This window comes from Rhodococcus sp. 05-2255-1e (assembly GCF_002259025.1).
GTDB lineage: Bacteria > Actinomycetota > Actinomycetes > Mycobacteriales > Mycobacteriaceae > Rhodococcoides > Rhodococcoides fascians.
In genome coordinates this window covers 1-56679 of record NZ_NOZE01000035.1, presented here as the reverse complement: position 1 = coordinate 56679, position 56679 = coordinate 1, and the positions used below count along the sequence as shown (strand labels likewise).

The following is a 56679-nucleotide window of genomic DNA, read 5'->3' as shown; positions in this document are numbered from 1 at the left end:
CTCCGAGCATGTAGATGCACAGGTCGAAACCGCGCTGCCGCTTGTTCTGGAAGTACGCGATGTCGCCTGCAATGTAGGCAGCATTACCGTCGCTCTTGATGACGACGCGATCCTTGTCGTCGCCGTACTCGGTGGACCGAAGCCACCACGCACCGTCTTCCTCGTACAGGCTCCCCGAGCCCTTGAGGTAGTCGACCGACTTCTCGACGGCACCGGACTCGAAGAGTGAGTTCTCGTGGAAGTAGACGTCGAAGTCGACACCGAATTCGTGCAGGTTCGCCTTGATGCGGTCGAACATCAGCTGGGTACCGATCGACCGGAAGGTCTCGTCCTGCGCCTCGGGTGCCAGCGCCAGCGCTTCGGGCTCCTTCGCCAGCACCTGCTGTGCGATCTCGGCGATGTACTCGCCCGCATAGCCGTTCTCCGGGGCCGGCTCTCCCTTGGCCGCGGCGATGAGCGACCGGCTGAAGCGATCGATCTGAGCGCCGTGATCGTTGAAGTAGTACTCGCGAGTGACCTCGGCTCCGTGCGCGGTCAGGATGCGTCCGAGGGCATCGCCGACAGCAGCCCATCGGGTTCCACCGAGGTGCACCGGTCCGGTGGGGTTGGCCGAGACGAACTCGAGGTTGACCTTCTTGCCTGCCATCGAGGATCCGTTGCCGAACTCGGCACCGGCGGCCAGCACGCGGGCAACGATCTCGCCCTGCGCTGCGGCAGCCAGCCTGATGTTCAGAAAGCCGGGGCCCGCGACGTCGGCACTGGCGATCGCGGCGTCGGCCGCGAGTGCCTCGGCGAGCCAGCCGGCGAAATCACGGGGATTGGCTCCGGCCTTCTTCGCCACCTGCAGCGCCACGTTGGTGGCGTAGTCACCGTGCTCGGGATTGCGGGGACGCTCGACCGTGAGCTTCGCAGGGAGAACGGATGCGTCCAGGCCGCGGTCGGCAAGCACCTTGGCGGCGGTCGCGTGAAGCAATTCGGCAAGATCGGCGGGAGTCACAGGTAGCCATCCTATTGGCTGGTGTGCGGCATACTCGCATCCACTGCCCGTCCGAGCGCGGGGCCACCTGGCCGATGCGGTCCACACGGGCTCTGAGCACGCTCTCAGACAGAGAACGTACAGTAGGGGCGCTCTGCGCGGACGACCGTCGAGCACGGCCGTCACCAGCAGATACGTACCACCAGCGCTACCGACCACCCACTTTTCCTCGACTGAGAGAGCAACCACAGCGATGCCAACGGGTCCCGACAAAGGCAGTCAGAACAAGTCGGCTGCGAAGGCAGACAAAGCCATCAGTGCAGCCAACAAGAAGTCAGCTCGCAAGAAGCAGGGCGGCGTCCCCGCCGCCAAGGGCAGACAGATTCCCTGGCTGACGGTTGCCGGTGTCGTTGTGGTCGTCGGACTGGTCGTGGGCCTCGGGGTCAACCTCTACCCCAAGTACCAGGACCGCGCCGAGGCGCAGAAATTCGCGCCCAGCGAGAGCAATCAGGATCCGTCGACGGGAATCGACGGCGTCACCATCAAGGAATACCCGGCAGCCCTGCACGTCGGGCGCGCGCAACGCGTCGCCTACGACCAGACGCCGCCGTTCGGTGGACCGCACGATGCGGTGTGGGCCACTTGCACCGGCATCGTCTACCCCGAGGCCATCCGCACCGAGAACGCTGTGCACTCCCTCGAACACGGAGCGGTCTGGGTGACGTACAACCCCGACGACCTCAACGAAGACCAGATTCAGTCCCTCGCCGACCGCGTCGACGGGGAAACGCAGATGATGATGTCGCCGTACCCGGGCCTCGACACTCCCGTCTCGCTGCAGTCCTGGGGTCACCAGCTCAAGCTCGACAGCGTCGACGACGAGCGCATCGGTCAGTTCATCTCGGCTCTGCGCCTCAATCGATTCGCCTACCCGGAGGTCGGTGCCAGCTGCGCATCCGTGCCCGGAGTCGGTGACAACGCGTTCGATCCCGACAACCCGCCGCTGTTCGACGCTTCGGCCCCGGGTGCGGACGCCGTTCCGATGGACGGCGCAGGCATCACTCCCGACGCCAGCGAGACCAGCGGCGCAGGCGGAATGCCGAGCGGCCTGCCCGGCGGAGCACAGTTGCCCGGCGGAGCACAGCTGCCCAGCGATCTCCAGGTGCCCGCGAGCTGATGACCGAATCGACAGTCGACTCGGTCAACGGCGTCCCCGAGACCAAGCGGAGCCAGCGCACTGCGCTGGTCGCTTTGGCCGTGATCGCCGTACTGGCGATCGGATTCGCGCTGGGCTTCCTGGCGCAGAATCCGTTCCGCAACGGTGACAACTCCCCCGCAGCAGATTCTGTCGACGTCGGATTTGCCCAGGACATGACGGTGCACCACAACCAGGCCATCGAAATGGCCGCGGTCGCGTTGACCAACGCGCCCGATCAGGCCGTCAAGAGCCTGGCGTTCGACATGCTCACCTCGCAACAGAATCAGGTGGGCCAGATGCAGGGCTGGCTCGCGTTGTGGGACCGCGCGCCGATATCGACCGACGGCTACATGACCTGGATGACGGCCGACGACTCTCACGGCCATTCGATGGGCGGCATGTCGATGGAACCGGGATCCTCCGATCCCACCAGGGCCATGCCCGGCATGGCCAGCTCCACGGAGCTCGCCGCACTACGCCAAGCCACCGGAACCGACGTCGACGTCATGTTCTTGCAGCTGATGCTGCGTCACCACGAGGGCGGCCTGGCGATGATGGAATACGCCCAGACACACGCGCAGTCTCCTGCGGTGATCAACCTGGCGAAGTCCATGGTGGCAACGCAGACGAGTGAGTCGACTCTGATGAAGCAGATGCTCGCGGCGAAGGGTGCGCAGCCGCTGCCCGAGGGGTGATTTCGACTCGCGTCGCACATGCGCTAGTCTTTCGTACAGCCCAACAGGCACGCCGGCTGAAGCCGGTGCGCCCCCGTAGCTCAGGGGATAGAGCGTTCGCCTCCGGAGCGAAAGGCCGCAGGTTCGAATCCTGCCGGGGGCACACATCTTTCACGCATGTCACTTCCCCGAGGTGACTGCTCGAACGAGACGGACTGTTCACATGTCCGAGGATCTCCCCGATATCGACACCGTCATCGACGAGCTGTATTCACTGCCACCCGCCGACTTCGTGTCGCACCGATCGGCGTATGTGACCCGGTTCAAGAAGGCCGGAGACAAGTCCGGTGCCACGCGTATCGGCGGACTCCGTAAACCCACTGTCGTGGCCTGGTTGGTGAACACACTCGCTCGTCAGGACGAATCCGCGGTCGCCGAGTTGTTCGACCTCGGTGCCGAACTCGAACGGGCTCAGCAACGCGGCGACGGTCATCGACTGCGTGAGTTGTCCACCGCTCGAAGCGCTTCGATACGCGCGCTCACCGATCGAGCCGTGGCATTGGGTCGCGAACGTGGCGTGACCGTCGGCGACAACGCGGCGCGCGAGGTATCCAACACCCTCAATGCCGCAATGGCCGATCCGGAGATCCGCGACCGGGTTCGTGCGGGCCGAACGGTGGTGGCCGAGACATACAGCGGCTTCGGCCCCGCGCTGCTCTCGCTCGTTCCGGATCCTCCTGAGACCGAGACCGAGACCGAGGACGACGGCGAACCGGACATTGCCGATGACGCGCCCGAGTCCGCAGCGGAATCCGATGCCGAGAACGAAGCCGAGCGGCTGCGCCAGGCCGAACACGATCGCCTGGTTGCCGAACTCGACTCTGCCGTCACCGCATTCGATGCCGCACGTGATGCGGCCGACGCTGCCGACCAGGGCACGGAGCGAGCCGCGTCCGAACGACGCAGCGCCACAGCAGAAGTCGAGAGACTCGAAGCCGAGCTGGAGGCCGCGAGAGCCACAGCGAAGGCAGCGCGGGCCGCGGAGAGAAAAAGCGTCGAACAGGCAGAGTCGACGGCGGAGGCGCTCGAGGCGGCCCGGGCACGCGTGACCGAAGCCCGGTCGGCCCTCGACGAACCGAGCTGACCTACCCTGGCGGCATGACCACACGCTGGCAAGCCGAGAACTCCGCCGACGACTCCGCCCGGTACATCGAGCGATTCGATCGTCTGGCCGAACGCGGCGTGGATCTGCACGGTGAGGCCCGCATGGTCGACGCGGTGGTCTCCCCCGCGTCGGACATTCTCGACGCCGGCTGCGGTACGGGCAGACTCGGTGCCGAACTGGCGCGACGTGGCCACCACGTCACCGCCGTGGATCTCGATCCGATTCTGGTCGAGAAGGCGCGTAGTCACCCCGCACTCGACGTGCATCTCGCGGATCTGACCACGCTCGAGTTGAATCGCACGTTCGACGCGGTCGTCGCGGCCGGCAACGTGTTGGTTTTTCTGGAGCCCGGCACCGAACGTGCTGCGCTCGAACGCATCTGGGCACATCTGAACGACGGCGGAGTGTTCGTCACCGGCTTCGCCACCGACCGGGCATACACAGCCGACGAACTCCACGAGGATCTCACTGCCGTCGGATTTTTCGTCGAACATCGGTTCTCCACGTGGGACCTGCGGCCCTGGCGCCCCGACGCGGACTGGGCCGTCACCGTGGCACGAAAGCCTGCTCTGCTCGCTTGAGACGAAACGAGACCGGCCAGTGTCGGCCGGCCTCGATCGAACGGAGCGAGCGGCGGGATTCGACGTGCGGGTGTCGATTCGTTCCTGGGCGGGAAGACTGTCGCTCATGAAGGAACACATAGCGCGGTTGCGGGAGTCGTTCTGGTTCATTCCCGCCGTCCTCGGAGTTCTCGCACTCCTACTGGCGCAGGCGCTCGTCAGCCTCGATCGCTACCTACTCGACACCCGCGTGGACCTGACGGGTTCGTTGCTCTATCACGTCGGCGCGAGTGGCAGCCGGGACATCCTCGGGGCGATCGGTGGCTCGATGCTGGGGGTGGCTGCGACGTCGTTCTCCATCACCATCTCCGTCCTCGCCACGGCCAGTTCCTCGTACGGCCCCCGCCTGGTGCGAAACTTCATGGCGGACCGCGGAAATCAAGTGGTACTGGGGATCTTCGGGGCGACGTTCCTGTACTCGCTGATGGTGCTGCGGTCGATTCGTTCGATCGAATCCGATGGTTCGGTGTTCGTCCCGGACATCGCCGTCAACGTGGCCGTCGCGCTCGCCGTCGTCGACGTGGGCGTGCTCGTCTACTTCATCCACCACATCGCGCAGTCGATTCAGGTGGCCACCCTGTCCGCGAGAGTCCGCGACGAGTTGTCGGAATCCGTCGACTCTCTCTACCCGACCGATCTTCCCGACGACGCCGCATCGATCGACGGCATCTCGAAACCACCTGTCTACGTGACGGTCCTGGCCGAGACATCCGGGGTGATCATCGACATCGACGAGGACGCACTGCTGGGCATCGCGACCGACAACGGCACGCTGATCGAAATTCATCGGGTCCCGGGCGAGCACATCGTCTCCGGCGAACCGCTCGTCGACATTCTCGCCGACCGCTCGGCCGACATATCCGACGCATCGATCGACCGAGTCCGCTCTTCTTTCGACATCGGTACCAGTAGGACGCCACGCCACGACATCGCGTTCGCCGTCGAGCAGATGACGGAGATGGCGGTCCGGGCGCTGTCCACCGGGGTCAACGACCCCTACACGGCGCGTAACGCCATCGACGATCTCTCCGTCGGACTCGTTGCACTGGTCCAACGGCCGGCACCGTCACGCGGACGGCGTGGAACCGACGGAGAGGTGCGACTGATCGTGCGGCGGGTGCCCGTCTCGATCCTGATCGACCATGCGCTCGATGCGGTGCGCATCTACGGGACCGGCAGTCCCATGGTGGTCCAGGCCGGAATTCGTCTCGCCGAGAGGGTCGGCCGCGCTGCGCGCTCCACCGACGATGTCGACGCCGTGCTGGCGCAATTGAGCCTGTTGGACGCCGCCCTGACCGTCGACGAGATAGACAGCGCACGCACAGCCGATGCCCGCGAGCAGATTTCGCGGACTCGCGCAGCGATCACCGATCGGGTACCACTCGCGGTACTTCGCACCGTCATTCGGTAGACGCTCGAACCGGGCACCGTGGGAGGATGGTCTGTATGCCAGCACCGTCGCCGCTTCCCCTCGACCCCATTGCAGAGGCCCACCGTCAGTGGACCAAGCACGGGTGGTCCGATGCCGCCGACGGTATGGCCGCGGTCACCTCGCTGATGCGCGCGCAGCAGATCATGCTGGCCCGGGTCGAGGAAGCGCTCAAGCCGACGGGACTGACGTTTTCGCGCTACGAGTTGCTGACGTTGTTGACGTTCACCAAGAACGGCGCGCTACCGATGGCGAAGGCCAGTGCCCGACTGCAAGTGCACCCCACCAGTGTGACCAACGCGGTGGACCGCCTCGAATCGGTCGGCTACGTGCGCCGCATTCCCCATCCCAGCGATCGACGGACAACCCTGGTCGAAATCACCGAGCAGGGGCGCACGTTGGCGGTCGAAGCCACCGAGCGCCTGAACACGCTGGTGTTCGCCAAGCCCGGGCTCGCGCGCGACAAGCTGATGGCGCTGGTGCGCATCCTCGCGGAACTGCGTTCGGATGCAGGCGATTTCGACAGTGATGACATCACCACATCGTTCTGAGTTCGATGGTGACTCGTCACAAGACAATGGCACAGCCGTACCGTTCGTGGTCCAATTGCTCCGGGAACAGGCCGGAGTCGGTCTGCTGAAGGGCGGGGCGGGGTGCTGGTGTTGGGGGTCGGAGCGGGTGCGCACGGTGCTCGCGCAATTCTGACGTATCTGGACAGCCCCCACCGCACACCCATCGTGTCGCGGACGGTGCGCCGCGCTCCCGGGCAGTCGCTGGCCACCACGATCGCCACCGGCGTCGATGCCATCCATTCCATCGCCGCGACGATGTCGCTCCCGGTCCAGTTCTCTGCCATTGCCTACCGGGTGGCCACCGATCCCGGCACGGTCGCCACCCGAGGTACCGCTCGCACGGCCTCACTCGTTCCGGAAACCGCTGCGCAAGTGAGGTTTCTACGATTCATCGGGCTGGTCCCCAATCACGGCGTCACCGTGCTGTGCGACATCGGTAGTACCGGGACCACGGTCACCGTCATCGATCTCGCGTCCACACGCACCCTCATGACGCGGCGCACCGCGACGTTCTGCGGCGACGATCTCGATCACTCGGTGCGCCGGCTGCTCTCGTCCAACGGCGTTCGCGTCGGAATCGACGCCAGCCGGTCCATCAAAGAGCAACTGAGCATCGATTCCGTCGTCAGCACCACGGACCCAGCCGGCACTGCACGGCATGTGCTGACACGGCGCGACTTCGACGATCTGATCGCGGGACCCGTCCGTTACGCAGGCATGCTGGTGGAGCAGACCATCGAATTGTCCGGTGCCAGGCCGCAGTCCATCGTCGTGGTCGGCGGCGGCGCGAACATCACCTCGATAGCGCGGTCTCTCGAACTGCGGACCGGCCTGACGACCCTGGTGCCGACGATGCCCGAGCTGGTCTCGGCCCGCGGGGCCGCCCTCCTGTCCCCCGACAGGTAGGACGGCCCCGGGAGTGGAGCCTGCGGAACGACCGGTCGGGGTGGGAGTGGAGCCCGCGGAACGACCCGAAAGCACGAGTGGAGCCCGCGGAACGACCCGAAAGCACGCGAGTGGAACCCGCGGAACGACCCGAAAGAGCGGCCAGCACTACCGGTGCTGGAAGTTGGGCGTGCGCTTCTCGATGAAAGCCGACATGCCTTCCTTCTGATCCTCCGTGGCGAACGTCGAATGAAACACGCGGCGCTCGAACAGAACTCCCTCACGAAGGCTCGACTCGAACGATCGGTTCACTGCTTCCTTCGCCATCATGGCAACCGGTAGCGACATCTCGGCGATCGTGGTCGCGGTTGCGATGGCGTCGTCGAGGAGATCCGCGACCGGCACGATGCGCGAGACCAATCCTGCTCGCTCGGCTTCCTCGACCTTCATGTTCCGGCCGGTCAGGCACATCTCCATGGCTTTGGCCTTGCCCACCGCACGCGTCAGGCGCTGCGAGCCACCGATTCCCGGAATGACGCCGAGCTTGATCTCGGGTTGTCCGAATACGGCGGTGTCGGAGGCGATCAGAACGTCACACAGCATCGCGAGTTCGCAGCCGCCACCGAGTGCATAACCGGAGACCGCCGCGATGAGGGGCGTCCGCGCCGCGGCCAGTCGATCCCACGCCGCGAAGAAGTCGTCGAGGTACACGTCCATGTACGACTTGGGCTGCATTTCCTTGATGTCGGCCCCGGCCGCGAAGGCCCGTTCGGATCCGGTGATCAGAATGGCACCGATCTCGGAATCTGCATCGAGCTCCTCGACCACCGAAACGACCTCACGCATCAACTGAGAGTTCAACGCGTTCAATGCTTTCGGACGGTTCAGCGTGATGATGCCGACGCGTCCCCGGCGTTCGAGCAGGATGGTTTCGCGGTCGGTCACTGAGCAGCTCCGTTCGAGCGTTCGCGGATGTCGTTGATGATGCCGGAGAAGTCCACGTCGGTTCCGCCGCCGGACGTTTCCTTGAACCGAGCGTAGAGCTCGGCTGCACGAAGTCCGAGTACTCCCTCGACCCCGTTGTCGCGCAGTGCATTCGCAGCCAGACCCAGATCCTTGTCCATGAGGGCCGCCGCGAATCCGGGCTTGTACTCGTTGTTCGCCGGGCTCGTCGGAACCGGACCGGGCACCGGGCAATTGGTCGTCAATGCCCAGCATTGGCCGGACGCAGTCGATGCCACGTCGAAGAGCGCCTGATTGCTCAAGCCGAGCTTCTCGCCCAACACGAAGGCCTCGCTGATGGCAATCATCGATACGCCGAGAATCATGTTGTTGCAGATCTTGGCGGCCTGACCGTTGCCCGCCGGTCCACAGTGCACGACCTTGCGGCCCATGACGTCGAGAACGGCAGCGGCGGAGGCGAAATCGTCCTCCGAACCACCGACCATGAACGTGAGCGTGCCTGCGGCCGCTCCCCCGACACCGCCCGAGACCGGAGCGTCGAGGCTACGGTGTCCGGCCTCGTGCACCAGCCGGTGCGCGGCATGCGCGTCGGCGACGTCGATGGTCGACGAATCGATGAACAACGTCCCCGGTGCCGCGGCCGGAAGCAGGTCCCCGTACAGCCCGAGTACCAATTTTCCGTTCGGCAACATCGTGATCACGATGTCGGCTCCGGCGACGGCCGCAACCGCGGACTCCACCACAGTGACGCCGTCCTTCGTGGCCTGCTCCAGCGCCGCGGGAACAAGATCGAAGCCCTGCACCGTGTACCCGGCCGCAGCCAGGTTGGCGGCCATCGGTCCACCCATGTGCCCGAGGCCGATGAATCCGATCGTCTTCTCGCTCATGACTGCTCACCTTCTGTAAGTGCTTTCGACAGACCGAGTTCGGCGTCGCCCAGGGGCGCGAAGTATCGGTCGACGTCCTCGGCAGTAACATCCGCCGACGTGGCCGGCTGCCACTGGGGATTGCGATCCTTGTCGACGACCTGCGCCCGAATTCCCTCGACCAGATCGTGACTGCTCAGCGAGGCGACCGACACGCGGTACTCCTCGTCGAGCACGGCCTCGAGGGAGGGCAGCGTCGCCGCCCGTCGCAGCGACCGCAGCGTCACCGCAAGAGACACCGGCGATTTGGACGCGATGTCCTTTGCCGCCTGCTGCGCCTCCGGCACCGGCGATGCAGCCAGAGCGTCGACGATGCCCTGAATGTCGTCACCGGCGTAGCACTCGTCGATCCATTCCTGCTGAGCCGCGACGGTGGATTCCGGAGCCGACTCGCTGAACGTGTCGACGGCCTCCCCGACGCTGACCGTCTCGAGGGCGATGTAGAACTCCTCGAGCTTGTCCGACGGAATGTAGTGATCGGCGAATCCGACCGCGATGGCGTCGGCCGCATTCATCCGCGCCGTGGTGAGCGCGAAGTGGGTACCGGTTTCGCCGGGCGCACGCGAAAGAAGGTAGGTGCCACCGACATCGGGAATGAATCCGATGCCGACCTCGGGCATCGCGATCTTCGAACGTTCGGTCACGATGCGGGTGTTCGCGTGGGCCGAGAGCCCGACGCCACCGCCCATGACGATGCCGTCCATGATCGCGACGAAGGGCTTGGGGAAGCGGGCGATCGCGGCGTTGAGCACGTACTCGTCGCGCCAGAAGTCCTTGCTCCCGCTACCGCCGTCCTTGGCGTCGTGGTAGATCGAGACTATGTCGCCGCCCGCGCACAATCCTCGCTCGCCGGCTCCGGTCAACAGGACGACGTCGACGCTGTCGTCGGTTGCCCACTGCGCCAACGCCGGAGCTATCTGCTGCACCATCGCATGCGAGAGTGCGTTGATCGCTTTGGGGCGGTTCAGAGTGATGCGACCGATCCCGCCCGAAACCTCCAGTAGGACATCGCTCATGCTGCACCCACGATGGAGCGAGCTACGACCACGCGCATGATCTCGTTGGTACCTTCCAGAATCTGGTGGACCCGAAGGTCGCGAACGATTTTCTCGACACCGTACTCGGCGAGATAACCGTATCCGCCGAGCAACTGCAACGCCCCGTTGGCGACCTCGAAGCCGGTATCGGTACCGAAACGTTTGGCCATCGCACACATCTCGACCTTGTCGGCTGCATTGTTCTGCAACCCGTCCGCTGCTCGCCACAGCAGAGTTCGGGCAGCTTCGAGCTCGGTCTTGAAATCTGCCAGTCGAAACTGCAGGGCCTGCGAGTCGAGCAACCTGGCGCCGAATGCGTTGCGGTCGGCGAGGTAGGACACGGCCTTGTCGAGAGCGGACTGTGCGCCGCCGATCGAGCATGCGGCGATGTTGATGCGTCCGCCGTTGAGCCCGTTCATCGCGATCCGAAATCCGTCGCCCTCGCCGCCGAGCAAGTTGGCAGCAGGAACGCGGGCACCTTCGAAGATCACCTGGCGGGTGGGTTGAGCGTTCCATCCCATCTTCTTCTCGTTCGCTCCGAACGACAGTCCCGCCGTGTCCTTCGGCACGATGAACGCCGAGATGCCGCGGGGACCCGGCGCTCCGGTGCGGGCCATGACGACGTACACCTCGGAAGTGCCTGCGCCGGAGATGAACTGCTTGACGCCGTCCAGCACGTACTCGTCACCGTCGCGGACGGCCTTGGTACCGAGCTTTGCCGCATCGGATCCAGCGCCGGGTTCGGTGAGGCAGTAGCTACCGAGCTGGTCCATCGAGCACAGCCCCGGAAGCCAGCGCTGCCGTTGCTCGTCGTCGCCGTACGTGTCGATCATCCAGGCGACCATGTTGTGGATGGAAATGTAGGCCGCGATGGACGGGTCACCGGTGGCGAGTTGCTCGAAAATGCGCACCGCGTCGACGCGGGTCAGACCCGATCCGCCCACGTCTTCACGAATGTAGATGCCGCCCATCCCGAGAGCAGCAGCCTTGCGCAGCACGTCCACCGGAAAGTGCTTCTGCTGATCCCATTCGACGGCGTTCGGTGCGAGGAACTCGTCCGCGAAATCACGAGCAGTGTCGTTGATGGCACGCTCGTCCTCGTTCAACGTGAACATCGTCGATCAGTCCATGTTCGGAATGACGAAGTGATTCTGCGCAGCTGCTTCCTTGGTGCCCGACGGCCAACGCTGAGTGACGGTCTTGGTCTTGGTGTAGAAGCGGATGGAATCCGGTCCGTGCTGGTTGAGATCGCCGAATCCCGAACGCTTCCAACCACCGAACGTGTGGTACGCGATCGGCACCGGAATCGGCACGTTGACTCCCACCATGCCCACCTGGACGCGGGAGCAGAAGTCGCGAGCGGTGTCGCCGTCGCGGGTGAAGATCGAGACGCCGTTTCCGTACTCGTGTTCGGACGGCAGACGCAGCGCGTCCTCGTAGTCCTTCGCGCGCACGACGATCAGGACCGGACCGAAGATCTCTTCCTTGTAGATGCGCATGTCGGTGGTCACCTTGTCGAACAGCGTTGCGCCGGCGAAGAATCCGCCCTCGTGGCCCTCGAGACTGAATCCGCGTCCATCGACGACCAACTCGGCACCCTCGTCCACACCGATCTGGGTGTAGTCGTTGACGCGCTTCAACGCATCGCTACCGACGAGCGGGCCGAAGTCCGCGTTCTCGTCGTCGCTGCGGCCGATCTTCAGTTTCGCCACTCGCTCGGTCAGTTTGGCGACCAACGCGTCGGCCGTCTCCTCACCGACGGGAACCGCGACGGAAATCGCCATGCACCGCTCGCCGGCCGAACCGTATGCGGCTCCGAGCAGAGCGTCGGCGACCTCGTCGAGATCGGCATCGGGCATCACCAAAGCGTGGTTCTTCGCTCCACCGAAGCACTGTGCGCGCTTGCCGTGCTGCGCCGCCGTCTCGTAGATGTACTGCGCGATGGGCGTCGATCCGACGAAGCCGATCGCCTTGACGCGATCGTCGGTGAGAAGCACGTCGACGGCATCCTTGCCGCCGTTGACCACGTTGAACACACCCGGCGGTAGACCTGCCTCGAGGAAGAGCTCGGCAAGCTTGAGCGGGACCGACGGGTCACGCTCGGAGGGCTTGAGAATGAAGGCGTTACCGCAGGCGATGGCCGGGCCGGCCTTCCACAGCGGAATCATCGCCGGGAAGTTGAACGGGGTGATGCCGGCGACGACACCGAGCGGCTGCCGCATCGAATAGACGTCGATACCGCCACCCGCACCCTCGGTGTACTCACCCTTGAGCAGGTGCGGAACACCGACGGCGAACTCGACGACCTCGACGCCACGCTGGATGTCGCCCTTGGCGTCGGCGATGGTCTTGCCGTGCTCCGACGAGAGCAGCCGCGCGAGTTCTTCGGTGTCGCGGGTGACGAGCGCGAGGAACTTCATCAGCACCCGAGCGCGCCGCTGCGGGTTCCACTTCGCCCACTCACGCTGCGCCTGCTCGGCGTCGGCGATGGCGGCCTCGACCTCGGATACGTCGGCCAGGGGCACCCGGGCCTGCACCTCACCGGTATTGGGATCGAACACGTCCCCGAACTGTCCGGAGGTGCCGGCGACATGCTTGCCGCCGATGAAGTGCGTGAGTTCGCGAGCCATGGGTGTCCGTCCTCGAGCGTGGAATTAAGTACGCTCATCCTATAGTCGGATGTCCATGTAAGTCCAGGAGCGGTCACATTCGGTCGTAGAACGCGCGCAGATCAGCGCAGGCCCGGCTGACTTCCGCCTCCATCGAACCGTCGGCGCGAAAGATTCTGCGCAGGATCAGCGGATCGAGATCGTCCGTCGCCGGAGCGAACGACACTTTCGGAAGTTCGGGGAACGCCGCACGATCGCCGAACCAGTCGTCCGGGTCGAACTCCTCGTCGCTGTCGCCGACCCCCTCGATCAACTGATCCAGATCGACACCGCGCAGTGTCAGGATCGTCCCCGCGGACGCGTCGATGTGCTCGGCGGCGATGTACATCAGCGCTGCCGCGTGTTTGCACGGCCACCCGTCGTCGGGGCACGAACAGTCGAAATCCAGTTGCCCCTTGTCGTGAGGAAGCAGCACCGACGCCAGCGCCTGAGGGATCGCGTTGGACGCGAGTTCCGCCAGCATGCCGGGGTTGGATCGCACTCGGCCGACGAGCGCGGCCACCTCGCCTTCGGTGAGCGGCTCGACACTGACCGACGCCGAGAACGGCTCGAGCTGACTGCCCTGCACCTCACCGTAGATCTGCCCACGTTCGACGCCGAGAGTGAGCACCTGACCCTGGCGGGCATAGGTCCGGCCCCGTGCGATCCGGCCCGGATCGGCGAGATCTTCCATCGCGGCGACGAAGTGCCTGCCCCACCACGTCTGCCCGAAGGCTCCGCGCTTGTTACGAGACTCGATGCCGCCCTTGGCTTGTCGACGCTTACCGTACTGCGAGAAGTCGGCCATCACTCCCCCACCGCGTCTTCGCTGAGACGAAACAGTTCCTGCAGTTCCGCAGTGTCCATCTCGGTCACCCAGCTCTCACCGGTGCCCACCGCCAGGTCCGCCAAGTCCTGTTTGGACACCAGCATCGAATCGATGCGTTCCTCCACGGTGCCCACACACAGCAGCTTGCGCACCATCACATTCTTGCGCTGGCCGATACGGAAGGCGCGGTCGGTCGCCTGGTTCTCCACCGCCGGATTCCACCAACGATCGAGGTGCACAACATGATTGGCGGCAGTGAGGTTGAGCCCGGTACCACCGGCCTTGAGCGAGAGCATCATGATCGGCGGACCGTCGTCGCTCTGGAACTTCTCGACCATCTCATCGCGCTTGCCCTTGCTCACGCCGCCGTGCAGGAACGGCACCTGAACTCCGAAACGCTCGGCGAAATACGGTGCCACGAGCTCACCGAACTCTCGAAACTGCGTGAACAACAACGCCTTCTCGTTGTCACCGAGAACGGAATCGAGCATGTCCTCCACCAAGCCGATCTTTCCGGAACGGTGCTGACCTCGCTTGAGTACCGACGAGCCGTCGGACAGGAAATGCGCGGGATGGTTGCACACCTGTTTGAGGCGGGTGAGGGCCGAGAGCACCGCACCCTTGCGCTTCATGCCCTTCGCATCCGCGATCTGGGCCATCATCTCGTCGACGACGGCCTTGTACAACGCTGCCTGCTCGGCAGTGAGGTTGGCGCGCACGGTCATTTCGTTCTTCTCCGGCAGATCCGAGATGACCGTGGGATCGGTTTTGACGCGACGCAGAATGAACGGTGACGTGATGGCACGCAGCCGCGAGACCGCGTTCTCGTCGTTCTCCCGCTCGATCGGCACCGAGAACCGCTTCCTGAAGTCCGACGGCCGCCCCAGCATGCCCGGGTTCGCGAAATCCAGAATGGACCTCAGCTCGTCCAGCCGGTTCTCCACCGGTGTCCCGGTGAGCGCCAATTTGTGATCGGCCGGAATGGCCAGCGCCGCCTTCGCCTGCACGGTGCCTGCATTCTTGATGTGCTGCGCCTCGTCGAGAACCACGCGACGCCACGTCTGTGCGGCCAACTGCGCGCGGTCCTTGGCCATCAATGCGTACGTGGTGACGATCAGGTCGTGCTCCGCGATCGCTCGATCGAGCTCCTCGTCGCGTAACCGCGTCGGACCGTGGTGCACCAGAACACGCAGTGCAGGAGTGAATTTCGCGGCCTCACGTTGCCAGTTACCGACCACCGACATCGGGGCCACCAACAGCGTCGGAGTCGCACTGTTCTCGTGAGCGAGCAGCGTGAGCACCTGCAGTGTCTTGCCCAGGCCCATGTCGTCGGCGAGCACGGCACCGAGACCGAGTCGGCTCATGAACGCGAGCCAGTCGAGACCGCGTTGCTGGTAGGGCCGCAGAGTCGCTCGGACACCGTCGGGCACCGGGATGGTTTCCGGAACCGCCCCGGGTTCGAGCAACGTTGCCGCCCAGCCGGTAGCGCGGATGTCCTGGACCGGAGCCGGAGGCGGATCGGCCAACGTCATCTCACGCATCAGCGTGCTGAGCGCAGTCCCGTCGCCGTGATGCTCGGCGACGTACTTCGCGGCCCGCGCCAGCTGTCCCCCGTCGGCGAGCACCCATTGCCCGCGCAGGCGGACGAGGTCGCCCTTCGAGACGGCAAGCCGGTTCATCTCCGCTTCGGTGAGCACCATGTCGCCCAGCTGCAGTTGCCAGTCGTACGACACCAGCTCGTCCATACCGACGGCACGATCGGCCGCAGCTTTGGTCACCGCGGGTGACTCGACCCGCAATCGCATCGACGGATCCAACCTGGTCCAGGCCCTCGGCAGCAGGACCGTCGTGCCGGTGGCCTGCAGCGCAGTGGCACCGTGTTCGACGAGATCGATGACCACCGACGTCGGCAACAACAGGTCGAGAGTGCCCTCCTGGGTGGGCAGATCACGCAGCCTCGGGTAGGCAGCGACGGCCTCGCCGAGTTTGCGCACTGCCGTCGACAGCAAGGTCGCGTCGACCTTGCGGCTCATCGGGACCGGACGCGGTGCCTCCCCGTCCGCGCGCAGGCACACCTGAAGTGTCCAGAACGACTCGACGGCATCGTCCGGGGCACCGTCGGCATCGCCCGTCTCGCCGTCCTGGTCGTCCGGTTCGAGCAGGCGCAGCACCAGCGCCGGTTCGTCGACGGTGAGGCTGGCGCGCCAATTGTCGAACAGCGTCGAGATCTTCTGCGTCCCATCGAGATACGGATCATCACGCACGAGGGCCGACAGCAACGGGTGCTCGGAGTCGGGCTTGCCGAGCACCGATCTGACGATCGGGTCGGTGAGCTCCTCGACCATGTCGTCCAGAAGCTTCTTCGGTCGTTCGTTCGCTCGCTGCACCGACGGCATCGCAACAGCGAGCTCGCTGAGCCAGGCGCGTTGACGCTCGCCGCCGACCAGCCGCCAACGCGGCCACCACTGGCCGTCCATCAATTTCAGTGCCGGCACCACTCGTCCGGCCCGGACCCACCGTTCGATGCCCTGGGCGACGTGACCCAGGAACCGGAGGTCGCCGGAGATCAGCGGGTGGGTCGACGGGGTGCGGAGCAACAGGTCGGCCGCATCGTGCGGAGCCAGCGCGATCGCCGGAAGTTCGACCGGATCCCGAGGGGTGGCGCGTCGAGTGGAGTCGGGAAACGTCACGCGGGCGCGATGCCGGAACGTGCGGGTGAGCACGTGCGAGTGTGTCGCCGGTAGGTCGGGTTCGTCTCCGGTGCTGATCTCGTCGTCCCAGAGCAGCAGTCCGGCACCGGGAGACCAGAGACCGTGCAGCATCGGTCCATCCAACCAGCACGCACCGACATACCCGGCGCCGATGTGTCTTCGATGAGGCACCGATGAGGCACAGTGGTCCCATGATCGCGTACGGCTTCGACGAATACGGCGGCCCCGACACCGAGACATTTCTGGACCTCCCCGTGGCGGAACCGGGATCGGGGCAGCTTCTCGTGGCGGTACATGCCGCGGGGGTGAATCCCGCAGACTGGAAGGTGCGGGCGGGTAATCGCAAGGACACCGTGCAGATCACCTTGCCTGCGGTGCTGGGGCGGGAGGTGTCGGGCACTGTCGTGGGCGTCGGCTCGGGAGTGGAGGGGTTCTCGGTCGGTGACGAGGTCTTCGGGGCGACGGCGTCGGGTCACGGCGGCTATGCGCAGTACACGCTGCTCAATGCGGCCGGCACGGCACACAAGCCCGAGGCCGTGTCCTGGGCGGTCGCAGCGACGCTTCCGGTGGCGGCCGGGACCGCCTTCGACGCACTGCGAGGGTTGGCGCTGACTGCAGGCAACACGGTTCTCGTTCTCGGCGCAGGCGGCGGTGTGGGTTCTTCGGTTCTGCAGCTGGCGCGTGCCGACGGTATCGACGTTCTCGGGGTGGCGAGCTCGGGCAAGCGGGAGTGGATCGAGAGCCTCGGTGCGGAGTTCGTCGAGTCCGGACCCGAGTACGTCGGTTCGATATCGCGGCCGGTGCACGGCATCGTCGATCTGGTCGGCGGGGACACTCTTCGCGCGGCCGCTGTGAAGACCGGCGCCCCGATCGTCAGCGTGGCCGACCCGGTGCTCGCCGCCCAGTGGGGTGGGTCTGGAGCAGTGCGCGAGCGCACCACTGCGGCGTTCACCCGATTGGCCGATCTGGTCGTGACGGGCGTCCTTCGTCCACGCATCGATCACACGTTTCCACTCGACCGCGCAGGCGAGGCTCTTGCGCTCGTGGAGAACGGGCACGCACTCGGCAAGGCCGTCATCGAGGTCCGCTGACACCCGACCGTGTCGGGCGGTGTCGGTACCGTCCGGCACACTGCTGTCGCGAGGTACGAGAGTCGGCAAGATCGAAGTTTCACGATGGGGCGTGTGTGAAGAAGCTGTGGGTAGCGGCGGCGTTGGTGATCGCCGCGATCGTCATGGCGACGTTCGAATCCTGTGACCGGTCCGACATACCGGGATTGGCTCCCCCACCCCCGGCTCCGGGCAGCCCCACCCGCGCCCAGATCGAAACGCTGTTGGATCGGGTGGCCGTCGTCGCCGCACGACCCGATCCTCGTGGGTACGAGCGCGGATGCAAGAGCGGTGAAGGGTGCGTGTTCGGACCGGCGTGGACGGACGACTACGACGGACCGGGCGGGCACGACGGGTGTGGAACCCGTGACAACGTGCTGGCACTGTCGATGACCGAAGTCGAGTTCAAGGCCGGCACCCGAGACTGCGTGGTGCTCTCGGGCTCCCTGGACGACCCCTACTCCGGTGAACGGTTGCAGTTCAGAAAGTCCGACGCCGGCAAGATCCAGATCGATCACGTCTATCCGTTGTCTGCCGCCTGGGACATGGGTGCCGACAGCTGGGCAGCGGACAAGCGCATTCGTTTCGCGAACGACATCGCGTTCAATCTGCTGGCGGTCAACGGGCCGGACAACCAGAGCAAGAGCGACAAGACGCCGTCGCAGTGGATGCCGCCGAACGCGGCGTACCACTGTTTCTACGCGGGCAAATATCTGTCGGTGGCGGCCCAGTACGAGCTGCCGATCACCGAGGCCGACCGCCGCGCCCTCGCTTCGGTGGCCCCCAGCTGCTGATCCAGCGATGCGAACGCGGGCGGTAAAGTCTGGCCAATGGCAACGACGTCGTCGCGCAGCTTTCTCGACCGTGACACCCAGCTCTGCATGTCTCTGTCGGGAAGGCCGAGCAATATCGGAACCCGCTTCCACAACTACCTGTACGACGAACTGGGATTGAACTTCGTCTACAAGGCGTTCACCACCACCGATCTCGCGGCCGCGGTCGGTGGAGTCCGTGCACTCGGTATCAGGGGATGCGCGGTCTCCATGCCGTTCAAGGAGGACGTGATCGAGCTGGTCGACGTCATGCACGAATCTGCGAGCGCGATCGCATCGGTCAACACCATCGTCAACGAGGCGGGCGTGTTGCACGCCTACAACACCGATTACCAGGCTGTGGCCGATCTGATTGCGTCGAGCGAGTTCTCGACCGATTGTTCGGTGGCCGTGACCGGCAGCGGCGGTATGGCCAAGGCAGTGGTTGCCGCACTGCGGGATTCGGGTTTCACCCGCGGCACCGTGGTTGCTCGCAACACGTCGACCGGTCCGGCTCTCGCCGAGGCGTACGGATACGACTGGTCGGCCGAGTCCGTCGGAGCCGACTTGCTGGTGAACGTCACCCCGGTGGGAATGGCGGGCGGCCCCGCTGCCGATTCGACTCCCTTCAGCGAGTCGCAGATCCATGCGGCACAGGCAGTGTTCGACGTGGTCGCGATGCCGTCGGAGACGCCGCTGATCACCGCGGCGCGTGCGGCGAACAAACCGGTGATCACCGGTGCACAGGTCATTGCCCTGCAGGCAGCAGAACAGTTCGTTCTCTACACCGGAGTTCGCCCGTCCGACGATCAGATCCAGCGGGCGTCGGAATTCTCCCGTCGCTGACTCACAGGCGCTGCCACGCGGGCTTGTTCGCGTAGGCGTGGCGGTAGTAGTCCGTGAGAGCGAGGGACGCAGCAGCTGCCTCGTCCACCAGTACCGTCACGTGTGGATGCCACTGAATCGCGGACGCAGGACAGCGTGCCGACAACGGCCCCTCGACGGCCGCGGCCACCGCGTCTGCCTTGGATTCTCCGGTAGCGATGAGCACGAGATGACCCGCCTCGTCGATGGTGCCGAGGCCTTGCGTCAGCACGTGGTGCGGCACCTCCTCCGGCGAGGGGAAGAAGCGCGCATTGTCGACCCGAGTCTGTTCGGTGAGCGTCTTGACCCGGGTTCTCGACCGAAGTGACGATCCGGGCTCGTTGAAGCCGATGTGTCCGTCGGTGCCGATGCCCAGAATCTGCACATCGATACCACCGGCCTCCGCGATCGCGGCGTCGTATCGTCGCGCTTCGGCAGCGATGTCGACGGCTTCCCCGTCCGGCGAGAACACCGCGGAATCGTCCAGGTCGACGAGGTCCACGAAGTTCTCGCGAATGAACGAAAAATACGACTGCTCAGCAGTTCTGGGTAGCCCTATGTATTCGTCGAGCAGAAACGCTCGACACCCAGCGAAGGACAGCCCTTCCTCGCGATGTCGGCGGGCCAGCTCGCGATACGTGCCGACGGGACTCGACCCGGTCGCCAACCCGAGGACGGGGCCCGATCCCGGGACCGAGTCGGTTCGCACGACGTGCTCGACGATGTCGGCCGCGGTTCGGTCCACGTCGGTAGCTGTGGGGAGTACGACGATCTCCATCTAACTTTCCTCCTCGATCGCGCGTCCGCCGCGAATGACCTGCACCGGCTCGAAGGATGCGTCGACCACCAGCACGTCCGCTCTCGATCCGGCGACGAGAGAACCGGTTTCGGCCCCGATCCCGATCAATGCTGCCGGGGTGGTTGCCCCGGCACGCACTGCGTCGAGCAATGGCACGCCGGCGTCGAGCACTGCGCGGCGTACCAGGTCGAGCACACTCGACGTGCCGCCCGCGATCGGGGCCGACTCGGGATCGTTCTCCCGCGACAGGCGGGCGACCGAATCGTGCACGGTGACATCCAGCGGCCCGAGCCGGTAGCGGCCGTCGGCCATTCCCGCCGCGGCCATCGCGTCGGACACCAACGCGATGTTCCCACCGCCGACGAGATCGAACACCGCTCGCACGGTCTCGTCGGCGAGATGTACTCCGTCGCCGATCAATTCGAGCACCATCGACCCTCGCGCCGCGGCAGCCAAGCACTCGCTGACCGGCCCCGGCGACCGATGATGCCAGGTGGGCATCCCGTTGAACAGGTGCGTGGCACCGATGGCACCCTCTCCGAGGGCGTCGATTGCGCTGCGAGTGGTGCGTGCGTCGGCGTCGGTGTGCCCGATGCTGGGGACGATGCCGTTCTCTCGCAACATGTGTCCGACGGCCGTGAAGCCGTCGACTTCGGGAGCAAGTGTCATCGACCGTACCGATCCCCGCCCGGCGTCGATGATGTCTGCCAGCAGACCGGTGTCGCCGCCACGGAGTGACGCGGGGTCCTGCGCCCCGCAGCGGGCAACAGACAGGAACGGCCCTTCGAGGTGGACCCCGGCGATGTCCCCCGACTCGTACAGATCGGCGAGCATCGACGTCTGCTCGACCAGTCGCCCAGGGGATGCCGACACCAGCGATGCGAGCATCGTGGTGGTGCCGCGGCCACGGTGGTGCCGTACCGCGGTCATCAGATCGGCACGGGCAGAATCCGGGAACGACGCCCCGCCGCCGCCGTGGCAGTGCACATCGACCAGGCCCGGCAGGATGGTCGAATTCGATTGCGGTGGAGCCTCGTTGGGCCACGCCACTACCGGACCCACCCAGGAGATTCGATCGCCGGACAACGCCACGACGGCATCCTCGATGACCGCGTCGGGTGTGACGACCCGCCCCCGGAGCGTCGTCGTGATCGATTCGCTCATGCCCGGTCGGGTTCGAGCACCGCGTCGTCCTCGCGGCCGGGGGTGCGCAGGTTCCACTTCTTGATGACGAAGCTGAACAGGAAGTAGTAGATCACCGCATACACCAGGCCGATAGGAATGAGAAGCCATGCCTTCGTGGCGATTCCGTAGTTCAACAGATAGTCGATACCGCCGGCAGAGAAGAAGAAGCCGTCATGGATTCCCAGGGCATTGGTCAGTGCCATGGAGGTTCCGGTCAGCACGGCGTGGATGATGTAGAGCGGCCAGGCGACGAACATGAACGAGTACTCGAGCGGTTCGGTGATGCCGGTGACGAACGCAGTCAGACCGGTGGACAACATGATTCCGCCGACGATCTTCTTCTGCGACGGCTTGGCGTTGCGATAGATCGCGAATGCGGCGGCAGGCAGAGCGAACATCATGATGGGGAAGAAGCCGGTCATGAAGACTCCCGCGGACGGATCTCCCGCGAAGAATCGGTTGAGATCGCCACGCACCAATTGACCACTCGCGTCCTGATAATCACCGACGAGGAACCAGACGACCGAATTGAGAATGTGGTGCAGTCCCGTCGGAATCAGCATGCGATTGGCGAAACCGTAGATTCCGCTACCCACCACACTGTGATCGGCAACGGTGTTTCCGACCCAGTTCAGTGCGCTGTAGAAGAGCGGGTAGACGAACGACATGACGACGGCGACGACGAGGCCGGTGACTGCGGTCAGGATGGGAACCAGACGTCGTCCGCTGAAGAAGCCGAGGTAGTCCGGCAGTTTCTGGCGGTAGAACCGCTGCCACAGAATGGCCGAGAGCAGGCCGATGACGATGCCGGCCAACACGCCGTAGTCGATCACGGCCGGATCGCCGTTCGCGTCGACTTTGCCTTCCAGTACCACCGGTGACATTGCGGTGAAGACACCGTTCATCACCATGTAGCCGACGACGGCGGCGAGGGCGGTCGAGCCGTCCGACTTCTTGGCCCAGCCGATGGCGATGCCCACGGCGAAGATCAGAGGCAACCAGGTGAAGACCGCCTGTCCTGCAGCGGAGATGACGGCCGCCGCGGTGCCCAGAGCACTGAATCTGCCGAGGAGGTCGTCCTGGCCCAGCCGCAACAGGATTCCCGCCGCGGGAAGAACCGCGATGGGCAGCATGAGACTGCGCCCGAATCGCTGCAACCCGGCGAGAGATCTGGATTCCTTCTTCGGTTCGGCTTCGGCCGAGTCCGTCTTCTTCAGGGTCATGGCGACCTTCTCTTCGAGGCTGGTCCGGCAAGGGAGTTCTACTGTTGTGACCGGATGACATCAGGGGTACTGTCCGGTCATTACCAGTTGTAGTTTGGCCAGGTGACGACCACATGTCAACCCGGAGATGTGACCTCGCCGACACCACTGCACACGAGAAGGAAGCGGGAACAGAACATGGCCAAGGCGGACGCGATCGTGAAGGGCCTCGGCGGTGCCGACAACATCGTAGAGATCGAAGCGTGCATCACCCGGCTCCGTACCGAGGTCAAGGACGGGTCGCTGGTGGACGAGGCTGCGCTCAAGGCAGCCGGTGCGCACGGAGTGTTCCACAAGGGGACAGCCGTGCAGGTCATCGTCGGCCCGGAGGCCGACACCCTCGCCGAGGACATCGGCGACATTCTGTGAGCGGGACCTCGACGATCTTCAGTCCTGTTGCCGGTCAGGTCATCTCGCTCGCCGACGTCCCCGACCCGGTCTTCTCTTCGCAGATGGTGGGCTCCGGGGTCGCCGTGCGCCCGGCGGCCGGTAGCGGGCCCGTCGAGGTGCGGTCTCCGATAGCCGGCAAGATCCTCAAACTCCACCCACATGCGTTCGTCGTGTTCACCGACGACAAGGCGGGAGTGCTGGTGCACATCGGCATCGACACCGTGAAGATGAAGGGCCAGGGTTTCGAACTCGTTGCAGCAGAGGGCGATCGGGTTCAGTCCGGCGATCTCGTGATCACCTACGACCCTGCGGCGATCGCGGAGGCCGGATACTCCGACGTGATTCCCGTGGTCCTGATGGACTCCGAGCCCGATGCCGTCACGAGCGCGGCCGTCGGAACGTCGGTGGCACAGGGTGACTCGCTGTTCGTGTTGCCCTGAGCCTAGCGGCGCTGCGTGGTGCGCCGCTCCCCCTGCACCTCCATCGAGAGTTGGTACCGGTCGCACCGGTACCAACTCTCCGTGTGCTCGATCGGCTCGTCGCCGCTGAACGACACTCGGTCGAAGTACAGCACCGGTGCGCCGCGTTTGGTCCCCAGCAGCGTGGAGGTGTCACTGTCGGCGGCTGTCGCTTTGACGGTCTGCTCGGCTCGATCGATGGTCAGGCCGTAGTGGTTGCGCACGGCCTCGTACACCGACTGACTCAGATCGTGGTCGATCAGCCCCGGAAGGAGTTCGGCCCGGTACCACCCGTCGTCGACACTGACCGGCTCGGCATCGGCCAGCCGTAGCCGTTTGATGTGGTACGTCCGATCACCGTCGACCAGGCCCAGAGCACGAATCGTTGCTGCCGAGGGCTTTTCGAGTCGCGCGAACAGGACCACCGTCGTCGGCGTCAGCCCCTGGGCACGCATCTCCTCGGAGAACGACGCCAGGTGCAACCGCGACTGCACGGTACGAGAAGCAACGAACGTCCCTTTCCCACGTACCCGAACCAGATGTCCGTCGTTGACGAGCTGCCCTATCGCCTCGCGTACCGTGATGCGACTGACTCCGTAGTCCTCCATCAACCGACGCTCGCTCGGCATCAGATCCCCCGGCGAAAGCTCCTTGGTGCAGCGGTGCAACAGAATTGCGCGTAGCTGTTCGTGCTTCGGGATCTGACTGTCCCTCAGGTGTACGGGCATCACCACTGCGCCGGCCTTTCGATCACTCGCAGAACCAGCGGTACGGACTGGTCCGGTCCAACCAAAGACTACGTCACGACGGCGATACCGAGGAAGCATTCGCCCGGACTCAGCTCTCCGATGCCTCGAATCCGGTCGCGTTTGTTGCCGACGTGGCGACGGGTTAGCGTCGTGCCATGACGGAGTCGCCGAAGGACAGCGTGGAATTGTCGAATGCGTCGGATTTCCCGGCACTGTGGCCGGTGTCGACCCGATGGGACGACAACGACCACTACGGCCACGTCAACAACGTGACGTATTACGCATACTTCGACACCGCAGTGAACGGGTGGCTCATGGAAACGACGGGTGTGGACATCAGGACTCTGCCCGCGATCGGCGTCGTGGCCGAAACCTCGTGCCGCTATCTGTCCGAGCTCAGTTTTCCCGATCGCCTCCAGGTCGGTCTGGCGGTGGAGAAGCTGGGCACCCGCAGCATCGTCTACTCGCTGGCTCTGTTCCGCGAAGCCGAGGACGACGCACTGACATTGGCCGCTCGGGGACGGTTCGTTCACGTCTACGTCGACGCGAACTCCCGCCGTCCCGTCCCCATTCCCTCCGAAATCGAAACCGCGGCACGCACTTTGGTGATCGGAACGTCAGTAGACGCCTGAATCTAGAGCCCGATTTCGTCGGCGCGCTGCAGCGCTCGGGTGACGATGTCGTCGATCAGCGTGGTGGTCGGCGCGCCGCCCACGGCGCGGTTGCGTGAATCGGCTTCCATCCGGCGCATGACGCCTTCGGCGATGATCGACAACTTCCACAGCGCCAGCACTTCCCAGAATCCGGCATCGGTCACATCGCGGCCCGTGTTGTGCGCGTAGGACTCGACCAGCTCCGCCCGGGTAGGGAAACCGGGCAGAGTCGATGCCATGAAAGGACCGGCAACCCCGTCGTCCGCCTGAGGCCAGTAGGCGAGCAGACCACCCAGATCCGCCAACGGGTCTCCGAGCGTGCACAACTCCCAGTCGACGACGGCAACCACGCGGCCGTCGTTTCGAGCGGTGATGACGTTGCTCAGATGGAAGTCGCCGTGAACCAGCGTCACCTCGTGCTGCTCGGGGATCTTGGCCGTCAATCGTGCTGCGAGCGAGTCGATTCCAGGAACCTCCCGGGTTCGGGAGGAGTCCCACTGCGTGGTCCACCGCGCGATCTGACGCGCAGCGTAGGGCTTGCGGCCGGCGAGGTCGGCAAGACCCGACGACTCGAGGTCGACACGGTGTATGTCGGACAACGCCGCGGTCAGACCGAGTCCGACACGTCGACGCCGATCGGGGTCCACCTGTTCGGCAGCCGACACCGAGTCGACGACGACCCCGTCGACGAAACTCATCAGGACCAACGGGACCTCGGAAACGGCTGGATCCTGCGTGATCGCAATCATTTTCGGCACAGGGACCGGCGAATTCTGCAGACCGGAGAGAATCCGGTGCTCGCGCACGACGTCGTGAGCCGACGCCAACAATTTGCCCAACGGCGGCCGACGAAGGACCCACGCACTGCCACCGGCGTCGCGAACCGCATACGTGAGATTGGACTGGCCGTTACCGATGCGCTGAAACGAGAGCGGCGATGTTGCGCCTATCCCCAGCTCCGCGATCCACGTCGACACTGCATCTTCGTCCAAGCCCACCACGCCCATACAAAACCCTCACTTCGTTGTGCGGCACCGTTGCCGACGGACATAACCGGTTCGGGTGATCGTAACGAAGCGGTGCCAACGGATGCCGGTGGCACAAGCACAGATGGTCAGCTGGCGCGACCGAACGCGGAGATCAGCGCCGGAGTAGCAACGGCAGCGGCCGGGACCGCGGCCTCGTGCCGCTTGACAGCGATTTCGTCGATTTCGCCGACGAGCAGTGCGGTCATCGACTCGGGCTCGGCACACCAGACGGACGAGATGTTGTGCACCTCCGCGGGTGCGAACAGTCCACTGGTGGACAGCGCGTCGATCCATTCGGCAACGGCATCGGCCGTGGGCTCCGGCATCACCGTACGGTCCAGCGAGTCCGCTTGGAACTCGTTGCAAAAGAACGCGCGGACCATATCGAGCTGCCCCTGCGACATTGTGGTCATGTTCTTCTCCTTCGAGTTTCCGACTTCTGTTGGTGCCGAATGCCCGTTCACGAGTTGCGATGAGCCGACCAGACCGTGTTCAGATCGTTACCAACTTGGCCGTAACGGGGGAATACGGTTTTCCGATGCGGCTGAAACTACGCCCTTTTCGACGGTCACGCCCAGGGTGAACTGGACTATGTGACCATAGTCACACAGATCGGCCCATCCGATCAACGACTTGCAACGAATTCATAGTTCGCATTTCAAAATACTGTGACAGGAGACAAACTCCGCACAAAAGTCCAGGTAGGCGAGGTGCGACACTCGAGATCAACTACTCGGAGCCACAGTCGAGTAGCCTCCTCTACACCGCACTGGACCACACACTCCGACCGATCGGTTGGTTGCAGGGTCAAATTCTACTTTCGGTTCGGTTTTTCGGCTGTTTGCAGACTCCAGGAATTTGACAGATCGCCATTACTAGGTTGCGGCTACAACAAGGAATCGACGCTTCTTCGTCGTGATCCGACCGTTACCGCAGATGCTCAGCCGGCTCCCACGATGCTCACACCTCACGCTCAGCCGACTGCGGCAGTCTGGCGTCCATGCGATCACCGAGTCTCGACAGCGGACCGATCCGGCCACCCCGTGGAGCCGGCAACGAGAGCCGTTCGGCGAACACGAGCGAGCGAGCGCACCGACGGGCGATCCGCACCCGGCTGACAGTGTCGAGCCTCTGCGCGGTGCTCTTGTCGGTACTACTGATGTGGGTGCCGAACATGGCACCGGTGTGGCCCGTCTCCACGAGCCCGGCTGCCGCCCTGGCCTCGCGAGCACTGAGCACGATCGACGTCACCGCCGTGCTGACCGTCCTCGCCGCCCTCACCGTTGTCGCCCTGGTCCGAAAATTGCCTTACGGCATCGGGGTGGTGATTGCCTGCGTCGTCGGCGCGGAAGTGACCACAGCTCTGGTGCGTCACCTCGCGGCGTCGTCGACAACGGCCACCGACCTTCCGAGCGGGCAGCTCGTCGCTGTCACAGCGCTGGTGGGGGCCGCGTCGATGGTGGCATCGGCCACGTGGCGGCCGATGATCCTCGGACTCGGGACCGTCGCCGCCCTCGCTGTCGGAGTGGCACAACTGGCCGTCGGGTCCGTCTCCCCCGTCGGGATTGTCAGCGCACTGCTGATCACGGGCGTGTGGTGGCCGGCGTGCTCGGTGGTGATGCTCTTCTCACCCGCAGCCGCTGCCCGCGAGGCTCGAAACCCGTTCGATACCGCTGCCCTCGTAGCCCAACGCAGAATGGGACGCTTCCGTTGACACGGAAGCGTCCCATCCGGGCCGAGATGGCGACCGACTAGAGGGCCTTGAGCTCCTCGGTCACCTCGGACACCGACTTCTTTGCGTCGCCGAACAGCATCGACGTGCCTTCCGCGAAGAACAGTGGGTTCTCGATTCCGGCGAAGCCGGACGACATCGACCGCTTGAGGACGATGACCGACTTCGACTGATCGACGTTGAGAATCGGCATCCCGTGAATCGGGCTCGACGGATCGTTGCGCGCCGCCGGGTTGGTCACGTCGTTCGCTCCGATGACCAACGTGACGTCGGTGCGAGAGAACTCGTCGTTGATGTCGTCCATTTCCTTCATCGCGTCGTACGCGACGTCGGCCTCGGCGAGCAGCACGTTCATGTGTCCCGGCATGCGACCGGCGACGGGGTGAATGGCGTACTTGACCTCGACACCCTTGGACTCCAGCAACTTGGCCATGTCCTTGACGGCATGCTGCGCCTGAGCGACGGCAAGGCCGTAGCCGGGCACGACGATGACCTGGTTGGCGTAGGCCATCTGGATCGCTGCGTCTGCCGCCGAGGTCGCCTTGGCGGTTCCCCCGCCTGCACCGGCCGGGCCTGCAGCCGCGTCGCCGCCGCCGAATCCACCTGCGACGATCGCCGGAATGGACCTGTTCATGGCCTTGGCCATGAGGTTGGTCAAGATCGTGCCGGACGCGCCGACGATCATGCCCGCCACGATCATCGCGGTGTTGTTGAGCGCCAGACCCGCAGCCGCAGCAGACAGACCGGTCAGAGCATTGAGCAGCGAAATGACGACCGGCATGTCCGCGCCGCCGATGGGCAGTACCACCGTGAGACCGAGGATGCCTGCCAGTACGAGAACCGCGACGATCCACCACTGCGACACGCCGCCGCCCGGAGTGGCGTTGATGCCGATGACCACTGCAGCGGCCACAGCGCCGATCAGCAGCAGAGCGTTGAGCGGCTGCTGCAACTTACCGATCGTGATCGGCGAGCCGGGCAGAGTTTCCTGCAGCTTCAAAAAGGCGATGAGCGAGCCCCAGAACGAGATGGAACCGATGATCGCCGCGAAGAGTGAGCCGATGACGATATGCACCGTCGGCGACTCTCCGTGGTTGAAGTTCGAGAATCCGGACGTGTCGAGGAACTCGGCCCACGCGATCAGTGCGACCGTGCCACCGCCGACGCCGTTGAACAGAGCCACCAGCTGCGGCATCGCCGTCATCTTCACCCGTCGCGCAGGCGGGATTCCCAGCGCCACGCCGACGACGAGTCCGACGATGATCAGGATCCAGTTACCGGTGTCGCGAATGGATATCAGCGTGGCCACCACGGCGATGAACATGCCGACGGCGGCGATCTGGTTGCCCCGCACGGCGGTCTTCGGTCCGGTCAGACCCATCAGACCGTAGATGAACATGCCGAAGGCGACGATGTAGAGAATGTTGACGAGATTGTCCATCAGGAGTCAGCACCCTTCGAGGTCTTGGCGGGCACCGGCTTGGACTTGAACATGCCGAGCATGCGGTCGGTGACCACGAATCCACCGATGACGTTGACGGTTCCGAACACCAGCGCGACGAACAGGATGACCTGCAGTCCGATGGACGGGTCGTGCACCTTTCCGAGGACGACCAACGCGCCCAACACGACGATGCCGTGGATGGCGTTGGTTCCCGACATCAGCGGGGTGTGCAAGGTGTTCGGCACCTTGGAGATCACCGCGAAACCGACGAACCCGGACAACACCAGGATCGCGATGTTCGCGAGAAGCGGGGTGTACATCAGTTCTCCTTCTCACGTGTCACGCAGGCACCGGCGAGCACTTCGTCGGAGAAATCCGGAGCGAGTGCGCCGTCGACCAGCATGAGCTCGAGCAAAGCCGAGATGTTCTTCGAGTACAGCTCGCTGGCGTGCTCGGGCATCGTGGCAGGCAGGTTCAACGGCGAGCAGATGGTGACGTCGTGCTTGACGACGGTCTGGCCGGGCTCGGTGAGTTCGCAGTTTCCGCCGGTCTCGCCGGCCAGGTCGACCACGACGCTGCCGGGCTTCATGCCCTCGACGGCCGCGGCCGTCACCAGACGCGGTGCGGGACGGCCGGGCACCAACGCCGTGGTGATCACGACGTCGAATCCCTTGATGGCCTCTTCCAGGGCACGCTGCTGCTGGACGCGTTCGTCCTCGGTCAGCTCACGCGCGTAGCCGCCTTCGCCGGCAGCATCGATCCCCAGATCGAGCCACTGCGCGCCGACGGAACGGACCTGGTCGGCTACCTCCGGTCGCACGTCGTAGCCGGTGGGTCGACCACCGAGACGCTTCGCGGTGGCCAGGGCTTGCAGGCCGGCCACACCGACACCGAGAACGAGCACAGTCGCCGGCTTGACCGTTCCGGCGGCGGTGGTCAGCATCGGGAAGAACCTCGTGGACTCCGACGCGGCCAGCAGAACGGCCTTGTACCCGGCGACGTTCGCCTGAGAAGACAAGGCGTCCATCACCTGAGCGCGGGAGATACGCGGGATGGCTTCGACCGCGAACGCCTGTACTCCGGCGGCCTTCAGCGCGCCGATGCTGTTCTCGGCATTGCGTGGGGCGAGGAATCCGATGAGCGTCGAGCCCGACTTCAGCCTCGAGATCTCTACGTCGGTCGGCGGTGCGACCTTGACCACGACCTCCGAGCCCCAGGGATCGCCGATCGTGGCCCCGGCTGCGACATAGAGCTCGTCCGGGATCAGAGCGCCGAGTCCGGCACCCGATTCCACGACGACCTCGACGCCCTTGCCCGTGAGCGCGGCAACGATCTTCGGGACCAGAGCGACACGTCGCTCACCTTCCCCCGATTCGCGGACCACACCGACGACCGTCGTGGATCCCGAACCCTTTTCAGTGCTCTGCGATGTATCCAAATCTCCGTCTTCCTGCGTTGAATGGTGCCCACCGATCGGCCAATGGCTCAAAATCTGCGACGAGTGGACGAACCCATGCGACAAGGCACGAGGTTCCTGATAGTAGCCACAGGTAATGGAGCGCGGGTAACCCAGAACACAGTCCGATTCGTTCTGAATCGAGTCCGTTTCGACATTTCGCGACTACAGGGCGAGCAATTGTGATGCACGCCATACAGGTCTATCCGTGATGATCGGACCTTACAGTGACAATCGTGGAATCTTGCATCTTCTGTGCCATCGTCGCCGGCGACGCACCTGCCCACCGCGTGTTCGAGAACGAGCACACCGTCGCTTTTCTCGATATTCGACCGATCAGCAGGGGCCACGTTCTGGTGGTTCCGCGCGAGCATTCCGCAGACCTGACCTCCACCGGCCCGGACACGGCTGCCGAGGTTTTCCGCGTCGGGCACACGCTGGCGCGCGCAGTGCGCGAGTCCGACCTCCGCGCCGACGGTGCAAATCTGGTGATCAACGACGGCGTCGCCGCATTCCAAACCGTCTTTCACCTACATCTGCATGTGGTGCCGCGCTGGGACCGCGACCGACTGAAGTTCGCGGCGGGGTTCGTCACCCGTCGCCTGCGTGAACCCGAGCGGGTGGCCGAGGCAATCCGATCCGGAATGGCCAGGGTCGCCGGGGAGCAGACCTCGTGAGGTTGTTCCTGTCTTCGTATCGATTCGGCGGCCATTCCGACGAGTTCGCCCGCCTCACCGGCCCGCCCGCCGATCTCGCGGTCATCGCCAATGCGGCCGATGCCTGGCCCGCCGCTGCCCGCGAATCCTCGCTCCGCAGCGAGTTCGGACCCCTGCGCGCGTTGGGATACCGGCCGTCGGAGTTGGATCTGCGCGATTTCGCCGGGAGACCGGCCGCATTCGAGCGCGCCCTGGCAGCGTTCGACGCAGTCTGGGTCCGCGGTGGCAACACGTTCGTGTTGCGCGCTCAGATGGCTCGTTCCGGTGCGGACGAGGTCATCCGCGGGCGCGTTCGGGCCGACACCATCACCTACGGCGGGTACAGCGCGGGAGCGTGCGTCGCTGCGCCGTCGCTGGCCGGGGTCGAGGATGCCGACGACCCGAACGAGGTACGGCCGATCGCAGGTATCGATCCGGTGTGGAGCGGGCTCGGTCTCGTCGACTTCTCCGTCGTCCCGCATCTCGATTCCGTGCTGGACGAGAAGGATTCGGGGTGGGCGACGCTGCGCCGTCTGCGACGCGAGGGAATCGAAACTCACGGACTGACCGATAGCCAGGCAATCGTGGTCGACGACTCCCGGACGACAATTCTGGGTGCGTGAACCGTGATTTGTGACTGTGCGACCCGTGATCAGCCCAGGCGAGCGAGCGGTGCGAGCCGGTCGAGGGACGACCACGCGAGAGAGCAACGGCGAGCAGTCATTTCGTCGGCGTCGAGGACGAGCATGTCGAACAGTCGGCGGGGTGCTGCACGCCACGAGTCGGCGATGGCCGCGACGGTCGCGCTCTCGAACATCCCGGATTTGAGCAACGCGTGCACCCACTCGTCGACCTCGCCGCGGTGAATGCGCTCGATGGTGTCGTATTCGACTCCGCCCCCAAGGAATTCGTACGAGAACATCGCCGCCACATAGTTCCAGGAGTCACTTCCGGGATCGATCATCGTGCAGCCTCCTTGTCGACCCGCACCGAATGGGGTGCGAGATGCGCTGCGCTGGACGCTAGCGCTGCGAACTACAACATTGCGTGTCGACGACGCATCGATCTGGTAACGCCTGAGGCTGGTGTTACTGATGTGACTCGGACATTCTCGGAGTCGTCCTCGTTCACGCCCCACTGCGAGTCGTGACAGACTCGAGTGGCGACGGTCACATGTACGACGTGAGGAGAACCGGATGTCGGTGACTACCGATGCAGATGCCCACCTGAGCGAGCTCGAAGCGCTGCTTCCCGCCGGTGCCGTGGTCACCGACCCCGACATCACCGAGGGATACCGACGCGACTGGGCCAAGGACCCCGACGCGGGTACCCCATTGGCCGTGGTCCGCGCGCAGTCCACCGACGACGTCAGAGCCGTCATGCGGTGGGCCACCGAACACGCGGTGGCGGTCGTCCCGCGTGGGGCCGGCTCGGGCCTGTCCGGTGGTGCCACGGCCGTCGACGGCGGGATAGTGCTCACCACCGAGCTGATGCGCGAGATCACCGTCGACCCGGTAACCCGCATAGCCGTCGTACAACCCGGACTGCTCAACGCCGAAGTCAAGAAGGCAGTCGCCGAACACGGTCTGTGGTACCCACCGGATCCGTCGTCGTTCGAGATGTGCTCCATCGGCGGCAATGCGGCCACCAATGCCGGCGGGCTGTGCTGCGTGAAGTACGGCGTCACCACCGATTACGTTCTCGGACTCGAGGTCGTCCTCGCCGACGGGACTGCCGTCCGACTCGGCGGACCACGCCTGAAAGATGTTGCCGGACTGTCCCTTGCGAAGCTCTTCGTGGGATCCGAGGGCACCCTGGGCATCATCACCGAGATCACTCTTCGATTGATCCCGGCCCAACCTCCGGCCAGCACCGTGGTTGCCTCGTTCGCCTCCGTGCACGATGCGACGACTGCCATTCTGGCCATCACCCGTACCTTGCGGCCGTCGATGCTCGAGTTCATGGACCGTGCGTCCATCGGTGCCGTCGAAGATGCCATGAACATGGGACTCGACCGCGAGGCAGCTGCGATGCTCATCGCTCGGTCCGACTCCCCCGGTGCCGATCGAGGGCGAGAGATCGAGATCATGGCCGCAGCGTGCACCGAGGCCGGTGCCTCGGATGTCTTCACCACCGACGACCCCGGCGAGGGTGAGGCCTTCGCTGCCGCACGGCGATTCGCCATTCCGGCGGTCGAACGACTCGGCAGCCTGCTGCTCGAGGATGTCGGTGTTCCGCTGCCTGCCCTCCCGGCTCTCGTCGACGGGATCGCCGAACTGTCGAAGAAATACGACGTGTTGGTTGCCGTCATCGCGCACGCGGGAGACGGCAACACCCACCCGCTGATCGTGTTCGACCCCGAGGACGCCGACATGACTCGCCGGGCCAACGTCGCATTCGGAGCCATCATGGATCTGGCAATTTCGTTGGGCGGCACCATCACCGGGGAACACGGCGTAGGTCGCCTCAAGAAGGCCTGGCTACCCGATCAAGTCGGCGAAGACGTCATGGAACTGACCCGGCGAATCAAGACCGCTCTCGATCCGGCCGGAATCCTCAACCCCGGTGCTGTGCTCTGATCAGAGCGGCTGACGCCGCACGTGCGCGCAGTGTTTTCGGGTCGTTCCGCAGGCTCCACTCCTGCCTCGTAGTCTGGGGCGAGTTTCCGCGCACGACCCCGAGTCAGACGGTGAACCCGTCCGCCACCGTCAATACCTCGTCGAGGATTTCCAGTCCCTGACGAATCTCGTCCTCGGTCGTCGTCAGTGGCGGTGCGATCTGCAGACGGTTGCCTGCGACGAAGGGCCACAGACCCCGTGACTTCGCCGCGGCGGTCACGGTGCCCATCGCCGCCGCATCCTTGCCCGACGCGGCGAAGGGCACCAGCGGCTCCCGCGTCGTGCCGTCCTTGACCAGCTCGACGGCCCAGAAGAATCCCTTGCCGCGCACCTCACCGACGCTCGGATGCGATTCGGCCAGCTTGGACAGGCCCGCACCGAGTACGTCCTCGCCGACGTGACGCACGTGAGGAAGGATCTTGTCGCGCTCGAACACCCCGATGGATGCGACGCCCGCGGCACACCCGAGGACGTGACCGGAGTAGGTCAAGCCGCCCGGATACGGCTTGTGGTCGAACTGCGAGGCGATCTTCTCCGAGATCACGACCCCGCCGAGGGGCACGTATCCGGAGTTGACGCCCTTGGCGAAGGTGATCAGATCCGGTGTCACATCCCAGGCCTGGCACGCGAACCATTCGCCGATTCGCCCGAACCCGACCATCACTTCGTCGGCGATGTAGACGATCCCGTACTTGTCGCACAGTGCCCGAACGCCGGCCAGATATCCGGGCGGCGGGATCAGCACACCGTTGGTACCGATGACCGATTCCAGGATCAGTCCGGCGATGTTCTGCGCGCCTTCGAGCACGATGACCTGTTCGAGGTGCGCCAGCGCTGCCGCTGTCTCGTCCTCGGGAGTCGTTGTGCCCCAGGGCGACCGGTACGGGTACGGCCCGAAGAAGCGTACGACGTCGACGTTGGTCGGCTCGGTACCCCATCGCCGCGGCTCGCCGGTGAGACCGATAGCGACTCCGGTTCCGCCGTGGTACGAGCGGTAGGCGGCAAGCATCTTCGTGCGTCCGGTGTGCTGGCGCGCCAGCCTCACCGCATGCTCGACGGCTTCGGCACCGCCCGTCGTGAAGAACACCCGGTTCAGATCACCCGGAGCGCGTTCGGCGATCAGAGCAGCGAGTTCACTGCGCTTGTTGTTGGACACGGTCGGAGAGATGGTCGTCAGAACCTGGGCCTGTTCGACGATGGCGGCCACCACGTCGGGGTGTTGATGCCCGAGATTGACGTTGACCAACTGGGACGAGAAGTCCAGGTACCGATTGCCCTTGTCGTCCCAGAACCACGACCCCTCGGCACCCTCGACGGTGATCGGGTTCAGTTCGGCCTGCGCCGACCAGGAGTAGAACACGTGATCCATCTACTTGCCGCCTTCCTCCAGTGTGACCTCCATCGGAGCGTACGACTCTCCGGTGACGTCCACACCGTCGGCCTTCAACAAATCAAGCGCCTCCGTGACGTACTCGTTGGTGTATGCCTCCGCGTCGGGATCGGCGGTGAGCACGGTGGACCCCTCGGCGTTCTTCGTGGTCTTGGCAATGTCGACGGTTTGCTGCCAGGCGGCCTCGTCGATCATCCCGATGCCGTTACCCGACGGCCAGATCAATTTGTTGACTTCGTTGACCTGCCAGAGTTGATGGCTCGCGCCGAGTGTGGACCCCGCAGCGACGGTGATGTCGCGGCACTTCTCGACGTTGTCTCGGCAGAAGATCCAGCCCTTCAATGATGCCGCCAGGAATTTCACGGTCTGATCCTGGTACGCCTCGTCGGAAAGCTTGTCGGTATTGGCCCAGATCGCGTCCTGCAGCATCGCGACACCGTCGTCGTTCCAGTTCAGCGACGTGAAATCGTCTGCGGTGTAGAGCGCACCCGTTGCGGGGTTCACGGTTTCGAGCAGCTGCGCGTACTCGTTGTACGACATCGCTTGTGCCGCAGCGATATCGCCGGACAACAGACCGTTCATGTCGAACTGCTGCTGCACCAGCGTCACGTCGGACGGACTCACGCCCGCCTTGGTCATGCCTGCGAACAACTCGAATTCGTTGCCGTAGCCCCAGTTTCCGACGGTCTTGCCGCGAAGGTCGGCGGGTGACGCGATGTTCTGATCCTTGAACGAGACCTGCAAGGTGCCCGACTTCTGATAGATCTGCGCCACGTCGGTGATGCCGGCCCCTGCCTCGCGCGACGCGAGCGCTTTCGGCACCCACGCGACGGCGTAATCGGCCTGCCCCTGCGCCAGCACGGTCTGCGGAACGATATCCGTTCCGCCGTCGAGGATCTCGACGTTCAGGCCCTGCTCGGCGTAGAAACCCTGATCGACGGCCGCGAGGTAGCCCGCGAACTGACCCTGCTTGAACCACTGCAATTGCAGCTTGATCGTGGTGCTTCCGTCGGCACCGGTATCGGTGTCGGTCGTGGTGGTGCTGCAGGCCGAGGCAACCACAGCCAGCGCCATGGCGACGACGACAAGGGCTCTGGGGATTCGAGTGATCTTCACGTTCGACTTCTCCTAGGTACGACGCCGGGACACGAGCTTCTCCAGCAACAGGACAACCAGAAAGAACAGCAACCCGACTGCAATGGCACCCATTACGTAGGCCCACGCCCGGGGATAGGCCGTATTCGCCGCGGCGGACGTGATCCGCGACCCCAAACCGTTCTGCAATCCACCGAAGTACTCGCAGATGATGGCAGCAATGACAGCATTCGGAGCAGCAACCCGCAACCCGGTGAAGATGTGTGGCACCGCGGACGGGAGACGAACGATCCGCGTGAACTGCCAGCCGCCGACCGCGTACGACGTCATCAAGTCGTGGTGTACCGGCGATACCTGACGCAGTCCTTTTGCGGCACTGACGAATACCGGAAAGAACACGACGATGGTCACCACGAGGCGGCGCGGTAGATCGGTCGTCGAGGAGAACATCGAGTTGAACACCGGAGCGAGGGCCACGATGGGAACCGCTGCCGCACCCGCCGCCAACGGGGTCAGGAGCTCATCGACGATCCGCAGGCGAACGGCCACCACCGCTGCGAGAAGACCGAGAACAGATCCTGCGACCAGTCCGATCAGAGCATTGGTTCCGGTTGCCACACTTGCCGATCCGATGTTCGCGGCGTTGCGCGCGAACTGTTCGGCAATCGCACTGGGTGACGGCAGCAGGAACGACGGTACCCCGGCGGCGACGGTCAGCAGCTGCCACAATCCGAGCACGACAACGCCGAACACCACCGGCGGAAGCCAGAGTTTCATCGGAGATCCGCACCGCGGATCATGCGCCCGTGCAGCGCATCCCGAACCGAGGTGATGGCGGCGAAGAATTCCGTCGATTGACGCGGGTCCCCGTCGGAGCCGAAGGTGTCGATCCTGAGTGTGTCCACGATCCTCCCCGGCCGGGGAGACATCACGACCACTCGATCGGACAGATACACCGCTTCGGGAATGGAGTGGGTCACGAACACCACTGCTGCGCTCGACTCCTCGGCTATGCGCAACAAGTCGTTCTGCATCTTCTCGCGTGTCATCTCGTCGAGTGCGCCGAACGGTTCGTCCATCAGCAACAGTCCCGGTGTTCGGGCCAGTGCACGAGCGATCGCGACGCGTTGCTGCATGCCCCCGGACAACTGGCTGGGAAAGCTGTCGGCGAAATCGGTGAGTCCCACGAGGTCGAGCAGTTCACGTACCCGTTCGGCCCGTTCTCGTTTGGACACCTTGTGCAGCTCGAGCGGCAGTGCAACGTTCGACTGCACCGTTCTCCACTCGAGCAGTCCTGCCTGTTGAAATGCGATGCCGTACTTCTGTTCGACGCGAGCTTTCCGCGCCGTCAGACCGAACACCGACACCGCACCGGAGGTGGGTTGCTCGAGATCTGCGATGACGCGAAGCAGCGTCGACTTGCCGCAGCCGGAAGGTCCGATCAGGGAGACGAATTCGCCGGGAGCGATGAACAGCGACACATTCTCCAGCGCCGTCACTCCCCCGTCGAACGTCTTACCGACGCTCTCGACGTGGACGGCATGCACGGTCATGAATCCGCCCTTCGTGCAGGAGTACGGCCTGCGTATCGACCGAGCGCGATATCGAGCAGGGCCACCAATCCGGTGACCACGAGTCCGAGCACCGCTGCACCCAGGACAGCTGCGTACAGACGAGACGCATCGCCCGTCGCCTGTTGCGAAAACACGATGATCTGCCTGCCGATACCGCCGGTGGTTCCGGTCGAGATCTCGGCAACGACTGCACCGATCACAGCGGCAGCAGCAGCCAGCCGCAGAGACGGGATCAGGTGCGGCACCGAGGCCGGGAGCCGTAGCCGCAGAAGAGTGGTCCACCATCCGGCTGCGTAACTGTGCATCAGATCCAGGGACGCCCGGTCGGGTGCACGTAGCCCGCGCAACATCCCTACCGCCACCGGGAAGAACGCGAGATACGACGCGATGACGGTGATGCTCATCCACGGCTGCCAGGCATACCCACCGATGGCGATCTTCCCGCCCCAGCCGGCGACGAGCGGTGCCAGCGCAATCAGCGGCACCGTCTGCGAGACGATCACGTAGGGCAAGACGGACCGCTCCACCCACACGAATCGTTGCATCGCGACAGCCAGCACCAGTCCGACGACGGCACCCAGCGCGAATCCGAGTACCGCGAGCCCGAACGTGAACAGTCCGCTGGACACGATCGCAGCGCCGACACTGCGCGCCCCGGCAACGTTCACCTCCGGCTCGGTCAGCGCCGCCGATACCGACCACACATGCGGCAGAGCGCCGTCGTCGGTGCGCGGCAACACCCGCACACCACCGACACTGACGCCGTTTTCGGGGACCAGCACCTTCACCAGCTCCCACAACACCAGCAACAGCACGACTGCCGCTACCGCCATGACCGGACGACGAAGCCCTCGCGCCGAGCGGGCAGGACTCGGTGTCACCACCGCCGCCTGATCGAGAACACCTGTCACGACGTAGCCGTCACAGATGTGCGAATCTGCGGGATAATGCTCTCTCCGTACGCTTCGAGCGTCGCTGCCTTGGCGTCGTGCTGCAGGTACACCGAGAACTGGTCGACGCCGAGCGCCTCGAGCTCCTTCAGCTTGGCGATGTGATCGGCCGGGGTGCCCAGTAGGCAGAACCTGTCGATCACCTCGTCCGGAACGAATTCTGCGTGCGAGTTTCCGGCTCGACCGTGCTCGTTGTAGTCGTACCCTTTGCGCGCCGCGATGTAGTCGGTGAGTGCCTGCGGAACACCGCCGCCGTCACCGCCGTAGCGTGCGACGATATCGGCGACGTGATTTCCGACCATTCCACCGAACCAACGACATTGGTCGCGGGCATGTTCGAGACCGGCCTCGGTACCGTCGGTGACGTAGGCGGGAGCTGCCACGCAGATCGAGATCGAATCCGGATCTCGGCCCGCCTGCTCGGCCGCCGCGCGCACTCGGCCGATCGTCCACGCAGCAATGTCCGGATCTGCCAATTGCAGAATGAATCCGTCCGCTACCTGCCCGGTGAGCTCGAGGGCTTTCGGTCCGTACGCCGCGACCCACACCTCCAGCGTCGAGTGCTCCGCCCACGGAAACTGCACCGTCGTCTCACCCACCCGAGCGCTACGCCCGTTGGCCAAACTTCGGATCACCTCGATCGAGTCCCGAAGCGAGGCAAGTGTTGTCGGCTTCCCTCCGAGGGCGCGGACCGCGGAATCACCCCGACCGATGCCGCAGACGGTTCGATTGCCGAACATGTCGTTGAGTGTCGCGAACGTCGACGCCGTCACGGTCCAATCGCGGGTAGCCGGATTGGTGACCATCGGACCCACGGTCACACGCCTGGTCGCGGCCAGAATCTGACTGTAGATGACGTACGGTTCCTGCCACAGCAGATGCGAATCGAACGTCCATACGTGCGAAAACCCATGCGTCTCGGCCTGTCTGGCCAGATCGATCACCCGCGACGCCGGCGGATTGCACTGCAGCACCACCCCGATGTCCATGCTCAGATCAGATTCTGTGACAGGTCGCGGCGAACGAAGCGGCCGTGTCCCGCGGTGCCGGAATAGGATCCACTGTCGACGATGACGCGCCCGCGAGACATCACGGTGTCCACGTGGCCGTCGATCTCGAAACCCTCGTACGCCGAATAGTCCATGTTCATGTGGTGAGTCTTCTCGACCCCGATGCTGGTGTGCCCGTTCGGGTCGTAGATCACGATGTCGGCATCTGCTCCCGGGCTGATGACGCCCTTTCTCGGATACATACCGAACATCCGGGCCGGGGTGGTGCAACAGACGTCGACCCACTTCTCGAGGGTGATCTTGCCGCTCTTGACCCCCTGGAACATCAAGTCGATGCGATGTTCCACCGAACCGATTCCGTTGGGAATCTTGGAGAAATCGCCGATTCCCATTTCTTTCTGGTCCTTCATGCAGAACGGGCAATGGTCGGTACTGACGGTTGCCACGTCACCGGTGCGCAGGTAGCGCCACAATTCGTCCTGATGACCCTCGGCCCGCGACCGCAGGGGCGTCGAGCAGACCCATTTGGCCCCCTCGAAGCCGGGTGCACCGAGTTGTTCTTCGAGCGAGAGATAGAGGTACTGCGGACACGTCTCGGCAAACACGTTCTGCCCGTTGCCCCGAGCCTGCGCAATCTGTTCGAGAGCCTGCTTTGCCGATACGTGCACGACGTACAGCGGCGCTCCGGTGACGTCGGCCAGCATGATCGCTCGATGCGTCGCCTCTTCCTCCAGCTGCCACGGACGCGATGTCCCGTGGAAGTACGGGGCCGTGTCGCCGCGTGCGATGGACTGGGCCACGAGGACATCGATGGCAATCCCGTTCTCCGCGTGCATCATCAACAGCGCACCCGTTTCCGCCGCCGACTGCATGGCTCGCAGGATCTTGCCGTCGTCGGAGTAGAAGACCCCCGGATACGCCATGAAGAGTTTGAAGCTGGTGACACCCTCGGAGACCAACTCGCTCATGGCTTTCAGCGAATCATCGGTGACGTCGCCGATGATCTGATGAAACCCGTAATCGATCGCGCACCGACCGGCGGCCTTGTCGTGCCACTGCGCCAGAGTGTCCTGGACGCGTTGGCCGGGAGTCTGGATGGCGAAATCCACGATGGTCGTCGTACCACCCCACGCCGCTGCGCGCGTCCCGGTTTCGAAGGTATCGGAGGCGAACGTGCCCCCGAACGGCATCTCCATGTGCGTGTGTCCGTCCACGCCGCCCGGAATCACGTACTTCCCGGTGGCATCGATGACGACGTCCGCAGATGTCTTCAGATCTGCGGCCAAGGACACCGAGCCGGGTGCCAGCACTGCGACGATGGTCTCACCGTCGATGAGCACATCCAGTTCCTGTGCGCCGGTGGTGGATACGACAGTGCCGCCGTGCACGAAGGTGGTGGCCATCAGGGTTGCACCAGCGGGCCGTAGGCGTCGGGTCTGCGGTCACGGTAGAACGCCCATCGGTCACGAACCACTTTGATCAGGTCCATGTCCAGGTCTCGAACGACGATCTCGGACTTGGAATCCGACGCCACCTCGCCGACGAATTTGCCCTCGGGGTCCACGAAGTAGCTGGTGCCGTAGAAATCGTCTTCGCCGTACTCGGATTCGATTCCGACGCGGTTGATCGCACCCACGTAGTACTCGTTCGCGACGGCCGAGGCCGGTTGCTCGAGTTTCCACAGATAATTCGACAGACCCCGTGAGGTTGCCGAGGGATTGAAGACGATCTCGGCACCGGCAAGTCCGAGAGCACGCCAGCCTTCGGGAAAATGCCGGTCGTAACAGATGTAGACGCCGATGCGGCCGACGGCGGTATCGAACACCGGCCACCCCAGGTTGCCGGGGCGAAAATAGAACTTCTCCCAGAATCCGTTGACGTGGGGAATGTGATGCTTGCGGTATTTACCGAGATACGTGCCGTCTGCGTCGACCACAGCAGCGGTGTTGTAGAGCAACCCGGGCTGTTCCTGCTCGTAGACGGGCAGGATCATGACGATCCCGAGCTCTTTCGCCAACGCCGCGAACCGGTCGACCGTCGGGCCCGGTACGGATTCGGCGTACTCGTAGAATTTCGCATCCTGGAGCTGGCAGAAGTACGGACCGTAGAAAAGCTCCTGAAAGCAGACAACTTTCGCGCCCTGCTCGGCGGCTGACCGAGCGAACCCCTCGTGTGCCTCGATCATCGATTCTTTGTCACCGGTCCACGTGCTCTGGACCAACGCAGCTCGAACTGTGGACATCATCGGCACTCCATCTCTCGCTGGCTTGCACCCTCAAGGTATTTTGCGCCGTGTTACGGGATCGTTCGTCCGGTTTCGTATGTATTAATCGTGCACAGTTCTCGGCGAACTCACGAGTTCGAGTTGGGCAACAACGCGCGGACTGCATCGATGGTGTCTGCGGTGGCAAGGTTCTTGTCCGGTCGGTATCGCAACACTCGGGCGAAACGCAGCGCTACCCCGCCCGGATAGCGCGAGCTGACCTGCACTCCGTCGAGTTCGATTTCGACTATCAACTCGGGCCGCAGGTACACGGTGTGCTGATCTCGCTCGCGTTCGTGCTTCGGGAATTCCTCCGTCTGCCACTGCAGCAGCACATCGGTCAGGCCTTTGAACGTCTTGCCGACCATGATCGGTTCGCCGCCGTCGGGATCGCGGGCCCCCAGATGCAAGTTGGACAGAAAGCCCGTACGTCGACCGTATCCCCACTCCGCGCCGAGAACGACGAGATCGAGAGTGTGTTCGGGTTTGACCTTCTGCCAACTCTTTCCGCGCCGGCCTGCCGCATACGGGGCGCTCAGGGCCTTGAGCATGACTCCCTCGTGCCCGGCATCGAGCGCAGCATCGAAGTGGGCGGCCGCCCCGTCGGCGTCGGGCCGTACGGCACTCGGAATCCGATGGCCCGGCGCCACCTTGTCGAGCGCTGCGAGACGCTCTTCGAGTGGAGCGTCGAGCAGATCGACGCCGTCGAGATGCAGACAGTCGAAGAAATAGGGCTGCAGCAACAATTCGTGTGCGCTCTCGGCACCGAACCGGCTCATCGTCTCCTGGAACGGACGCGGCCTGCCACTGTCGTCCAGTGCGAGTGTTTCGCCATCGAGGACCACCGACTCGCAGGGAAGTGCACGGACCAGTTCCACCAGCTCGGGCACACCGGCGGTGATATCGCGCAGGGTGCGGGTGTAGATGCTCACGTCGGATCCCGAGCGATGCACCTGAATTCGGGCACCGTCCAGCTTGTACTCGACCGTCACATCCCCCGCCAGCTGCTCCCACGCACCCCGAAGGGACTCCGCCGGCGACGCCAGCATCGGGCGAACCGGCCGACCGACTTCGAGCCGAAAGGCGTTCAATGCCTCGACACCACCGGTCATGGCGGCGACGGCAGTGGCAGACAATCGACCGGACAGCATGAACGCGCGCCGCACCGACGCCTGCGGCAGAGCTGTGGCAGCCGCGACAGCATCGACCATGATGCCCTCGAGCGCACCTTGCCTCAGCTCGCCCGTGACCAACCTGATGACGAACGCACGCTCGTCGGCAGTGGTCCGCGAGAACAAGTCCAGCAGCAGGGCCGAACGTCGCGCAGCCGAACCAGCGCCCGACGTCGCCGCCACCTCGGACAACCTCTCGTCCACCTCGGCAACCGTCAGTGTCGACTCCGAGGCGGACGGGACATCCAGATCTGCGAGTGTGCGCCAGCCGACCCCGATCCGTCCCTGCGGCAATTCGCCCGACAACCACGACACCGCCGGTTCGATGTCACCCGCCTGTGCCTCGGACAGCACAGCACCGAGCTCCTCGATCTTGACCTTGCGCGAACGCGTCGCGGCCACGGCCCGAGAGGTTTCGACAATCCTGGACATCAGCACTCATCGAACATAACCGCACCCACCGACTGGCCTACCCAACCGGGTCATTCCGCAGGCTCCACTCCTGCCTGACATTCAATTGTTACCGCTGTGACTCCAGCGGCCGGTGTTCTTGCTGTTACGTTCGATGCATGCCTGTGACGTCCCGAGCAGGAGTGAAGCCTGCGGAACGACCCGGCGGCGGGCCGGCGACGGGTCAGCTGAATCCCACCACCCGGTCGCCCCACGCAGCGCGCATGTCTCCGTCGGGATCGTCGACGAGAGTGTCGGACGTATCGATCACCAGAGTCCATCGATTCTTCTCGGTGTACGGGGCCCAGTGCTTGGACGCGTCCAGCGCGGCCGGTACTCCGTACCGCGCGAAGGCCAGCCACCGCCGCTGCATCCGGGCCGACACCGCCATCGCCGGTTTGCGACCCCCCAGCCAGAAGGTGGGATCTCGGTTGAGAGTTCCGAAATTGCCGAACACGTACGGCAGTTCGGTCGCGTGGCCGGCCCCTACTCGCGCGGCCTTGAGCATCGGCGTCGCGTGATCGAAACGGTACATCCAGGTCGGCGAATGTCTACTGTGCCCGTCGGCGATCCACAGACTCGGCATGACGAAGCCTGCATCACGCGAGATCGCCTGCGCCCCAGCGGGTTTGTTCCTGTCCGGGTAGGCGGCCATGATCTCCGCGATGCGCGAGGCGGGCATGTCCGCGTGATCGTGCGCGATGGCCTTGAACATCTCCGAGACGGTGTCGGACGTGATCGGCATCAACGGGGACTTCATGAACCGGAAGATCGAGGGCTCGTCGTGGTTGGTGCCGATGATCAACGGAATTCTGTGCGACAGACCTTTCTGGAAGGCCGCGACCGGATAGCGGGGCACGATGTCTCCGTCGACGACGGGCGAAAGCCCCAGTGTCCCAGGCACTGTGGTCGGAATCTCGTAGCAGAGGGTGTCCCCCGCGGTGACCAGTCTGCTGAAGTGCATCTCGAGCAACTCGCCGACGTCCTCGCGGTCGACCCCCACGAGCTCGAGGAACCGGGCGGCCACCGCAGCGCCGCGTTCGGGACCGTACACGGACGTGGCCGGGGCACTTTGCACGATCGCTCGATGGAAGAGCCCCTCGGCCTTGGGCGAGGTCATCAGAGTGGTGACCGACGCGCCCCCGGAGGACTCGCCGAAGACGGTGATCTCGTCGGGGTCCCCACCGAAGGCGGAGATGCACTCCCGGACCCAGTGCAGCGCCGCAATCTGGTCGCGCAAGCCGAGATTGGTCTCGAAGACGTGTTCGTCGGTGGAGAAGGACGACAGATCGAGAAAGCCGAATGCGCCGAGACGAAAGTTGATCGAGACCACGACCACGTCGCCGTTCTCGCTCAGATGTCGCCCGTCGTACACCTGTTGCGCGGACGAACCGAGCGAATACGCGCCGCCGTGGATCCACACCAGCACCGGACGCAGTTCGCCGTCTGGCCGTGGTGCCCACACGTTGAGCGACAGGCAATCCTCGGAGATCGACAACGACGGATCGATCGGGACCGGGCTGTCGCGGCCCTGCGGTGCCATCGCACCGAAGTGCAGACCGTCGAGCACGCCGTTCCACGGCTGCAGGGGACGCGGTGCTCGAAACCGCAACTCACCCACCGGCGGCGTCGCGTACGGAATACCCCTCCAGGCGACTGTCGGCGATGCGTCGGCCGCAACCGGGTAGCCGAGAACGTCGCCGTACGGCGTGCTCACACGCACGGTGGAGTCGGACGTGGTGTCGTCCATCGCACCTCCCTTCGGGTCGTTGCTCAACGTACCAACTCCATCCCCGACGCCGGCCTCCTCGAAACCCCCGCCAGCGCTCCCATCGAACCGAGGAACGAGTCATGAAGAGAATTGGATCCGCCCTGGCGGCGGTCGTCGGAGTGTGTCTGTTGTCTGCCTGCGGTTCGGGCGGCGGAGGTGACGGACCCATGGCGACGGTCATCACCGACCGCCCCCAGCCGATCACCGCGGTTCCGACCACCGACCGTGGCCTGCCGTCGAGCAGTGTGCCTGCCACGCCGTCCTCCACGACACCGTCCTCCACGGCACCGTCCAGCACCACACCGTCCAGCACCACGAAGACCACGCCGAATGTGGTTGCGCAGCAAGCGAACCCGACACAGTACGCGGGCAAGGCTCCGGGCTGGTACTACTTCACGAGCCCCAGCGGCAAGTTCGAGTGCGGTATAGCCGTACAAGAGACGTCGATCGCCGGTTGCCACGGCTCGCTGCCCGACTCGGCCCCCGAGGTGACCGACAGTGCATCCTCCGAACGGGTGAAACCCAATTCCGTGCAGATCATCGCCGGCTCCCCCGCGAAGTTCGAGAGCCTGGGCGATCCCAAGTTCCACCGATTCGACGGACCCGCGGCGGCACTCCCGTACGGCGAAGAACTCACCGTCGCGGGTAGCGGATCCACCAACGGGCTTCGATGCAGCGTCGACGAGCAGACCGGAGTCACCTGCACCGATCAGGTCGGCCACGGATTCACCGTCTCGGACGACGATTTCGACCTTCGCTGACGGCGTCGTTCGCGCGGCGAAAGACCAGGCGTAATGTCCCAGGACGGTACGACAATCCCTGCCGTACGGTCTCCCCAGCGGCCGGCGCCCGCGCGCGGCCAGAAGGTGCATCACACATGAATCAGACCTCGGACCGTCACACAGCGAAGGTCATCGGCGTCAGCGTCGCCGCCGCTGTAGGCGGCTTCCTGTTCGGCTTCGACAGTTCGGTCATCAACGGAGCTGTCGATTCGATCGAAGACCACTTCTCTCTCGGCTCGTTCACCACCGGCTTCGTGGTTGCGATCGCCCTGATCGGCTGCGCGATCGGTGCCTGGTTCGCCGGTAGCCTCGCCGATCGCTGGGGCCGCAAGAAGGTGATGCTGCTCGGCTCGGCCCTGTTCGTCATTTCCTCGGTCGGCTCCGGGCTAGCGTTCAGCGTTCCCGATCTCATGCTCTGGCGTGTGCTCGGCGGTCTCGGCATCGGCATCGCGTCGGTCATCGCACCGGCCTACATCGCCGAAATCGCTCCCGCCAAATGGCGTGGCGCGCTGGCCTCGCTGCAGCAATTGGCGATCACCATCGGCATCTTCGCTGCCCTGCTGTCCGACGCCCTTCTCGCGGGTGCGGCCGACGGAGCCTCCAACGACCTGTGGTTCGGTGTCGAGGCGTGGCGCTGGATGTTCCTCGTCGGTGTGGTCCCCGCTCTGGTCTACGGAATCCTGGCCACCCTGATCCCCGAGTCACCCCGCTACCTGGTGGGTCAGCATCTGGACGAGGAAGCCGCCGCGGTTCTGGCGAACATCACCGGCGAGCTGCATCCCGACGAGCGAGTGCACGAGATCAGGCTGACGCTGCGCAAGGAGGCCCGATCGTCGTTCGCCGACATCCGTGGCCCCAAGTTCGGTCTGCAGCCGATCGTCTGGGTGGGCATCACGATGGCCGTCCTGCAACAGCTGGTCGGCATCAATGCGATCTTCTACTACTCGACGACTCTGTGGCGGTCGGTCGGGTTCACCGAGGACCAGTCTTTCACCACCTCGGTCATCACCGCGGTCATCAACGTGGCCATGACGTTCGTGGCGATTCTGTTCGTCGATCGCATCGGCAGGCGCAAGCTGCTGATGGCGGGGTCCATCGGAATGTTCGTCGGACTCGTCATGGCATCCGTCGCCTTCTCGCAGGCGACCGGCAGCGGCGACGAGGTCAGTCTGCCGTCGCCGTGGGGTGCGATCGCGTTGGTCGGGGCGAATCTGTTCGTCATCTTCTTCGCATCGACCTGGGGACCGATCATGTGGGTCATGCTCGGCGAGATGTTCCCCAACCGGATGCGCGCCATGGCTCTCGGCATCGGTACGGCTGCGAACTGGATCGCCAACTTCGCTGTCACGCTTGCTTTCCCACCACTGACGTCGTCCGTCGGATTGTGGGTCATCTACGCCGGCTTCGCACTCTTCGCTGCGTTGTCGTTCCTTTTCGTCAAGTCCAACATCCGCGAGACCAAGGGCATGGAGCTCGAGGACATGCTGGGCTAGACCCAGGCCGAGGTGAAGGGGCAGTAACACCGGCACATCGTGACCGGTGTTACTGTCACTGACGTTCTGACACGGGGTGTGTCCGCCGATGCGGATGCTGAGATCAAACCCGCCGAACCTGATGCAGGTAATACTGACGAAGGGATGTCAAGGCGATGACGCCTGTTGTATCTGCGGACCCGGTCCGCTTCACCGATCGACTCTGGGACGCATCCGCGCACATCAGACGCGCGATCGACGATCTGGAATTCCTCCGCCAACTCGGTGCGGGAACCCTTCCCCTCGACGCGTTCCGTCGATATCTGGAACAGGATTCGCTGTATCTCGGTGGCTATGTGAAGTCGCTGTCCCTGCTGGCAGCGCACGCGCCGACACCGGTGGCCGGAGCCTTCTGGGCCGGCGCTGCAGCGAGCGCGATGGACGAGGCCGCCTCGCACGAGGCCATGCTCACCGGAGACGTTCTTCCGCCCTCCACCGAGACGCCGACGCCTTCACCGGCATGCCTCGGCTACACCTCCTACCTGACGGCCGTCGCCGCGACCGAGCCGTATCCCGTTGCGGCGGCAGCTGTTCTGCCGTGCTTCTGGATCTACGCCGACGTCGGCCGCTCGCTCGCCGGAGCGGCGAAAGCCGTGCTCGCGCGCGATCCCGGTCATCCCTACGCACAGTGGGTGGCCAACTACGACGCACCCGAATTCCATGCCCTCGTCGACGCCGCCAAGGGCTTCGTCGACGACGCGGCCGACTTTGCGACGGAACTGCAGCGTGAGCAGATGATCGACGCCTTCGTCGTTGCGTCGAGGTACGAATTGATGTTCTGGCACAGCGCATTACACCCCACTCCGTGGCCATCGACCGAGAGCGCGGTGCACGCATGAGAACGTCTCGATTGCTCACGGTGATGGTGGCGACGGTCCTCGCGACCACGGTGATGGCCGGCTGCTCGCAGTCGACGGATTCCGACACCATCCGTTTCGCCCTCGACTGGACTCCCAACACCAATCACACCGGCCTCTACGTCGCCCTTCAGGAGGGTTACTTCGCCGACGCCGGGCTCGATGTGGAAGTACTGCCGTACAACAACACCGCCGCGGACACGCTCGTCGATGCAGGTAACGCCGAGTTCGGTATCAGCACCCAGAGTTCGACGGTCTTCGCAAGATCGGCCGGTGCCCGGACCGTGTCCGTCCTCGCACCACTGCAGCACTGGGCCACCGGCATCGGAGTGCGTGCGGATCGGGACGACATCGCGAGCCCACGCGCACTCGACGGCAAGGTCTACGCCGGTTTCGGTGAATCCGGCGAGCAGGCCGGGCTCCGGCAGGTCATCGAGAACGACGGTGGCACAGGCGAATACGAGACCGTAGTGCTCGGCACATCTGCCTACGAGGCGGTGTACTCCGGCACTGCGGACTTCACCGTGTCCTACCTCGCGTGGGAGGGCATCGAGGCAGAGCACAGCGGAACGCCGATGAAGTACTTCGACTACACCGATTACGGGTTCCCCGACGCTTACGCCATCACCATCAGCGGGAACGAGCCGTGGCTGGCTGCGCATCCGGACGAGGCGAAGAAGTTCGTGCAGGCGCTGCAGCGTGGCTACCAACTCGCAGCGGACGATCCGGACAGGGCGGCTCAGGATCTGATCGACGCCAATCCCGGCACGTTCACCGACGAGTCGTTGGTGTTCGAGAGTCAGAAGATGCTCGCAGAGAAGTACATGAAGGATTCCGCGGGCGAGGTCGGACGACAGAGTATCGACACGTGGACCGCGTACTCGAAGTTTCTCTACGACAGCGGGGTACTCACCGATCAGAACGGTGCGCCGCTGAGCGCCGAACCGGACTGGTCCACCTATTTCACCGATGACTACCTCGGCGATCGATGAGCCGGTGACCGCCGAGCGAGATACGTTCTCGCTCAGCGGTGTCCGAGCTTCGTTGCGGTGGGCATGGCCCGCGGTGACCGTCGTCGTCCTGTCGATCGCGGTGTGGCAGATCTATGTCGAGGTGAGCGGCATCAGGCCACAGGTACTGCCCTCCCCCGGCCGCGTTCTCACGCAAGGCTGGGCCCAACGCGAGGCGATTGCCGAGAATGCCGCAGCGACACTGCAGGTGACACTCGTCGGGTTCGCAGTCTCTCTCGTGCTGGCCTGGCTGCTCGCCATCGCCGTGGACTTCTCGCCGTGGCTGCGCCGTGCGTTCGTACCCTTGTTCGTCGTCTCGCAGACACTGCCGATCATCGCCATCGCACCGCTGCTCATCATCTGGTTCGGGTTCGGCCTGTTACCGAAGATTCTCGTGATCGCACTGGCGACGTTCTTTCCCATGGCCATCGGGCTCATCGAGGGGTTCGCCGCCGCAGATCGCGACGCGCGAGCCCTCCTGTCCACCATGGGGGCCGGCCGCTGGCAGCAGTTCCGCTACGTGCGGCTACCGTCGGCACTTCCTCGATTCTTCACCTCGCTTCGCATCGGCATCACCTACGCCGTCGTCGGTGCGATCTTTGCCGAATACGCGGGAGCTACAGCAGGGCTCGGTATCTACATGAGTCAGCAGAAGAATTCGTTCCGTACCGATTTGGTACTTGCAGCCGTTGCCGTCACCGCGGTGATCAGCGTGCTCCTGTTCGTCTCGACGTTCGTGGTCGAACGCGTCGTCGCCCCGTGGGCACGTCAGGGGTCGGCGGGCCACAATGTCTGAACTCGAGCACAGCATCGACATCTCGGCTCTGAGAAAATCGTTCGGCGGAAAACCGGTACTCGACGGCGTGTCGTTCGGCGTCCGGCCCGGTGAATTCGTGTCGATCATCGGTCCGAGCGGCTCGGGTAAGAGCACGGTGTTCAACATGCTCGCCGGCCTCGATACACCCGATTCGGGCTCGGTCAGAGTCCCGCCGTGCGCGTACATGCCGCAGAAGGACCTGCTGTTCCCATGGCGATCGGTGCTCGACAACACCTCGCTCGGCCTCGAAGTACAAGGCGTCGCCAAGAAGGAGGCACGAGCTCGGGCACGCGAGTTGTTCCCGGTGTTCGGTCTCGACGGGTACGAGTCCGCTCGCCCGTCCGAACTGTCCGGTGGCATGCGGCAACGAGCAGCACTGCTGCGCACCGTGGTGCAGGGACGGTCGGTGTTGCTGTTGGACGAGCCCCTCGGGGCATTGGACTCGTTGACCCGTAGTGACATGCAGGCCTGGCTGCAGCAGGTCTGGTCGGAGTTCAGGTGGACGGTGCTGATGATCACCCACGACATCCGCGAGGCGGTCTACCTGTCCGATCGGGTGGTGGTCCTCTCGCCACGACCCGCCCACGTTCGACGACAGGTCGACGTACCGCTGCCTCGACCCCGGGAGCTCGAGATCGTGACGACGCCACAGTTCGCCGCTATCGAGAAGCAGTTGATGGATGTTCTGTCGAGCACGCCGAACCATTGACCCAGTCGACGCAGGGATCAGTCGACGCAGGGGATGCCGCCGTTGCTGTGCACACCCTGATCCGGGGCGGCCGGTAGATCCTGGGACGGCTCGGGTACGGCCACCTCGAGCGGTGGTGGTGGTGCCGGATCCGACGTCGGGTCGAGGGCTGCGGGCGCCGGTTGCGCAGGACCGATCAATCGCGCTGCGTCGGCTCTGATGGCGTCGACGTCGACGAGATTGACGTCCTGACCGTCGACGGTGTCGTAGCCCGTGATCGGCAGCGTGTAGAAGTCGATATCGCCCTTCATGACGGCATTGGCTCCCCCGGCAAGGCCGATCGGGTCGAGGCCTGCGTCGATGACGATGTCGTTCTTGGTACCCGCGATCAGCGCACGCAATTCGCTGATGTTCGCCAGCACGCCGGATGCGCTGAGCTTGGCCATAACCCCGGCCACGAACGCCTGCTGCCGCTTGGTTCTGTCGAGGTCACCGTTGTCGAGTCCGTGCCGTTGACGCACGAAGGACAATGCCTGAGTCGCGCTCAATTCCTGCGCACCCGCAGGGAAGTCCGCACCCGAGTACGTATCGTGCACCGGGTTGTTCAGGCAGACCTGGATCGGGCCGACTGCCGTCGCCACGTCGTAGAAGCCCAGAAGATTGACTTCCGCGAAGTGATCGATCGGCACATCGAGGAGATCGCGAACGGCCGTCAGCGTCGAGCGGCGGCCCGCCTCGCGTGCCCGACGCTCACGCTCGGCCGCGTCGGTGACACCCTCGTCGAGCAATTGGGTGTCGGCATCGGCCTTGGCGAGCCCGTAGGCCTCCTTGATCTTGCGCTTGCCGTACCCGGGAACGTCGACGTAGTCGTCGCGCGGTATCGACAGCGCTGTCGCTCGTCCACCGCCGGCCGGAAGATGCACCAGCAGAAGCGTATTGGTGTTGTATCCCCCGACGTCGCTGTCACCGGCATGCAGGGTGTCGGTGACGAACGCGGCCGGCAGATCGTTGCCGTCCATGTCCTTACGACTGTCGAGCCCGATCAACAGAATGTTGGTGTCGGCACCGTTGACATCCGGATCGTTGTTCGCGATACCGTCGAGCGCATCGGAGGTGGTCAGTCCGGTGGTTGCCTCCCGGTAGACCGCGAATCCGACGCCACTGACTGCGACGGACGCCACCGCCGCCGTCGCAACGAGCACTCGGCCGATCCGCAGCGCAACAGCGTGGTCGCCGGACGGACGCGCCAACCGGTGGCGTCCTGGTCCACGTTCGATGCCGCTACCAGGGCCGTTCGGTTGCACCCTGACAGGCTACTCGGCTCTCACACGGGCGAGATCGTGCCCAAACGCCGCGCGAGCTCGTCGACGGCCGATAATGCCGTGTCGAGGCTGGCCCGAGCCTGCGGAATCTTCGGTGCCAGACCGGCAACCCGCTCGGCAAGGGTCAGGTCGATCGGGACGAAATGCACGTCCATGCCCAGTGCGGCACCGAGAACCTGCCGCAGCTGCCCCGTGGTGTGGTCGATCGACGCTGCCTCCGAGCCCGGGGTGTACTCGTTCCCCCGACTGGTGACCACAACCGCAGGCTTGCCGACGAGTGGTGCTGTGTCGCCGTCGAACGGCACCGTGATTCCGGGAACGTGCACGTAGTCGATCCACGCCTTCAGCGTCGACGGGATCGACCAGTTGTACATCGGCGCACCGATCAGTACGACGTCCGCGGAGATCAGTTCCTCGATCAGCTCGACCTGAAGAGCCTCGGCTGCCGCGTCCACGGTCTCGTCGGCAGTCCGCAGGTGCGGTGCCCAATGCAGTGCCGAGGTCGGCAGATGTGGCAATGCATTGACGTGCAGATCACGGCGAATCACCGAATGATCGGTTCCGATGGTGTGCCACGCGTCCGAGAAGTGGGCTGTCACCCGACGGCTGATCGAACGGGACAGGTCGGCAGACGAATCCAGGTGCAACAACTGCGGCACTGAAACACTCCTCGGATGGTGGGTGTCCCGAGCCTAGGCGAACCGGACGCTCCTATCCTGGTCGGATGGACTTCCGATTCGTCACCCGCGCGCTGAGTTCGCGCTCCGCCGCACGAATCACGACGGCACTGCACGAGAACACGGACACGGACGTCGATGTCCGTCTCGGCGGAGTGTCGGTGGACCTGGACGACCCCGCGCGCGCTGCGGTGCTCGAACTGCTCACCCAGCTGGCCACCGCCAGGGCTGTGGCCATCGGAACCGTCGAAAAACTGCTGACGACCTCGCAAGCGGCAGAGGTACTCGGTGTCTCCGACACCTACGTCCGGCGCTTGGCAGACGCCGGAGACCTACCGATCGAAATGCGAGGCACCCACCGACGCTTCCGGCTGGAAGACCTTCTGCGACACCGTGATCGATTTCGCTGACGGGCTGCGGCGGCCGATCAGCCGGCCTCGCGCTCGAACTGCTCGGACTGCAATGTCATGAGGTCACGAAACGCGTGGCCGGCTGCACGCCACAGCTGTTCCGCATCGATGTAGTCCACGCCGCGAAGGTCGACGTCTCCCAGATACGCCCCGACGTCGACCGACAGCATCCCGATCACCGACGACACCTCTGCATCGAGGTACGTCACCCGCGTGTTCTGGAGTTCTCGAAACTGCGTCGAGAAGAACTCCGCCGGAATTCTCCGATCGACGAACTGTGCGATGAGAAAAAGGAAGCGGGACGAATGAGCGGATGCCGCTCGGTATGACTGCTCCATGGTGAATACCTCTCCCCACGGTCGACAGCACCCCTCGCACTGTCGACCGTCGAGCTCGCTGAGACCCGAAACCCGAAACCCGATGCACAGACGAACTCTCGAGCATCGATTCGACCCAGCGATTGAAACAGGGAGCTCGTCGTACAAGCGCCAGGTTAATCAGACACTTCGACGGTTTCCGCACCTTGCGCGAACTTGGTGAAAGCTCACAAAATCACCGCGTTCACCTGCTAGTTCTTACTGAAAGGAACCGAGAGGGGCGCGATCGGGAGTGTCCAACTGCCAGAACTGCCAGCCGTCCCGCTCCTCGACATCTCCACTGATATGCGTGGCGACGGCACTGGCGGCGACGGACGGGTTGTCGAAGCGTCGACCCTCCATCGGCCCGGCCGTGATTTCCAGGCGCTGAGTGTGCGGGTCGAATCGCCCGCTGAGCCGGTATCCCTCGCAATCGGCCACCACCCGTACCCGGTTGTCGATCACTTCCTCTTCGACGACGACCTTGGACTTCCGCGTTGCTTTGACCCTGGGCGTGCGAACCCACGTCTGCTCGGGTCCGACGTCGACCGACGTGTCCAAGGTGGCGCTCAGTCCCAGCAGTTCCCAGCGCTCACTGCCGTGAGCCACCCTGTCGACTGCAATGGCGTGATGCCCGGTTCGCGTCCGCAGCGGCGAATCCTGTACCCACAGATCCACTTCTCCGCGAATATCCGACGCCATCTCCTCGGAGGACACCATGTAGAAACGCGGTTCCTCGGTTGCCAGGTCCACGAACACCCAGTACGACGACCCCGTGTCGTCGCTCTCGAGCGACTCGTCCTGTCTGCGGGCTTTCCAGTCGCCCGTCACCTTCGATCGCACACGCACGATGCACGAGGACTTACCGTCCATCGACCAGACCTGAACGGGATTGCGACGCGAGGTGGTCAGACGCTCCGCGCGTCCACCGCGCTGCGCGACGGTTCTGATGAAAGCCTTGATTCCCCGGTCGGATGTGTCTTCCACGGTTTGCCGCCTTAAGCCTCGAGCGCCCCGTACTTATGAAGAGAGGTGTTGCGACGGGTGGCGCTCGCACGACTCGGTTTCCCTCAGCCTACTGCGTCGATGCGTGCTCGAGTAACTACCGGAAGATCGCCGTTCGGCTGCCGGTTACCGTGGAGACATCGAACACTGCCAGGAGGTACCGCAATGCCGGTGACGATCACCCATGACACCGCCGCCCACCGATTCGAGATTCACGTCGACTCCGAGCCGGCCGGGTACTCCGAGTACTTCGAGTCGAACGGCGTCCGAACCTTCCACCACACCGTGACACTGCCTCGGTTCCGCGGCCGAGGGCTGGCCGCCGCGCTCACCGAATACGCCCTCGACGACACCAGCACGCAGGGCCTCCAAGTGGTCCCTGCGTGCTGGTTCGTGCGCGACTTCATCGACGCAGCCGGCGATCGATATGCACATCTGGTCAAACGTTGACCGGTCAGCGATTTGCCGAGACGAATCCGGACCCAATACCGGATTCGGAACTGTCACCGTTTCCGGGTGTTCCCTCGTCGTTCCCAGTGGTTTTCCCGACCGATTCCCGAACGGGTTCGATTCGTTCCTGTGCCGCAACACTTTCCGCAGCCCGCTCGGCTGCTACGCGACGCCGTTCGTAGTTCTCGACACCCCGGGCAACCCGTTGTCGATGTTCACTCGAGACATGTTCGTAGTACATCTGTTCTCCTACAGAAAGAATGGACGCCTCACACGGAGCACAGCCGTGCGGCGCAAAATAGTCGACGCGTCGTTGTCGAGGCTCATCGGCCTCGATCCGCGAAAGCTCTACTCAGAGAGCGTGATCGGCAATAGCCGCGGATCGCGTGTAGACGACGTCCCGGCCTGCGAGCTCGAAATTTGCTGCCATTGTCCACCTCCACGATCGATGCGATGTACCCGTACGACGATCATGCACTGCCGAGGCATCGAACTCCACTGATTAAATTCGGCGCTCGAGAATTGTTGTGCAGCTGGGCGTTCCAGGGGCGCACTCGAACGAGTGGTGGAGTGTGGCCCGACTACTCCGATTCGATCGGTCGGTAGACCTTCCCGATGTACGCGAACGCGCGCGCGTTTGTCAGGTACGCGCAGTCCGGTGTCTCTGTTCTGCTCGCGTGTGGCAAACGCGCTCGCGTGTGCGAACGGGGTGGGGGTGGCGTCTCAGCGGCCGACACGGCTGGGGATCACCGATCCCCTTTGTCTGCGCGATGCGCTCGCGTATGCGACGGGGGTGGGTGTTGCGAGTGAACGTCCGGCACTGTCGGAGGCGACGTGGTGCCGGCACCTCTGGTGCTATGCGAATGCGCGCGCGTTTGTCGGGTGCGTGCAGTGTGGTGTCGCTGTTCTGCTCGCGTCCGGCGAGTGCGCGCGCGTGTGCGACCGGGTGTGGCTGGACGGGCGGTCCGTATGGCGATGATGGGACTGGGGGGTGCAGGTGTCGATGCCTGCGCGTTCAGGTCAACGAGCGCGGTGAATACTGTTGTGTTGGTGTTGGTTTCGAATGCAAACAACCCCCGACCGTGATGGTCGGGGGTTGTTTGGTTCACGTTGTGTTCGGCGGTGTCCTACTCTCCCACACCCTGTCGAGTGCAGTACCATCGGCGCTGGAGGGCTTAGCTTCCGGGTTCGGAATGGGACCGGGCGTTTCC

Annotated in this window: 57 protein-coding genes, 1 tRNA gene, 1 rRNA gene and 1 riboswitch (1 of these 60 only partly in view); of the genes, 26 read left to right on the top strand and 33 right to left on the bottom strand. The window is 64.4% G+C overall.

The annotated features are described in order from the left end of the window. Positions 1 to 997 carry the 5' portion of an arginine--tRNA ligase gene (argS, locus tag CH262_RS22240; RefSeq protein WP_032385058.1) on the bottom strand. It extends 656 nt beyond the left edge of the window, so only the first 997 of its 1653 coding nucleotides appear in the window; the start codon lies at positions 995 to 997; its stop codon lies beyond the left edge, outside the window. A gap of 232 nt (positions 998 to 1229) precedes the next feature. Between argS and CH262_RS22235 the strand changes: the two genes are divergently transcribed. From CH262_RS22235 to CH262_RS22200, 8 genes are all read left to right on the top strand, one after another. Further along, entirely contained in the window at positions 1230 to 2153 is a 924-nt protein-coding gene (locus tag CH262_RS22235; protein WP_027497918.1) for a DUF3105 domain-containing protein, read from the top strand. Next, positions 2153 to 2869 (top strand): DUF305 domain-containing protein, encoded by a 717-nt coding sequence (locus CH262_RS22230; protein ID WP_032385059.1) that lies wholly within the window; start codon positions 2153 to 2155, stop codon positions 2867 to 2869. Before CH262_RS22235 ends, CH262_RS22230 begins: the two co-directional genes overlap by 1 nt. 69 nt (positions 2870 to 2938) lie before the next feature. Continuing rightward, positions 2939 to 3011: transfer RNA gene (locus tag CH262_RS22225), tRNA-Arg, on the top strand. 60 nt (positions 3012 to 3071) lie between these two features. Continuing rightward, entirely contained in the window at positions 3072 to 3992 is a 921-nt protein-coding gene (locus tag CH262_RS22220; protein ID WP_032385060.1) for a hypothetical protein, read from the top strand. A 14-nt stretch (positions 3993 to 4006) separates the two neighbouring features. After that, the gene (locus tag CH262_RS22215) at positions 4007 to 4594 is read left to right on the top strand and encodes a class I SAM-dependent DNA methyltransferase (RefSeq protein ID WP_032385061.1); all 588 of its coding nucleotides are present in this window, start codon (positions 4007 to 4009) and stop codon (positions 4592 to 4594) included. Positions 4595 to 4700: 106 nt separating this feature from the next. Beyond that, positions 4701 to 6044, top strand: a complete 1344-nt coding sequence (locus CH262_RS22210; RefSeq protein WP_143547155.1) for a DUF2254 domain-containing protein — start codon at positions 4701 to 4703, stop codon at positions 6042 to 6044. Between the two features lie 35 nt (positions 6045 to 6079). Next, positions 6080 to 6613, top strand: a complete 534-nt coding sequence (locus CH262_RS22205; protein ID WP_032365573.1) for a MarR family winged helix-turn-helix transcriptional regulator — start codon at positions 6080 to 6082, stop codon at positions 6611 to 6613. A 102-nt stretch (positions 6614 to 6715) separates the two neighbouring features. Then, complete coding sequence (locus tag CH262_RS22200) at positions 6716 to 7540, top strand: hypothetical protein (RefSeq protein ID WP_032365572.1); 825 nt, start codon at positions 6716 to 6718, stop codon at positions 7538 to 7540. Positions 7541 to 7687: 147 nt separating this feature from the next. Here CH262_RS22200 and CH262_RS22195 read toward each other — a convergent pair whose 3' ends face one another. The 7 genes from CH262_RS22195 to CH262_RS22165 form a co-directional block, all read right to left on the bottom strand. Beyond that, positions 7688 to 8464: an enoyl-CoA hydratase gene (locus CH262_RS22195; RefSeq protein WP_032385062.1), complete on the bottom strand. Its 777-nt coding sequence runs from the start codon at positions 8462 to 8464 to the stop codon at positions 7688 to 7690. After that, a complete protein-coding gene (gene mmsB, locus CH262_RS22190) occupies positions 8461 to 9369 on the bottom strand; it encodes a 3-hydroxyisobutyrate dehydrogenase (RefSeq protein WP_027497925.1) in 909 nt (302 codons plus the stop codon). The genes CH262_RS22195 and mmsB overlap by 4 nt, the downstream gene beginning before the upstream one ends. After that, complete coding sequence (locus CH262_RS22185) at positions 9366 to 10424, bottom strand: enoyl-CoA hydratase/isomerase family protein (RefSeq protein ID WP_032385063.1); 1059 nt, start codon at positions 10422 to 10424, stop codon at positions 9366 to 9368. The genes mmsB and CH262_RS22185 overlap by 4 nt, the downstream gene beginning before the upstream one ends. Next, positions 10421 to 11560, bottom strand: coding sequence for an isobutyryl-CoA dehydrogenase (locus CH262_RS22180; protein ID WP_032383699.1), 1140 nt, complete (start codon positions 11558 to 11560; stop codon positions 10421 to 10423). Before CH262_RS22180 ends, CH262_RS22185 begins: the two co-directional genes overlap by 4 nt. A gap of 6 nt (positions 11561 to 11566) precedes the next feature. Next, positions 11567 to 13075: a CoA-acylating methylmalonate-semialdehyde dehydrogenase gene (locus CH262_RS22175; protein ID WP_032365569.1), complete on the bottom strand. Its 1509-nt coding sequence runs from the start codon at positions 13073 to 13075 to the stop codon at positions 11567 to 11569. A gap of 73 nt (positions 13076 to 13148) precedes the next feature. Further along, complete coding sequence (locus tag CH262_RS22170; protein ID WP_032385064.1) at positions 13149 to 13901, bottom strand: SWIM zinc finger family protein; 753 nt, start codon at positions 13899 to 13901, stop codon at positions 13149 to 13151. Continuing rightward, positions 13901 to 16744, bottom strand: coding sequence for a DEAD/DEAH box helicase (locus CH262_RS22165; protein ID WP_032385065.1), 2844 nt, complete (start codon positions 16742 to 16744; stop codon positions 13901 to 13903). Before CH262_RS22165 ends, CH262_RS22170 begins: the two co-directional genes overlap by 1 nt. Before the next feature lie 80 nt (positions 16745 to 16824). Between CH262_RS22165 and CH262_RS22160 the strand changes: the two genes are divergently transcribed. From CH262_RS22160 to CH262_RS22150, 3 genes are all read left to right on the top strand, one after another. Beyond that, on the top strand, positions 16825 to 17724 hold the full coding sequence (locus CH262_RS22160) for an NADP-dependent oxidoreductase (protein ID WP_032385066.1): 900 nt from the start codon (positions 16825 to 16827) through the stop codon (positions 17722 to 17724). A 95-nt stretch (positions 17725 to 17819) separates the two neighbouring features. Further along, complete coding sequence (locus CH262_RS22155; protein ID WP_032385067.1) at positions 17820 to 18536, top strand: HNH endonuclease family protein; 717 nt, start codon at positions 17820 to 17822, stop codon at positions 18534 to 18536. 36 nt (positions 18537 to 18572) lie between these two features. Further along, positions 18573 to 19400, top strand: coding sequence for a shikimate 5-dehydrogenase (locus tag CH262_RS22150; RefSeq protein ID WP_032385068.1), 828 nt, complete (start codon positions 18573 to 18575; stop codon positions 19398 to 19400). A gap of 1 nt (position 19401) precedes the next feature. Here the strand turns inward: CH262_RS22150 and nagB are convergent, their stop codons facing one another. The 3 genes from nagB to CH262_RS22135 are packed head-to-tail and all read right to left on the bottom strand — an operon-like array spanning position 19402 to position 22625. Further along, positions 19402 to 20196 (bottom strand): glucosamine-6-phosphate deaminase, encoded by a 795-nt coding sequence (gene nagB, locus CH262_RS22145; RefSeq protein WP_032385069.1) that lies wholly within the window; start codon positions 20194 to 20196, stop codon positions 19402 to 19404. Then, the gene (locus CH262_RS22140) at positions 20197 to 21381 is read right to left on the bottom strand and encodes an N-acetylglucosamine-6-phosphate deacetylase (protein ID WP_032385070.1); all 1185 of its coding nucleotides are present in this window, start codon (positions 21379 to 21381) and stop codon (positions 20197 to 20199) included. Then, on the bottom strand, positions 21378 to 22625 hold the full coding sequence (locus CH262_RS22135) for a PTS transporter subunit EIIC (RefSeq protein WP_032365561.1): 1248 nt from the start codon (positions 22623 to 22625) through the stop codon (positions 21378 to 21380). Before CH262_RS22135 ends, CH262_RS22140 begins: the two co-directional genes overlap by 4 nt. A gap of 177 nt (positions 22626 to 22802) precedes the next feature. On the opposite strand from CH262_RS22135, the gene CH262_RS22130 reads away from it, so the two are divergent. Further along, positions 22803 to 23033 carry a glucose PTS transporter subunit EIIB gene (locus CH262_RS22130; protein ID WP_027497937.1) on the top strand — a complete coding sequence of 77 codons (231 nt, stop codon included), beginning with the start codon at positions 22803 to 22805 and terminating at the stop codon, positions 23031 to 23033. Next, on the top strand, positions 23030 to 23494 hold the full coding sequence (locus CH262_RS22125; RefSeq protein ID WP_032365560.1) for a PTS sugar transporter subunit IIA: 465 nt from the start codon (positions 23030 to 23032) through the stop codon (positions 23492 to 23494). Before CH262_RS22130 ends, CH262_RS22125 begins: the two co-directional genes overlap by 4 nt. A gap of 2 nt (positions 23495 to 23496) precedes the next feature. Here the strand turns inward: CH262_RS22125 and CH262_RS22120 are convergent, their stop codons facing one another. Then, positions 23497 to 24243: a GntR family transcriptional regulator gene (locus CH262_RS22120; RefSeq protein WP_027497939.1), complete on the bottom strand. Its 747-nt coding sequence runs from the start codon at positions 24241 to 24243 to the stop codon at positions 23497 to 23499. Between the two features lie 173 nt (positions 24244 to 24416). Between CH262_RS22120 and CH262_RS22115 the strand changes: the two genes are divergently transcribed. After that, positions 24417 to 24893: an acyl-CoA thioesterase gene (locus tag CH262_RS22115; RefSeq protein WP_027497940.1), complete on the top strand. Its 477-nt coding sequence runs from the start codon at positions 24417 to 24419 to the stop codon at positions 24891 to 24893. Positions 24894 to 24895: 2 nt separating this feature from the next. On the opposite strand, the gene CH262_RS22110 is transcribed toward CH262_RS22115, so the two are convergent. Both CH262_RS22110 and CH262_RS22105 read right to left on the bottom strand, forming a co-directional pair. Beyond that, the gene (locus CH262_RS22110; protein WP_032385071.1) at positions 24896 to 25921 is read right to left on the bottom strand and encodes a phosphotransferase family protein; all 1026 of its coding nucleotides are present in this window, start codon (positions 25919 to 25921) and stop codon (positions 24896 to 24898) included. Between the two features lie 107 nt (positions 25922 to 26028). After that, on the bottom strand, positions 26029 to 26355 hold the full coding sequence (locus CH262_RS22105; RefSeq protein WP_143547154.1) for a hypothetical protein: 327 nt from the start codon (positions 26353 to 26355) through the stop codon (positions 26029 to 26031). 587 nt (positions 26356 to 26942) lie between these two features. On the opposite strand from CH262_RS22105, the gene CH262_RS22095 reads away from it, so the two are divergent. Then, positions 26943 to 27656: a hypothetical protein gene (locus CH262_RS22095; RefSeq protein ID WP_143547153.1), complete on the top strand. Its 714-nt coding sequence runs from the start codon at positions 26943 to 26945 to the stop codon at positions 27654 to 27656. A gap of 37 nt (positions 27657 to 27693) precedes the next feature. On the opposite strand, the gene CH262_RS22090 is transcribed toward CH262_RS22095, so the two are convergent. The 3 genes from CH262_RS22090 to CH262_RS22080 are packed head-to-tail and all read right to left on the bottom strand — an operon-like array spanning position 27694 to position 30556. Next, a complete protein-coding gene (locus CH262_RS22090; protein ID WP_027497942.1) occupies positions 27694 to 29115 on the bottom strand; it encodes an NAD(P)(+) transhydrogenase (Re/Si-specific) subunit beta in 1422 nt (473 codons plus the stop codon). Next, a complete protein-coding gene (locus CH262_RS22085; RefSeq protein WP_027497943.1) occupies positions 29115 to 29438 on the bottom strand; it encodes an NAD(P) transhydrogenase subunit alpha in 324 nt (107 codons plus the stop codon). The genes CH262_RS22090 and CH262_RS22085 overlap by 1 nt, the downstream gene beginning before the upstream one ends. Then, entirely contained in the window at positions 29438 to 30556 is a 1119-nt protein-coding gene (locus tag CH262_RS22080; RefSeq protein ID WP_032385072.1) for a Re/Si-specific NAD(P)(+) transhydrogenase subunit alpha, read from the bottom strand. Before CH262_RS22080 ends, CH262_RS22085 begins: the two co-directional genes overlap by 1 nt. Positions 30557 to 30810: 254 nt before the next feature. Here CH262_RS22080 and CH262_RS22075 point away from each other — a divergent pair, with 254 nt between their 5' ends. Together CH262_RS22075 and CH262_RS22070 are read left to right on the top strand one after the other, a co-directional pair. Then, positions 30811 to 31251: an HIT family protein gene (locus CH262_RS22075; protein WP_032365556.1), complete on the top strand. Its 441-nt coding sequence runs from the start codon at positions 30811 to 30813 to the stop codon at positions 31249 to 31251. Beyond that, the gene (locus tag CH262_RS22070) at positions 31248 to 31892 is read left to right on the top strand and encodes a Type 1 glutamine amidotransferase-like domain-containing protein (RefSeq protein WP_032385073.1); all 645 of its coding nucleotides are present in this window, start codon (positions 31248 to 31250) and stop codon (positions 31890 to 31892) included. Before CH262_RS22075 ends, CH262_RS22070 begins: the two co-directional genes overlap by 4 nt. A gap of 29 nt (positions 31893 to 31921) precedes the next feature. Here the strand turns inward: CH262_RS22070 and CH262_RS22065 are convergent, their stop codons facing one another. Next, the gene (locus CH262_RS22065; protein ID WP_027497947.1) at positions 31922 to 32233 is read right to left on the bottom strand and encodes a hypothetical protein; all 312 of its coding nucleotides are present in this window, start codon (positions 32231 to 32233) and stop codon (positions 31922 to 31924) included. 232 nt (positions 32234 to 32465) lie between these two features. Between CH262_RS22065 and CH262_RS22060 the strand changes: the two genes are divergently transcribed. Further along, positions 32466 to 33848, top strand: coding sequence for an FAD-binding oxidoreductase (locus CH262_RS22060; RefSeq protein ID WP_032385074.1), 1383 nt, complete (start codon positions 32466 to 32468; stop codon positions 33846 to 33848). Between the two features lie 103 nt (positions 33849 to 33951). Here the strand turns inward: CH262_RS22060 and CH262_RS22055 are convergent, their stop codons facing one another. From CH262_RS22055 to CH262_RS22010, 10 genes are all read right to left on the bottom strand, one after another. Then, positions 33952 to 35256, bottom strand: a complete 1305-nt coding sequence (locus CH262_RS22055; RefSeq protein ID WP_032385075.1) for an aspartate aminotransferase family protein — start codon at positions 35254 to 35256, stop codon at positions 33952 to 33954. Then, positions 35257 to 36393 carry an ABC transporter substrate-binding protein gene (locus tag CH262_RS22050; RefSeq protein WP_218829320.1) on the bottom strand — a complete coding sequence of 379 codons (1137 nt, stop codon included), beginning with the start codon at positions 36391 to 36393 and terminating at the stop codon, positions 35257 to 35259. A gap of 12 nt (positions 36394 to 36405) precedes the next feature. Beyond that, positions 36406 to 37149 (bottom strand): ABC transporter permease, encoded by a 744-nt coding sequence (locus tag CH262_RS22045; RefSeq protein ID WP_032385076.1) that lies wholly within the window; start codon positions 37147 to 37149, stop codon positions 36406 to 36408. Continuing rightward, positions 37146 to 37925 (bottom strand): ABC transporter ATP-binding protein, encoded by a 780-nt coding sequence (locus CH262_RS22040; RefSeq protein ID WP_032385077.1) that lies wholly within the window; start codon positions 37923 to 37925, stop codon positions 37146 to 37148. Before CH262_RS22040 ends, CH262_RS22045 begins: the two co-directional genes overlap by 4 nt. Continuing rightward, positions 37922 to 38857: an ABC transporter permease gene (locus CH262_RS22035; protein ID WP_032385078.1), complete on the bottom strand. Its 936-nt coding sequence runs from the start codon at positions 38855 to 38857 to the stop codon at positions 37922 to 37924. The genes CH262_RS22040 and CH262_RS22035 overlap by 4 nt, the downstream gene beginning before the upstream one ends. Further along, positions 38854 to 39885 (bottom strand): TIGR03842 family LLM class F420-dependent oxidoreductase, encoded by a 1032-nt coding sequence (locus CH262_RS22030; RefSeq protein WP_032383714.1) that lies wholly within the window; start codon positions 39883 to 39885, stop codon positions 38854 to 38856. Before CH262_RS22030 ends, CH262_RS22035 begins: the two co-directional genes overlap by 4 nt. A 2-nt stretch (positions 39886 to 39887) precedes the next feature. Next, positions 39888 to 41309: a dihydropyrimidinase gene (gene hydA / locus CH262_RS22025; protein WP_032365551.1), complete on the bottom strand. Its 1422-nt coding sequence runs from the start codon at positions 41307 to 41309 to the stop codon at positions 39888 to 39890. After that, positions 41309 to 42148, bottom strand: a complete 840-nt coding sequence (locus CH262_RS22020) for a nitrilase-related carbon-nitrogen hydrolase (protein ID WP_218829321.1) — start codon at positions 42146 to 42148, stop codon at positions 41309 to 41311. Before CH262_RS22020 ends, hydA begins: the two co-directional genes overlap by 1 nt. Positions 42149 to 42258: 110 nt before the next feature. Further along, on the bottom strand, positions 42259 to 43779 hold the full coding sequence (locus CH262_RS22015) for an ATP-dependent DNA ligase (protein ID WP_094718483.1): 1521 nt from the start codon (positions 43777 to 43779) through the stop codon (positions 42259 to 42261). A 196-nt stretch (positions 43780 to 43975) separates the two neighbouring features. Beyond that, the gene (locus tag CH262_RS22010) at positions 43976 to 45541 is read right to left on the bottom strand and encodes a carboxylesterase/lipase family protein (RefSeq protein WP_094718482.1); all 1566 of its coding nucleotides are present in this window, start codon (positions 45539 to 45541) and stop codon (positions 43976 to 43978) included. A 101-nt stretch (positions 45542 to 45642) separates the two neighbouring features. Between CH262_RS22010 and CH262_RS28225 the strand changes: the two genes are divergently transcribed. From CH262_RS28225 to CH262_RS21980, 6 genes are all read left to right on the top strand, one after another. Then, entirely contained in the window at positions 45643 to 46323 is a 681-nt protein-coding gene (locus CH262_RS28225) for a hypothetical protein (protein ID WP_052056524.1), read from the top strand. Between the two features lie 116 nt (positions 46324 to 46439). Next, positions 46440 to 47837 carry a sugar porter family MFS transporter gene (locus CH262_RS22000; RefSeq protein ID WP_027497956.1) on the top strand — a complete coding sequence of 466 codons (1398 nt, stop codon included), beginning with the start codon at positions 46440 to 46442 and terminating at the stop codon, positions 47835 to 47837. A gap of 62 nt (positions 47838 to 47899) precedes the next feature. After that, positions 47900 to 47999, top strand: a riboswitch (TPP riboswitch). Continuing rightward, positions 47993 to 48715 (top strand): TenA family protein, encoded by a 723-nt coding sequence (locus CH262_RS21995; RefSeq protein WP_032385080.1) that lies wholly within the window; start codon positions 47993 to 47995, stop codon positions 48713 to 48715. Its footprint overlaps the riboswitch before it by 7 nt. Positions 48716 to 48738: 23 nt before the next feature. Further along, complete coding sequence (locus tag CH262_RS21990; RefSeq protein ID WP_045840965.1) at positions 48739 to 49725, top strand: ABC transporter substrate-binding protein; 987 nt, start codon at positions 48739 to 48741, stop codon at positions 49723 to 49725. Next, positions 49703 to 50539, top strand: coding sequence for an ABC transporter permease (locus CH262_RS21985; RefSeq protein ID WP_032385082.1), 837 nt, complete (start codon positions 49703 to 49705; stop codon positions 50537 to 50539). The genes CH262_RS21990 and CH262_RS21985 overlap by 23 nt, the downstream gene beginning before the upstream one ends. Beyond that, on the top strand, positions 50532 to 51269 hold the full coding sequence (locus CH262_RS21980; protein WP_032385083.1) for an ABC transporter ATP-binding protein: 738 nt from the start codon (positions 50532 to 50534) through the stop codon (positions 51267 to 51269). The genes CH262_RS21985 and CH262_RS21980 overlap by 8 nt, the downstream gene beginning before the upstream one ends. Positions 51270 to 51286: 17 nt before the next feature. Here CH262_RS21980 and CH262_RS21975 read toward each other — a convergent pair whose 3' ends face one another. Both CH262_RS21975 and CH262_RS21970 read right to left on the bottom strand, forming a co-directional pair. Further along, a complete protein-coding gene (locus CH262_RS21975) occupies positions 51287 to 52552 on the bottom strand; it encodes an LCP family protein (RefSeq protein WP_052056527.1) in 1266 nt (421 codons plus the stop codon). A gap of 20 nt (positions 52553 to 52572) precedes the next feature. Next, positions 52573 to 53229: an FMN-dependent NADH-azoreductase gene (locus tag CH262_RS21970; RefSeq protein ID WP_080731785.1), complete on the bottom strand. Its 657-nt coding sequence runs from the start codon at positions 53227 to 53229 to the stop codon at positions 52573 to 52575. A gap of 65 nt (positions 53230 to 53294) precedes the next feature. On the opposite strand from CH262_RS21970, the gene CH262_RS21965 reads away from it, so the two are divergent. Beyond that, complete coding sequence (locus CH262_RS21965) at positions 53295 to 53657, top strand: helix-turn-helix domain-containing protein (protein WP_032385084.1); 363 nt, start codon at positions 53295 to 53297, stop codon at positions 53655 to 53657. 17 nt (positions 53658 to 53674) lie between these two features. Here the strand turns inward: CH262_RS21965 and CH262_RS21960 are convergent, their stop codons facing one another. Together CH262_RS21960 and CH262_RS21955 are read right to left on the bottom strand one after the other, a co-directional pair. Beyond that, entirely contained in the window at positions 53675 to 53995 is a 321-nt protein-coding gene (locus CH262_RS21960) for a colicin immunity domain-containing protein (RefSeq protein ID WP_027497963.1), read from the bottom strand. Positions 53996 to 54232: 237 nt separating this feature from the next. Then, positions 54233 to 55000 (bottom strand): hypothetical protein, encoded by a 768-nt coding sequence (locus tag CH262_RS21955; protein WP_032365542.1) that lies wholly within the window; start codon positions 54998 to 55000, stop codon positions 54233 to 54235. A 183-nt stretch (positions 55001 to 55183) separates the two neighbouring features. On the opposite strand from CH262_RS21955, the gene CH262_RS21950 reads away from it, so the two are divergent. Next, entirely contained in the window at positions 55184 to 55468 is a 285-nt protein-coding gene (locus tag CH262_RS21950) for a GNAT family N-acetyltransferase (protein ID WP_032385085.1), read from the top strand. A 1114-nt stretch (positions 55469 to 56582) separates the two neighbouring features. Here the strand turns inward: CH262_RS21950 and rrf are convergent. After that, positions 56583 to 56679: ribosomal RNA gene (gene rrf / locus CH262_RS21940) — 5S ribosomal RNA — on the bottom strand; the annotation flags it as partial.

Bases quoted from the DNA above. Each gene is read 5' to 3' on its own strand.
- CH262_RS22235 (WP_027497918.1), top strand. From the start codon at position 1,230: ATGCCAACGGGTCCCGACAAAGGCAGTCAGAACAAGTCGGCTGCGAAG.
- CH262_RS22230 (WP_032385059.1), top strand. From the start codon at position 2,153: ATGACCGAATCGACAGTCGACTCGGTCAACGGCGTCCCCGAGACCAAG.
- CH262_RS22220 (WP_032385060.1), top strand. From the start codon at position 3,072: ATGTCCGAGGATCTCCCCGATATCGACACCGTCATCGACGAGCTGTAT.
- CH262_RS22215 (WP_032385061.1), top strand. From the start codon at position 4,007: ATGACCACACGCTGGCAAGCCGAGAACTCCGCCGACGACTCCGCCCGG.
- CH262_RS22210 (WP_143547155.1), top strand. From the start codon at position 4,701: ATGAAGGAACACATAGCGCGGTTGCGGGAGTCGTTCTGGTTCATTCCC.
- CH262_RS22205 (WP_032365573.1), top strand. From the start codon at position 6,080: ATGCCAGCACCGTCGCCGCTTCCCCTCGACCCCATTGCAGAGGCCCAC.
- mmsB (WP_027497925.1), bottom strand. From the start codon at position 9,369: ATGAGCGAGAAGACGATCGGATTCATCGGCCTCGGGCACATGGGTGGA.
- CH262_RS22185 (WP_032385063.1), bottom strand. From the start codon at position 10,424: ATGAGCGATGTCCTACTGGAGGTTTCGGGCGGGATCGGTCGCATCACT.
- CH262_RS22180 (WP_032383699.1), bottom strand. From the start codon at position 11,560: ATGTTCACGTTGAACGAGGACGAGCGTGCCATCAACGACACTGCTCGT.
- CH262_RS22175 (WP_032365569.1), bottom strand. From the start codon at position 13,075: ATGGCTCGCGAACTCACGCACTTCATCGGCGGCAAGCATGTCGCCGGC.
- CH262_RS22170 (WP_032385064.1), bottom strand. From the start codon at position 13,901: ATGGCCGACTTCTCGCAGTACGGTAAGCGTCGACAAGCCAAGGGCGGC.
- CH262_RS22165 (WP_032385065.1), bottom strand. From the start codon at position 16,744: ATGCTGCACGGTCTCTGGTCTCCCGGTGCCGGACTGCTGCTCTGGGAC.
- CH262_RS22160 (WP_032385066.1), top strand. From the start codon at position 16,825: ATGATCGCGTACGGCTTCGACGAATACGGCGGCCCCGACACCGAGACA.
- CH262_RS22150 (WP_032385068.1), top strand. From the start codon at position 18,573: ATGGCAACGACGTCGTCGCGCAGCTTTCTCGACCGTGACACCCAGCTC.
- nagB (WP_032385069.1), bottom strand. From the start codon at position 20,196: ATGGAGATCGTCGTACTCCCCACAGCTACCGACGTGGACCGAACCGCG.
- CH262_RS22140 (WP_032385070.1), bottom strand. From the start codon at position 21,381: ATGAGCGAATCGATCACGACGACGCTCCGGGGGCGGGTCGTCACACCC.
- CH262_RS22135 (WP_032365561.1), bottom strand. From the start codon at position 22,625: ATGACCCTGAAGAAGACGGACTCGGCCGAAGCCGAACCGAAGAAGGAA.
- CH262_RS22130 (WP_027497937.1), top strand. From the start codon at position 22,803: ATGGCCAAGGCGGACGCGATCGTGAAGGGCCTCGGCGGTGCCGACAAC.
- CH262_RS22115 (WP_027497940.1), top strand. From the start codon at position 24,417: ATGACGGAGTCGCCGAAGGACAGCGTGGAATTGTCGAATGCGTCGGAT.
- CH262_RS22110 (WP_032385071.1), bottom strand. From the start codon at position 25,921: ATGGGCGTGGTGGGCTTGGACGAAGATGCAGTGTCGACGTGGATCGCG.
- CH262_RS22105 (WP_143547154.1), bottom strand. From the start codon at position 26,355: ATGACCACAATGTCGCAGGGGCAGCTCGATATGGTCCGCGCGTTCTTT.
- CH262_RS22095 (WP_143547153.1), top strand. From the start codon at position 26,943: ATGCGATCACCGAGTCTCGACAGCGGACCGATCCGGCCACCCCGTGGA.
- CH262_RS22090 (WP_027497942.1), bottom strand. From the start codon at position 29,115: ATGGACAATCTCGTCAACATTCTCTACATCGTCGCCTTCGGCATGTTC.
- CH262_RS22085 (WP_027497943.1), bottom strand. From the start codon at position 29,438: ATGTACACCCCGCTTCTCGCGAACATCGCGATCCTGGTGTTGTCCGGG.
- CH262_RS22065 (WP_027497947.1), bottom strand. From the start codon at position 32,233: ATGATCGATCCCGGAAGTGACTCCTGGAACTATGTGGCGGCGATGTTC.
- CH262_RS22060 (WP_032385074.1), top strand. From the start codon at position 32,466: ATGTCGGTGACTACCGATGCAGATGCCCACCTGAGCGAGCTCGAAGCG.
- CH262_RS22055 (WP_032385075.1), bottom strand. From the start codon at position 35,256: ATGGATCACGTGTTCTACTCCTGGTCGGCGCAGGCCGAACTGAACCCG.
- CH262_RS22045 (WP_032385076.1), bottom strand. From the start codon at position 37,149: ATGAAACTCTGGCTTCCGCCGGTGGTGTTCGGCGTTGTCGTGCTCGGA.
- CH262_RS22040 (WP_032385077.1), bottom strand. From the start codon at position 37,925: ATGACCGTGCATGCCGTCCACGTCGAGAGCGTCGGTAAGACGTTCGAC.
- CH262_RS22030 (WP_032383714.1), bottom strand. From the start codon at position 39,885: ATGGACATCGGGGTGGTGCTGCAGTGCAATCCGCCGGCGTCGCGGGTG.
- hydA (WP_032365551.1), bottom strand. From the start codon at position 41,309: ATGGCCACCACCTTCGTGCACGGCGGCACTGTCGTATCCACCACCGGC.
- CH262_RS22020 (WP_218829321.1), bottom strand. From the start codon at position 42,148: ATGTCCACAGTTCGAGCTGCGTTGGTCCAGAGCACGTGGACCGGTGAC.
- CH262_RS22010 (WP_094718482.1), bottom strand. From the start codon at position 45,541: ATGGACGACACCACGTCCGACTCCACCGTGCGTGTGAGCACGCCGTAC.
- CH262_RS28225 (WP_052056524.1), top strand. From the start codon at position 45,643: ATGAAGAGAATTGGATCCGCCCTGGCGGCGGTCGTCGGAGTGTGTCTG.
- CH262_RS22000 (WP_027497956.1), top strand. From the start codon at position 46,440: ATGAATCAGACCTCGGACCGTCACACAGCGAAGGTCATCGGCGTCAGC.
- CH262_RS21995 (WP_032385080.1), top strand. From the start codon at position 47,993: ATGACGCCTGTTGTATCTGCGGACCCGGTCCGCTTCACCGATCGACTC.
- CH262_RS21990 (WP_045840965.1), top strand. From the start codon at position 48,739: ATGGTGGCGACGGTCCTCGCGACCACGGTGATGGCCGGCTGCTCGCAG.
- CH262_RS21985 (WP_032385082.1), top strand. From the start codon at position 49,703: ATGACTACCTCGGCGATCGATGAGCCGGTGACCGCCGAGCGAGATACG.
- CH262_RS21980 (WP_032385083.1), top strand. From the start codon at position 50,532: ATGTCTGAACTCGAGCACAGCATCGACATCTCGGCTCTGAGAAAATCG.
- CH262_RS21965 (WP_032385084.1), top strand. From the start codon at position 53,295: ATGGACTTCCGATTCGTCACCCGCGCGCTGAGTTCGCGCTCCGCCGCA.
- CH262_RS21960 (WP_027497963.1), bottom strand. From the start codon at position 53,995: ATGGAGCAGTCATACCGAGCGGCATCCGCTCATTCGTCCCGCTTCCTT.
- CH262_RS21950 (WP_032385085.1), top strand. From the start codon at position 55,184: ATGCCGGTGACGATCACCCATGACACCGCCGCCCACCGATTCGAGATT.